General features: G+C 69.1%; 50 protein-coding genes, 1 tRNA gene and 5 pseudogenes (2 of these 56 only partly in view). 21 read left to right on the top strand and 35 right to left on the bottom strand.

Annotation, left to right across the window (positions count from 1 at the left end; translation table 11 throughout):
- From xylB to ACZ3IC_RS22040, 5 genes are all read left to right on the top strand, one after another.
- Positions 1-82 carry the end of a xylulokinase gene (gene xylB / locus ACZ3IC_RS22060; RefSeq protein WP_467418367.1) on the top strand. 1,400 nt of this gene lie to the left of the window's left edge, so 82 of the gene's 1,482 nt are visible here — the last part of the coding sequence; the start codon falls outside the window, past its left edge; the stop codon is at positions 80-82.
- A 171-nt stretch (positions 83-253) separates the two neighbouring features.
- Positions 254-1,531, top strand: a complete 1,278-nt coding sequence (locus ACZ3IC_RS22055; RefSeq protein ID WP_467418365.1) for a VWA domain-containing protein — start codon at positions 254-256, stop codon at positions 1,529-1,531.
- A gap of 2 nt (positions 1,532-1,533) precedes the next feature.
- Positions 1,534-2,379, top strand: coding sequence for a hypothetical protein (locus ACZ3IC_RS22050; RefSeq protein ID WP_467418385.1), 846 nt, complete (start codon positions 1,534-1,536; stop codon positions 2,377-2,379).
- Positions 2,380-2,697: 318 nt separating this feature from the next.
- Complete coding sequence (locus tag ACZ3IC_RS22045) at positions 2,698-4,065, top strand: cytochrome P450 (RefSeq protein ID WP_467418363.1); 1,368 nt, start codon at positions 2,698-2,700, stop codon at positions 4,063-4,065.
- Positions 4,066-4,306: 241 nt separating this feature from the next.
- On the top strand, positions 4,307-4,843 hold the full coding sequence (locus ACZ3IC_RS22040) for a DUF4232 domain-containing protein (RefSeq protein WP_467418361.1): 537 nt from the start codon (positions 4,307-4,309) through the stop codon (positions 4,841-4,843).
- Between the two features lie 56 nt (positions 4,844-4,899).
- On the opposite strand, the gene ACZ3IC_RS22035 is transcribed toward ACZ3IC_RS22040, so the two are convergent.
- Positions 4,900-6,957 (bottom strand): phosphocholine-specific phospholipase C, encoded by a 2,058-nt coding sequence (locus tag ACZ3IC_RS22035; RefSeq protein WP_467418359.1) that lies wholly within the window; start codon positions 6,955-6,957, stop codon positions 4,900-4,902.
- A gap of 700 nt (positions 6,958-7,657) precedes the next feature.
- On the opposite strand from ACZ3IC_RS22035, the gene ACZ3IC_RS22030 reads away from it, so the two are divergent.
- Entirely contained in the window at positions 7,658-8,137 is a 480-nt protein-coding gene (locus ACZ3IC_RS22030; RefSeq protein WP_467418357.1) for a GtrA domain-containing protein, read from the top strand.
- 680 nt (positions 8,138-8,817) lie between these two features.
- Complete coding sequence (locus ACZ3IC_RS22025; protein ID WP_467418355.1) at positions 8,818-10,095, top strand: hypothetical protein; 1,278 nt, start codon at positions 8,818-8,820, stop codon at positions 10,093-10,095.
- A gap of 27 nt (positions 10,096-10,122) precedes the next feature.
- On the opposite strand, the gene ACZ3IC_RS22020 is transcribed toward ACZ3IC_RS22025, so the two are convergent.
- Both ACZ3IC_RS22020 and ACZ3IC_RS22015 read right to left on the bottom strand, forming a co-directional pair.
- Positions 10,123-11,853, bottom strand: coding sequence for a tetratricopeptide repeat protein (locus tag ACZ3IC_RS22020; protein ID WP_467418353.1), 1,731 nt, complete (start codon positions 11,851-11,853; stop codon positions 10,123-10,125).
- Positions 11,854-12,009: 156 nt separating this feature from the next.
- Positions 12,010-12,837 (bottom strand): maleylpyruvate isomerase family mycothiol-dependent enzyme, encoded by an 828-nt coding sequence (locus ACZ3IC_RS22015; RefSeq protein ID WP_467418351.1) that lies wholly within the window; start codon positions 12,835-12,837, stop codon positions 12,010-12,012.
- Positions 12,838-13,088: 251 nt separating this feature from the next.
- Here ACZ3IC_RS22015 and ACZ3IC_RS22010 point away from each other — a divergent pair, with 251 nt between their 5' ends.
- The 6 genes and pseudogenes from ACZ3IC_RS22010 to ACZ3IC_RS21985 form a co-directional block, all read left to right on the top strand.
- The gene (locus ACZ3IC_RS22010; protein ID WP_467418349.1) at positions 13,089-13,817 is read left to right on the top strand and encodes a response regulator transcription factor; all 729 of its coding nucleotides are present in this window, start codon (positions 13,089-13,091) and stop codon (positions 13,815-13,817) included.
- Positions 13,795-15,891 (top strand): sensor histidine kinase, encoded by a 2,097-nt coding sequence (locus ACZ3IC_RS22005; RefSeq protein ID WP_467418347.1) that lies wholly within the window; start codon positions 13,795-13,797, stop codon positions 15,889-15,891. Before ACZ3IC_RS22010 ends, ACZ3IC_RS22005 begins: the two co-directional genes overlap by 23 nt.
- A gap of 124 nt (positions 15,892-16,015) precedes the next feature.
- Positions 16,016-16,375 (top strand): sortase-dependent protein, encoded by a 360-nt coding sequence (locus ACZ3IC_RS22000; RefSeq protein WP_467418346.1) that lies wholly within the window; start codon positions 16,016-16,018, stop codon positions 16,373-16,375.
- Positions 16,376-16,529: 154 nt separating this feature from the next.
- Complete coding sequence (locus ACZ3IC_RS21995; RefSeq protein ID WP_467418345.1) at positions 16,530-17,186, top strand: class F sortase; 657 nt, start codon at positions 16,530-16,532, stop codon at positions 17,184-17,186.
- 140 nt (positions 17,187-17,326) lie between these two features.
- Positions 17,327-17,815, top strand: a pseudogene (locus tag ACZ3IC_RS21990) (phosphotransferase); the annotation flags it as partial.
- Positions 17,802-17,990 (top strand): annotated as a pseudogene (locus ACZ3IC_RS21985) (hypothetical protein); the annotation flags it as partial. The pseudogenes ACZ3IC_RS21990 and ACZ3IC_RS21985, both read left to right, overlap by 14 nt.
- Positions 17,991-18,009: 19 nt before the next feature.
- On the opposite strand, the gene ACZ3IC_RS21980 reads toward ACZ3IC_RS21985, so the two are convergent.
- From ACZ3IC_RS21980 to ACZ3IC_RS21965, 4 genes and pseudogenes are all read right to left on the bottom strand, one after another.
- Positions 18,010-18,735, bottom strand: coding sequence for a dienelactone hydrolase family protein (locus tag ACZ3IC_RS21980; RefSeq protein ID WP_467418343.1), 726 nt, complete (start codon positions 18,733-18,735; stop codon positions 18,010-18,012).
- A 175-nt stretch (positions 18,736-18,910) separates the two neighbouring features.
- The gene (locus ACZ3IC_RS21975) at positions 18,911-19,534 is read right to left on the bottom strand and encodes a histidine phosphatase family protein (protein ID WP_467418341.1); all 624 of its coding nucleotides are present in this window, start codon (positions 19,532-19,534) and stop codon (positions 18,911-18,913) included.
- A 130-nt stretch (positions 19,535-19,664) separates the two neighbouring features.
- Positions 19,665-20,015, bottom strand: a pseudogene (locus ACZ3IC_RS21970) (Tn3 family transposase); the annotation flags it as partial.
- A 68-nt stretch (positions 20,016-20,083) separates the two neighbouring features.
- Positions 20,084-20,299, bottom strand: coding sequence for a hypothetical protein (locus tag ACZ3IC_RS21965; protein ID WP_467418340.1), 216 nt, complete (start codon positions 20,297-20,299; stop codon positions 20,084-20,086).
- A 416-nt stretch (positions 20,300-20,715) separates the two neighbouring features.
- Here ACZ3IC_RS21965 and ACZ3IC_RS21960 point away from each other — a divergent pair, with 416 nt between their 5' ends.
- The 4 genes from ACZ3IC_RS21960 to ACZ3IC_RS21945 are packed head-to-tail and all read left to right on the top strand — an operon-like array spanning position 20,716 to position 23,284.
- Entirely contained in the window at positions 20,716-21,291 is a 576-nt protein-coding gene (locus ACZ3IC_RS21960; RefSeq protein ID WP_467418339.1) for a hypothetical protein, read from the top strand.
- A gap of 33 nt (positions 21,292-21,324) precedes the next feature.
- Positions 21,325-21,642, top strand: coding sequence for a DUF262 domain-containing protein (locus tag ACZ3IC_RS21955; RefSeq protein WP_467418337.1), 318 nt, complete (start codon positions 21,325-21,327; stop codon positions 21,640-21,642).
- Complete coding sequence (locus ACZ3IC_RS21950) at positions 21,639-22,154, top strand: hypothetical protein (RefSeq protein ID WP_467418335.1); 516 nt, start codon at positions 21,639-21,641, stop codon at positions 22,152-22,154. Before ACZ3IC_RS21955 ends, ACZ3IC_RS21950 begins: the two co-directional genes overlap by 4 nt.
- On the top strand, positions 22,130-23,284 hold the full coding sequence (locus ACZ3IC_RS21945) for a hypothetical protein (protein ID WP_467418334.1): 1,155 nt from the start codon (positions 22,130-22,132) through the stop codon (positions 23,282-23,284). The genes ACZ3IC_RS21950 and ACZ3IC_RS21945 overlap by 25 nt, the downstream gene beginning before the upstream one ends.
- A gap of 137 nt (positions 23,285-23,421) precedes the next feature.
- Here the strand turns inward: ACZ3IC_RS21945 and ACZ3IC_RS21940 are convergent, their stop codons facing one another.
- The 3 genes from ACZ3IC_RS21940 to ACZ3IC_RS21930 form a co-directional block, all read right to left on the bottom strand.
- Positions 23,422-23,622: a hypothetical protein gene (locus ACZ3IC_RS21940; protein WP_467418332.1), complete on the bottom strand. Its 201-nt coding sequence runs from the start codon at positions 23,620-23,622 to the stop codon at positions 23,422-23,424.
- Positions 23,623-23,711: 89 nt separating this feature from the next.
- The gene (locus tag ACZ3IC_RS21935) at positions 23,712-23,948 is read right to left on the bottom strand and encodes a DUF397 domain-containing protein (protein WP_467418330.1); all 237 of its coding nucleotides are present in this window, start codon (positions 23,946-23,948) and stop codon (positions 23,712-23,714) included.
- Between the two features lie 20 nt (positions 23,949-23,968).
- A complete protein-coding gene (locus ACZ3IC_RS21930; protein ID WP_467418384.1) occupies positions 23,969-24,865 on the bottom strand; it encodes a helix-turn-helix domain-containing protein in 897 nt (298 codons plus the stop codon).
- Between the two features lie 110 nt (positions 24,866-24,975).
- Between ACZ3IC_RS21930 and ACZ3IC_RS21925 the strand changes: the two genes are divergently transcribed.
- Entirely contained in the window at positions 24,976-25,443 is a 468-nt protein-coding gene (locus ACZ3IC_RS21925; protein WP_467418329.1) for an ATP-binding protein, read from the top strand.
- 31 nt (positions 25,444-25,474) lie between these two features.
- On the opposite strand, the gene ACZ3IC_RS21920 is transcribed toward ACZ3IC_RS21925, so the two are convergent.
- The 4 genes from ACZ3IC_RS21920 to ACZ3IC_RS21905 form a co-directional block, all read right to left on the bottom strand.
- A complete protein-coding gene (locus ACZ3IC_RS21920; protein ID WP_467418328.1) occupies positions 25,475-26,296 on the bottom strand; it encodes an SDR family NAD(P)-dependent oxidoreductase in 822 nt (273 codons plus the stop codon).
- A 35-nt stretch (positions 26,297-26,331) separates the two neighbouring features.
- Positions 26,332-27,780, bottom strand: a complete 1,449-nt coding sequence (locus ACZ3IC_RS21915; RefSeq protein ID WP_467418327.1) for a hypothetical protein — start codon at positions 27,778-27,780, stop codon at positions 26,332-26,334.
- Between the two features lie 63 nt (positions 27,781-27,843).
- Positions 27,844-28,488, bottom strand: a complete 645-nt coding sequence (locus ACZ3IC_RS21910) for a guanylate kinase (RefSeq protein WP_467418326.1) — start codon at positions 28,486-28,488, stop codon at positions 27,844-27,846.
- A complete protein-coding gene (locus ACZ3IC_RS21905) occupies positions 28,485-29,087 on the bottom strand; it encodes a P-loop nucleotide/nucleoside kinase family protein (RefSeq protein WP_467418324.1) in 603 nt (200 codons plus the stop codon). Before ACZ3IC_RS21905 ends, ACZ3IC_RS21910 begins: the two co-directional genes overlap by 4 nt.
- A 361-nt stretch (positions 29,088-29,448) precedes the next feature.
- Here ACZ3IC_RS21905 and ACZ3IC_RS21900 point away from each other — a divergent pair, with 361 nt between their 5' ends.
- Both ACZ3IC_RS21900 and ACZ3IC_RS21895 read left to right on the top strand, forming a co-directional pair.
- Complete coding sequence (locus ACZ3IC_RS21900; protein WP_467418323.1) at positions 29,449-31,041, top strand: serine/threonine-protein kinase; 1,593 nt, start codon at positions 29,449-29,451, stop codon at positions 31,039-31,041.
- Between the two features lie 44 nt (positions 31,042-31,085).
- Positions 31,086-32,612: pseudogene (locus tag ACZ3IC_RS21895) on the top strand (UvrD-helicase domain-containing protein); the annotation flags it as partial.
- A gap of 111 nt (positions 32,613-32,723) precedes the next feature.
- Here ACZ3IC_RS21895 and ACZ3IC_RS21890 read toward each other — a convergent pair.
- The 4 genes and pseudogenes from ACZ3IC_RS21890 to ACZ3IC_RS21875 form a co-directional block, all read right to left on the bottom strand.
- Positions 32,724-32,824, bottom strand: a pseudogene (locus tag ACZ3IC_RS21890) (ribokinase); the annotation flags it as partial.
- A gap of 106 nt (positions 32,825-32,930) precedes the next feature.
- Entirely contained in the window at positions 32,931-33,239 is a 309-nt protein-coding gene (locus ACZ3IC_RS21885; RefSeq protein ID WP_467418322.1) for a helix-turn-helix domain-containing protein, read from the bottom strand.
- 136 nt (positions 33,240-33,375) lie between these two features.
- The gene (locus ACZ3IC_RS21880) at positions 33,376-33,774 is read right to left on the bottom strand and encodes a hypothetical protein (protein ID WP_467418321.1); all 399 of its coding nucleotides are present in this window, start codon (positions 33,772-33,774) and stop codon (positions 33,376-33,378) included.
- Positions 33,775-33,820: 46 nt separating this feature from the next.
- On the bottom strand, positions 33,821-34,492 hold the full coding sequence (locus ACZ3IC_RS21875) for a MarR family winged helix-turn-helix transcriptional regulator (RefSeq protein ID WP_467418320.1): 672 nt from the start codon (positions 34,490-34,492) through the stop codon (positions 33,821-33,823).
- 411 nt (positions 34,493-34,903) lie between these two features.
- Here ACZ3IC_RS21875 and ACZ3IC_RS21870 point away from each other — a divergent pair, with 411 nt between their 5' ends.
- The gene (locus tag ACZ3IC_RS21870) at positions 34,904-35,560 is read left to right on the top strand and encodes a tyrosine-type recombinase/integrase (RefSeq protein WP_467418319.1); all 657 of its coding nucleotides are present in this window, start codon (positions 34,904-34,906) and stop codon (positions 35,558-35,560) included.
- 88 nt (positions 35,561-35,648) lie between these two features.
- Here the strand turns inward: ACZ3IC_RS21870 and ACZ3IC_RS21865 are convergent.
- The 17 genes from ACZ3IC_RS21865 to ACZ3IC_RS21785 form a co-directional block, all read right to left on the bottom strand.
- Positions 35,649-35,736, bottom strand: a tRNA-Leu gene (locus ACZ3IC_RS21865).
- A gap of 246 nt (positions 35,737-35,982) precedes the next feature.
- Positions 35,983-37,134 carry a sugar phosphate isomerase/epimerase family protein gene (locus tag ACZ3IC_RS21860; RefSeq protein WP_467418317.1) on the bottom strand — a complete coding sequence of 384 codons (1,152 nt, stop codon included), beginning with the start codon at positions 37,132-37,134 and terminating at the stop codon, positions 35,983-35,985.
- 47 nt (positions 37,135-37,181) lie between these two features.
- The gene (locus tag ACZ3IC_RS21855) at positions 37,182-38,600 is read right to left on the bottom strand and encodes a nucleotide pyrophosphatase/phosphodiesterase family protein (RefSeq protein WP_467418316.1); all 1,419 of its coding nucleotides are present in this window, start codon (positions 38,598-38,600) and stop codon (positions 37,182-37,184) included.
- Positions 38,597-39,772, bottom strand: a complete 1,176-nt coding sequence (gene eboE, locus ACZ3IC_RS21850) for a metabolite traffic protein EboE (RefSeq protein WP_467418314.1) — start codon at positions 39,770-39,772, stop codon at positions 38,597-38,599. The genes ACZ3IC_RS21855 and eboE overlap by 4 nt, the downstream gene beginning before the upstream one ends.
- A 4-nt stretch (positions 39,773-39,776) precedes the next feature.
- On the bottom strand, positions 39,777-40,625 hold the full coding sequence (locus ACZ3IC_RS21845) for a TatD family hydrolase (RefSeq protein WP_467418312.1): 849 nt from the start codon (positions 40,623-40,625) through the stop codon (positions 39,777-39,779).
- The gene (locus ACZ3IC_RS21840; protein WP_467418383.1) at positions 40,625-41,284 is read right to left on the bottom strand and encodes an EboA domain-containing protein; all 660 of its coding nucleotides are present in this window, start codon (positions 41,282-41,284) and stop codon (positions 40,625-40,627) included. Before ACZ3IC_RS21840 ends, ACZ3IC_RS21845 begins: the two co-directional genes overlap by 1 nt.
- 28 nt (positions 41,285-41,312) lie before the next feature.
- Positions 41,313-42,170 carry a sugar phosphate isomerase/epimerase family protein gene (locus ACZ3IC_RS21835; RefSeq protein WP_467418310.1) on the bottom strand — a complete coding sequence of 286 codons (858 nt, stop codon included), beginning with the start codon at positions 42,168-42,170 and terminating at the stop codon, positions 41,313-41,315.
- Positions 42,167-43,306, bottom strand: coding sequence for an SCO3242 family prenyltransferase (locus ACZ3IC_RS21830; RefSeq protein ID WP_467418308.1), 1,140 nt, complete (start codon positions 43,304-43,306; stop codon positions 42,167-42,169). Before ACZ3IC_RS21830 ends, ACZ3IC_RS21835 begins: the two co-directional genes overlap by 4 nt.
- Complete coding sequence (locus ACZ3IC_RS21825) at positions 43,303-44,421, bottom strand: inositol-3-phosphate synthase (protein WP_467418306.1); 1,119 nt, start codon at positions 44,419-44,421, stop codon at positions 43,303-43,305. The genes ACZ3IC_RS21830 and ACZ3IC_RS21825 overlap by 4 nt, the downstream gene beginning before the upstream one ends.
- 133 nt (positions 44,422-44,554) lie before the next feature.
- Positions 44,555-48,277, bottom strand: a complete 3,723-nt coding sequence (locus ACZ3IC_RS21820; protein WP_467418305.1) for a ThuA domain-containing protein — start codon at positions 48,275-48,277, stop codon at positions 44,555-44,557.
- Positions 48,278-48,595: 318 nt separating this feature from the next.
- Positions 48,596-49,600, bottom strand: a complete 1,005-nt coding sequence (locus tag ACZ3IC_RS21815; protein WP_467418304.1) for a sugar phosphate isomerase/epimerase family protein — start codon at positions 49,598-49,600, stop codon at positions 48,596-48,598.
- 12 nt (positions 49,601-49,612) lie between these two features.
- Entirely contained in the window at positions 49,613-50,854 is a 1,242-nt protein-coding gene (locus tag ACZ3IC_RS21810) for a Gfo/Idh/MocA family protein (RefSeq protein ID WP_467418302.1), read from the bottom strand.
- Positions 50,855-50,921: 67 nt separating this feature from the next.
- Positions 50,922-51,959 (bottom strand): substrate-binding domain-containing protein, encoded by a 1,038-nt coding sequence (locus ACZ3IC_RS21805; protein ID WP_467418301.1) that lies wholly within the window; start codon positions 51,957-51,959, stop codon positions 50,922-50,924.
- A gap of 118 nt (positions 51,960-52,077) precedes the next feature.
- Positions 52,078-53,127, bottom strand: coding sequence for an ABC transporter permease (locus ACZ3IC_RS21800; RefSeq protein ID WP_467418299.1), 1,050 nt, complete (start codon positions 53,125-53,127; stop codon positions 52,078-52,080).
- Positions 53,124-54,650, bottom strand: coding sequence for a sugar ABC transporter ATP-binding protein (locus ACZ3IC_RS21795; RefSeq protein ID WP_467418298.1), 1,527 nt, complete (start codon positions 54,648-54,650; stop codon positions 53,124-53,126). The genes ACZ3IC_RS21800 and ACZ3IC_RS21795 overlap by 4 nt, the downstream gene beginning before the upstream one ends.
- 140 nt (positions 54,651-54,790) lie before the next feature.
- On the bottom strand, positions 54,791-55,972 hold the full coding sequence (locus ACZ3IC_RS21790; protein ID WP_467418296.1) for an ROK family transcriptional regulator: 1,182 nt from the start codon (positions 55,970-55,972) through the stop codon (positions 54,791-54,793).
- Between the two features lie 410 nt (positions 55,973-56,382).
- On the bottom strand, positions 56,383-57,000 hold the 3' portion of the coding sequence (locus ACZ3IC_RS21785) for a GntR family transcriptional regulator (protein WP_467418295.1). It continues 60 nt past the right edge of the window; the window shows 618 of its 678 coding nt (coding positions 61-678); the start codon falls outside the window, past its right edge — the gene reads right to left on this strand; the stop codon is at positions 56,383-56,385.

Here is a 57,000-nt window from a genome sequence, read left to right as displayed (position 1 = left end):
CGTGAAAAGGGACTCGGCTACCTGGGAGCGGGTCGGCACGTTGCTGGAACGGGCCACGGGCCCCTTACTGGACGGGGCCTGACACCCGCGCACCCCGCACGCGCCGCATTCCTGCGTGGCGGCACACACCTCTGCACACCCAACAAGCGTCACTGACTGACTGTCACTTCACCTCGCGGGCCCCGGTCAACGGTCCCCCGACCACCTCCGGACCGGTTTGGGCCTGCGAAGCGATCTTCACTAGTATCCGGCGATGATCATAAGAAGAAGGCTGACGGTCGGGGTGGGTATCCTGCTCGCCACCCTGACCGCCGGGCTCGGCTCGGCGCTCCCCGCCGCAGCCGATGAAGCCCCCGCCAAAGCCTCCCCCAAGGTCGAGCTGGTGCTCGACGTCAGCGGCTCCATGCGGACCCGTGACATCGACGGCCAGTCCCGGATGGCCGCGGCGAAGCAGGCGTTCAACGAGGTCCTGGACGCGGTACCCGAGGAGGTGGAGCTCGGCATCCGGACGCTCGGCGCCGACTACCCGGGTGATGACCGAAAGGTCGGTTGCAAGGACACCAAGCAGCTCTACCCGGTCGGCCCGCTGGACCGCACCGAGGCGAAGACCGCGGTCGCCACCCTGGCCCCCACCGGCTGGACCCCGATCGGCCCGGCCCTGCTGGGCGCCGCCGACGACCTCGAAGGCGGCGACTCCACCCGCCGGATCGTACTGATCACCGACGGCGAGGACACCTGCGGCCCGCTCGACCCGTGCGAGGTGGCACGTGACATCGCGGCCCGTGGTATCCACCTCGTCATCGACACGCTGGGCCTGGTGCCGAACACGAAGATCCGCGAGCAACTGACCTGTATCGCCGAGGCCACCGGCGGCACCTACACCGCCGTCCAGCACACCGATGAACTCTCCGGCCGCGTCAAGCAGTTGGTCGACCGGGCGGCCGAACCCGTCGTCACTCCCGTGGCGACCGAGGGCGCGGACCGCTGCTCCACTGCACCCGAGCTCAAGGCGGGCCTGTACACCGACCGGGAGAAGTTCGGCGAGCACCGCTGGTACCGGGTGGATGTGCTGCCCGGTCAGGAGCTGCGCGCCTCGGTCAGCGTCTCGGCGGACCGAGCCGTGAACAACGACTACGGCGTACTGCTGCGGGCGGTGACCGTGCACGGCCGGGAAATCGTCCGGGGTTCGGAGTCGGGCACCGGCCGCACCGATGCGATCTCCTCCGGCCTGCGCTACCCGAAGCCCGAGCAGGACGACACGGACAACGGCGACAAGCCCGCCGCCGAGACCGTGTGCCTCCAGGTCAGCAACTCCTTCTCGGCCCCCGCCTCGGTGAAGACCGCGCCCGGCATGCCCGTCGAGCTGACCGTGGACCTGGTGGACGCCCCGGACGACGCCGCCGATGTCGCCGCGTTCGGTCTCGGCCGCGGCTGGTGGCTGCTGGGCGTACTGGTTCTCACCGGACTGGTCGCGGGGCTGCTGGCCGGCTGGATCTCGCGCTGGCGCATCGCCGTCTGGAGGACCAACTGATGATGCGTACGACACGTGTACTCGCGGGTACGCTGCTGGCCGGCCTCGCCCTGCTGACCTCGGCGGGCTCTGCCACGGCCGACGATCCGTCGGCGAGCCCGAGCTCCGACGGCGCGCCCGGCCCCACCGAGGCCGGCACCACCTTCCGTACGGCCACGGCGATCCAGCAGAACCAGCGCGCCACCGCCGGGGCGTCCACGGGTGACTACCTCTACTGGGTGTTCCCCGCCGATGCGGGCCAGCGGGCCACCGTCAAGGCGAAGATCACCCTGCCTCAGAGCGCCACCCGGCACGGTGCGTCGACCTGGCAGGTCGACGTGTACGACGGACTGCGGCGCCGTCAGGCCTGCATGTACGGCCGCCAGACCGGCAAGGCGGCGGCCGATGCCTCGACGGTCGAGCTGACCTGCGTGCTGCGGACCGTCCGCGCCTGGTCCGAGCCGTGGGCCAACGACCCGCTGCCGGGCAGCTACTACGTACGCCTCACAGTCGTCGATCTGCCCTCGGCGGACCTCGGTCTTCCGGTGCAGACCGAGGTCGAGGTCACGGCGGCCGACAAGGGCGGCGCCGCGGATGTGGACGGCACACTCGCCGAGCCGCTGGTCCCCGGTGTGTCCTCCGTCGAGCAGGCTTCGGACGCCTCGGACGCCTCGGCCACGAGTGGCGATGACGCGTCGGCCGAGGTCGCGCTGGGCAGCGAGCCCGAGGACGGCTGGGCCTCCGGCTGGTGGACCGACCGCTGGTTGTGGACGGTCGGCGGCGGAGTCCTGGGAGCGCTCGCGGCCGTCTTCGGCTACTCCCTCACCCGCGGCAACGGCAGACCGTCCCGGGTCCCGCCGGGCATCTGACCCGCACATCACGGGACGGGCTCAGGACCTGGAGCCCACCGAACCGCATCACGGAACGGGCTCAGGACCGGGAGCCCACCGAACCGCATCGCCGGACGGGCTCTGGAGCCGAGCCCGTCCGGCCATGACGGACACGTCTCCTCGCGCGCCCGACCGCCCGCGATCCCTCCCGCCCGCGCGCCCTCCCGCAAGGCGACCGATACCCTCGGCAACTCACGTACCGCACACGGCCGATGACAACGTCGGTGCCGCGCGGTACTTCTGAAGTCAGGTCGCTGCGTGCCGAATCGGGTGCGCCACAAGGGAGCGGAGACTTTCATGTCCACGGAGACCGGTCAGGCCGTCGATGCCGAGCCTCGACGCCACACGATCGTGCCGGGCCCGAAGGGGCTGCCATTCCTCGGGAACCTTCCCCGGTTCGCGAAGGATCCCCTCGCCTTCTTCGAGCGGCTGCGCGGTCACGGGGACATGGTCGGCTGGCGATTCGGTCCCAACCGGTGTGTGTACATAGCCGATCCGGAGTGCATAGGCGAGCTGCTCACCGAGACGGAACGCACCTTCGACCAACCCGCACTCGGCATCGCGTTCCGCACGGTGATGGGCAACGGGGTGGTAGTCGCCCGTGGTACGGACTGGCGGCGGAAGCGGTCGCTGGTTCAGCCATCCGTACGCCCCAAGCAGGTGCGGTCGTACGCGACGACGATGGCGAACAGTGCGGTGGAGCTGGCGGACACCTGGTCCGGCGGTGAACGCGTCGACATCAAGCGGGAGATGGCTGCGCTGACGCAGCGGATCGCGGTCCGTACGATCTTCGGCGTCGACACCCCGGCCGACGCCGATGCGATGGGCCGGGCGATGGATGTGGCGCAGCAGGAGATCGGCAAGGAGTTCGCCGGTATCGGCGCGCTGTTGCCGGACTGGGTGCCGACGCCGGGCCGGGCCAGGATCAAGAAGGCCGCCGCGGTCATCGACGCCGAGGTGGGCCGGGTCGTCGCCCGTCACCGAGACGGCGAGGACGATCGCCCCGACCTGCTGAGCCGGCTACTGACCGCAGTCGACGAGACGGGTACGCACCTCACGGACCAGGAGATACGCGACGAGACGGTCACCCTGTACATCGGCGGGCACGAGACGACCAGTTCCACGCTGGTGTGGGCCTGGTATCTACTGTCCCGCAATCCGCGGGCGCGCGCCGCGCTCACCGAGGAGCTGGACCGGGTGCTCGGCGATCGGGAGCCGGAGTTCGACGACTACGCGCGGCTGACGTACACCCAGTCGGTGGTCAAGGAGACCCTGCGTCTCTACCCGACGATCTGGCTGATCACCGGCATCGCCAAGGAGGGTGCGCGGATCGGCGGTGTCCCGATGCCGGAGGGCACCAGGGTGTGGACCAGCCAGTGGGCGACGCACCGTGACGAGCGGTGGTTTCCCGAGCCGGAGAAGTTCCGGCCCGAGCGCTGGGATCCGGAGGAGGGTGACGACATCGCGGAGTACGCCTGGTTCCCGTTCGGCGGCGGCCCCCGGGTCTGTCTGGGCACGCGGTTCGCGATGGTCGAGGCGGTGCTGATCCTGGCCGTGCTGGCACGCCGTTTCGAACTGGACGTGGATCCGGGCACCATCAACCCCGTACCGGCGCTGACACTGCAGCCGGACCGCGAGGTGATGGCGACGCTCCGGGCGCGGTAGCGGTGCACGGGGTGGGGTGGCCGCGGCGTTCTCCCGCACCCCCGCCCAGCACCCCGTCCGCCGGGCAGCGCGCCGGCGCCCGGGCAAATGGGGGTGCGTGGCGACGCCAGATATATCGAAACGATATGTCCGATCTGTCGCGAAGATCGGGGTACACCGGTCACACTGACGATGTCGGCCTCACCGGCCGCAGGGCCGTCCGGCCGCATCCGCAGGCTGTCGATCCAACGGGAGAAACACCATGCGTCTCCACTCCGCTCTCGTCCCCGCGCTCACCGTCGCAGCCGCCCTGACGCCGACCGCCACCGCGGCGTCGGCCACGACCGGCACCGCAGCCACCCGAGCCGTGAGCCTCCCCGGGATCTGTCCGGAGAAGGCCCTCGACGTGCATGCCTCACCCGGCGGGCAGCGGAACGTCGCCCGCATCAGCGTCACCAACCATGGCGACCGGGCCTGTGTCGTGGACCGGATCCCGACGATCACCTTCCGGGGCCTGGACGGCTCCGCCGAAGCCGTGCCGCCTGCCGAGAGCGGACCCTACGTCCTCGCGCGGGGCGAGCGCGCATACGCCGCAGTCCGCACTGCGGACCCGGCGGCCATCGAAGGGCATGTCGTCGGCAGCCTGTCCGTCTCGGCCGACCCCTCCCACCTGGGCGTCACCTTCCGTGCGGCCACCGTGGGCATGACCGGGGGTGTCCATGTGTGGGTGCCGGTCACCACGCTCTGGCAGGAGTCGCGCGCTGCGGCGGACAGCGCCCTGGCGGACGCGTTGGGCTGACAGGCGGGGCGGGGGCATGGACACCTGCCCCCGCCCCGGCCCGCCCGGACTGCGGTTCAGCCGGTGATCAGGGCCGGATCGCTCGTACCCGCCTCGCCCGTCTCGACGTGTCCGGCGAAGCGGCGCAGGAATGTGCTGTCCGTGTCGGAGACCACCGAGATGTCGTACCAGCGGCTGCTTCCCCGCAGGTCCACCGAGTGGGTCACGGTCGCGCCCGCGCGTACCGTGAACGTCTGGGCGGATCCGGTGTATGCGTCGCGCACGGTCAAATGGACGTCTCCGGAACCGGCATGATTCATCGTCAGGTCAAGATGACCGTCAGTGGAGTTGTGACGGGCGGTCACCTCGGGCCCCGCCGTCCGGCCGGGCCCCTTGAAGGTGCGGAGGAAGCCGTTCGGGCCGTACACGCTGAGGTTGGTCACACCGCTCGAATAGGCCGTGTTCCAGGCGTCGGAGAGGCTCTTGCCCGCCTCGGTGGTGTACGTCCACGGCCCGTCGGTACGGTTGGCGGACGTCACCAGGAACTGCGCCCCGGCAGCGCCGCCACCGCTGAAGGTGAGGCCGTACTTTCCGGTGGCCGGGTTCGCCGAGCCGTCCACGAACAGTGCGTACGGGAGCGGCCGGGTGGGCCGGGAGCCCGGTTCCTGCTTCGGCATACTACCGACGGCGGGCGGCACGGGCACGTAGTCGGGGTGCCGGTTGCGGTCCGGGGGCAGGTACCCGGCCGTGGAGGGCAGGGCGGCCGGGGCGATGTCCGTACGGCCGAAGTCGAACGCGGAGGTGAGATCACCGCAGACGGCGCGACGCCAGGGCGAGATGTTCGGTTCCTTCACCCCGAAGCGACGTTCCATGAACCGGATGATCGAGGTGTGGTCGAAGACCTCGGAGCAGGAGAACCCTCCGGTGCTCCATGGCGAGACGACCAGCATCGGCACGCGCTGCCCCAGACCGTACGGGCCTGCGGCGTAACCTATTCTGCCCGCAAAGTAGTCGGCGGAGGTCGTCACGGTGGACAGCCCCTGCGCGGCCCCGGACGGCGGGTACGGCGGCACGATGTGGTCGAAGAAGCCGTCGTTCTCGTCGTACGTGATGAACAGGGCGGTCCTCCCCCACACCTCCGCATTGGACGTCAGCGCGTCCAGCACCTGCGCGATGTACCAGGCACCGTAGTTCGCCGGCCAGTTGGGGTGCTCGCTGAAGGCTTCCGGGGCGGCGATCCAGGAGATCTTCGGCAGGGTCCCGGCCTTCACATCGGCCCGGAGCCTGTCGAAGAGCCCGTCGCCGTTCTTGGCGTCGGTCCCGGTGCGCGCCTTGTCGTAGAGAGGGTCGCCGGGCTTGGCATTGCGGTAATTGTTGAAGTAGAGCAGCGAGTTGTCGCCGTAGTTCCCGCGGTATGCGTCGCTGATCCAACCCCAGGACCCGGCGGCGTCGAGCCCGTCGCCGATGTCCTGATAGATCTTCCAGGACACCCCGGCCTTCTCCAGCCGTTCGGGGTACGTCGTCCACCCGTACCCTGCCTCGTCGTTCCCGAGCACGGGGCCGCCGCCGGTGCCGTCGTTTCCGGTGTATCCGGTCCACATGTAGTAGCGGTTGGGGTCCGTGGAGCCGATGAAGGAGCAGTGGTACGCGTCGCAGACGGTGAACGCGTCGGCGAGGGCGTAGTGGAACGGTATGTCCTCGCGGGTGAGGTAAGCCATCGTCGTCGCCGACTTGGCGGGGACCCACTGGTCGTACTTGCCCTTGTTGAACGCCCAGTGGCTGCCCGCCCAGTCGTGGTTGAGATCCTGGATGAACTGGAGCCCGAGGTCGTCGGCCGTGGGCCGGAACGGCAGCACTTCCTTGGTGCCGGAGGCCTGGTGCCACACCGGTTTACCGCTGGGTAATGTCACCGGCCGTGGGTCACCGAACCCGCGCACACCCCTGAGTGTGCCGAAGTAGTGGTCGAACGAGCGGTTCTCCTGCATCAGCACGACGATGTGCTCGACGTCCTCAAGGGTTCCGGTGGCACCTTTCGCAGGGAGGGAGGCAGCGCGGGCGATGCTGTTCGACAGCATGGTGAAGGCGGCTGCGCCTCCGGCGAGTTGCATGAAACGGCGTCGGTCGAGTTCAGCCATGAGTCAGGACCTCTGCGGGGTGAGGAGGTGTGGGGCGAGAGCGACTGGAGTGTTCCAGAGTCCGCCGGCCTGCGTAAGACCGAAGCGGTGTGGACACTGTGGCGATCCGCCGAACAGCAGTCGGCGGGCTGGTGCGTGACCGGTGCGGCGGGCGCGGCCGCGGCAGGAGCCGCGCCGCAGACACGGCCGCCCCCCATCGGCGGGCACGCTCGCGCTGTCGGCGTCGGGACGCCACTCACTGAGCCGAACGAAGCCGGGGTCGAGAATCCGCCGCCCGGCCAAGAGCGTGACGATCTCGCTCGGCTCGGGGACGAAATACGGCACTGTGCCGCTCTCGATGTATGCCTTCTCCGCGGTGATCAGGCCTCGCTGGTACGCGTGCCGTCGTACACCACGAGGTAGCTGCCGGACGGCAGGCCCGCCATCAGCCGGCCCACCACCTCACGGGCCCGCGAGAAGTCGCCCGCGTGACCGAGTACCGAGCAGCATCAGGGCCACAGGCCGGTCGAAGTCGAGTGTCTTCGAGGCCTCGGCAAGGATGACGTCCGGCTCGTAGAAGTCGGCGTCGATGGCAGGGATTACGCAGGGAAATCCCCTAGGGAAGTTGGGGAAAAACCCGGTCGTCCGGACGACGCCGGCTCCGTAGGTTCTGCGGTGGAATCGAAACACCGCTCCACACATCAGCCTACGGAGGCCCCTGGTGACCGCCCCATCGCGCAGGCAGACGCGCACCTTTCGCCCGCTCGTCGCGGCCTTTGTGCGGTTCGTCGTGTGTGGTGGCGGTGTCGGGCTTGCGTCGAGCTGGGCGCTCGTACTGCTCAGCGAGCGGATACCGATGGCCGTCGCCAACGCGCTGATCACCGTCGTTTCCACAGTGATCGCGACCGAGTTGCACGGGCGGGTCTCCTTCCGGAGCGAGCGGAAGGGGTGGGGGGTCCATCTTCAGTCCGGGATGACCGTCGCCGTGAGCTATGCGTTCACGACGGGGGCGCTGCTCTGTCTGCACGCCGTCCGGTCCGAGCCCTCGCCCCTGATCGAGCAGGCGGTCTATCTGTCGGCGTCCGCCCTGGCAGGGATCGGACGGTTCGCGCTGCTGCGCGTCGTTGTCTTCGGCGACCGGAAGCAGGCCCCCTCGCGCGATGACTCGCTGAGCAAGGCCGCAGTTGCGATGGCAGCGTGACGGGTGACGCCCGGGACGTCCGTCGGATGCGCGTCGCTCCGTCATCCCCTGTCGGCTCCGCTCCGCCCCGTGGTCGGCGCGGTGGTCGCGCTGGTTGACTATCCTGGCCGGTCACGTGGGCGGCATCGGTCCCACGGGTGGGCCGGGGCGGATGAGGGGTGTGCGGATGGAATACGGGCGGGCCGGGTGGGTGCGGGTGCCGGTGGGGGATGATGCGGCGCGGTGGGCGACCCGGGGGAAGTGTCTGCGGGTCCTCGTTGTCGTGCACAACGTGACCGCCGCGACCCGGCTGCTCGATGTGCTGCCCCTGTTCGACGACGACTGGCGCGTCCAGTTGCTGGTGACCTGTACGGGCTCGTCGGCCTTCGCGGCCGGCACAGCCGAGTTGCTGGCCGACACCGGGGTGCCGGTCCTGCCGTGGGAACAGGCGGCCGAGACAGAGGTCGACCTGGTCGTCTCAGCCAGTTTTGGCGGCCAACTTGACATCTTCACCGGCAAGTTGGCCATCCTTTCGCACGGCGTTGGATACACTAAGAGGCTGGCAATACCGGATACCGGATACCGGGACGGGGGCGGGGGCTCCTGCGCCCGTTTTCGGGCTCGCGCCGGAGTGGCTTCTGTCGCGGGGAACTCCTGTCGCGGACGCGCTCGTCCTCTCCCATCCCGAGCAGTACGAACGGTTGCGTATCGCCTGTCCCGAGGCGGCGCCGACAGCCGTACTCGCCGGGGACCCCTGCTTCGACCGCATGCTCGCCGCCCGTCCCTATCGCGAGCGCTTCCGCCGTGCGTTGGGTGTGCGGCCCGGACAGCAGTTGGTCCTGCTGAATTCGACCTGGAACTCCGAGTCGCTCTTCGGTGATGGCGGGGGCGGCGGTGACGTGGTGGCCGCGCTGCTGGACCGGGTCTCTGCCGAGTTTCCTGTGGACGAGTACCGGTTTGCCGCCGTGCTGCACCCGAACATCTGGCACGGCCACGGCCCCGGCCAGATCCGCGCCTGGCTCGATCGCGCGCTGCGCGGCGGGCTGGCGCTGATCGATCCGCTGAAGGGGTGGCGGCAGGCTCTGCTGGCCGCCGATGTGGTGATCGGGGATCACGGTTCCGTCACCTACTACGCTGCCGCCCTCGGCACTCCCGTGCTCCTGGGTGCCGCGCCGCTCGACGCCCTCGATCCCGATGCGCCGATCTCCGCGTTCATGCGGGAAGCTCCGCGGCTCGACCCCGACGCGTCGCTGTCGGCGCAGATCGGCGAACTTGTCCGCCGTCACCGGCCGTTGTCGGGGCCTGCCGGGTTCACCACCTCCGTGCCGGGTGAATCAGCGGCCCGGTTGCGTCGGCTCTTCTACTCGATGATGGGTGCGCCGGAGCCCGGTTGGCCGGCTTCGCTGAAGCCCCTCCCGCTGCCGGATTACGAGGCCACAACGGCCACCGTTCCCTTTCACGTACTGTCGCAGGTCCTCGGGCCGGGTGAGATTGCGGTCAGTCGCCGGGCGGGCCCGCGGCCGATGGTGGGCCCGGATCACCACGGGGAATTGCATGTCGCCGTGCACGAGGACACCCGTGACGTGGACCAGTTGGATCTGGCAGATGTCATCTTCCGGGACGGGGCACCCGACGACCCTCGCTTCGGCTCTCCGTCGATCTGGACCGCCGAGGTGCTCCGGCGCCATCAGGGCTGTTCCCTTGCGGCCTATGTGACCGGGCCGTCCACGTGTGTGGTCCGAGTGCGTGGCGAGGAGCCGCTCCGGGTGGTGGCGGCGGCCGGTGCCGATGCGGGAGGCATGTCCGGTCCGGACCCCGCCGCGTACGCCTCTGCTCTGTACGCCTGGCTGGCGACCGGCAGCCCCGGCGCGGGCGCAGTCGGCAAGCGGCTCGCGCAGGCGATGGCCGACGGACTCTCCGTGCGGACAGGTACCCGGCTTCACCGGGTGCGGGTTGTCCCTCTGACACCCCCGGAATGACGGGGATGTCAGAGGCGGGGAGAGAGCTTACGGGGTGACACAGCGTTCTCTCATACGTCGCAGATGCGACAGGTGGTACTCCGCGCGCTGGCCGTCGAGCGTGGTGATCGCCTCGTCGATCAGCGGCAGTGCCGCTTCGGTGTCCTCTTCGTCCAAGCGGGTTTCGGCCAGATCGGTGAGCGTCCGGGCCGTGTTGTACGCATCGCCGTTCGCCCGGAAGTGACGCAGTGCGGTCTCCAGCCTCTCGCGGGCCTCCTGGCCTTGTCCGAGCCCGCGCAGCGCTCGGCCGCGATGGCGTTCCAACAGGGCCTGGGCACGCGGCAGGTCGGCGGTCCCCTCGTCGTGTGCGCCCATCGTGTTCAGGATGCCGCCCGCCGCGTCGAAGCATTCGTACGCCTCCTGGTATCGCCACTGACGCAGCCTGAGCAATCCCAGGAACTCCACGGCCGAGGCATGGCCTCGCTTGTGGATGGCCGACTCCTCGGCCCGCGCAGCCGCCAGCGTTTCCATCTCCGCTTCCTCCCAACGCCCCAACTCGGTCAGTGAGTGCGCCAGTTGGGCGTGGAGTGCTCCGGCGTCGCGGCTGCCCGGGAGATGGGCGTCGGCGAGACGCGCTCCGATGCGCAGCGCCGGCAGCAGCATTTCGTGGTGGCCCGCCTTGAGCTGCAGCGGCCACAGGGAACGGCCCAGACGTACGGCGGTGTCCGGGTCGCCGGACTCCTCGGCGCAGCGAACGGCCTCGACCAGATTGCCCAGCTCCGCGAGCAACGCGTCGAGGGCGGCGCCCCGGTCCTCGTACCTCTGCCCGGTCCGGTCCTCGTCGGGTGCCGGGACGCGCCAGCTCTCCGGGAGTGCCTGGTGAGCCGCCGATGTCGCCAGGTCCGCATAGGCGAGCAGCATACGGGTGAGAGCTGCGGAGCAGGCCGCGATTCCGTCCTCGCGGATCGCTGTCGCCTCGGCGTGTGCACGGACCCCGGGGCGGTAGTGGTAACGGCCGTCGTCGGTTCCGCTCCGACTGCGTTCCAGGAGCATCCTGTCGGCGAGATCCGCCAGGAGTTCCGCCGTGACCGCCGGGTCCTGGCCGGTGGCCCGTCCGGCCGTCACGGCGTCGAAGGCGGGCCAGCCGCGCAGTGCCATCAGCCGGTACAGCTGGGCGGATTCCGGCGTCAGAAGCTGATAGCTGTCCTCCGCCGCCCCTTGTACCGGGTCGCTGTCCGGTGCGGCCTGACGCGGCGGAAGCGTGGGGGCGGAGAGCCGGTCCGCTGCGGCACGCAGGGCGTACGGCGATCCGCCGCATCGTGCGAGCAGCGAAGGCAGCGTGGCACGGGCTGCGGCGACGGTGGATTTGCCGGTGATATCAGTGAGCAGACGCACGGCGTCCTTGTCCGTGAGCGGACCGACGGGAATCCTTACCGCGTCGAGGCCGGGGAACGGGGTCCGGGCGACGACGATCGTGAACACCCCGGGCCGGAGGTGAGACTGCGCGGCTCGGGCCGGATTCGGCCCTCCGTGCACTCTTGACGCGAACGTGCTCCAGGAGGCGGCAAGTTGCGGATTCGTACGGATCTGCTCGTAGACCATGCGGGCCACGTCGTCCCGTTCCTCCGGGGCGACGGGCGCGGGGACCTCCCGGCCGACGATTCTCCGTACGACGCTACCGGTCGACTCCCAGGCCCACTTGCCTGCCTCGTTGGCCATCCCCGCACCAACTGCGCCGAGTACCGCAGAAATCGCCGCCACCGAAGTGGGATCGAGCATGTCGCGCACTCCTCGTTCCCGGTGTTCCGCGCGATGCGCCCTCCCCGGCACCGCCGCTGCCACCGTGCGGATCAACGTTAGCGTCAGATTGGTCGTTCTCCCTTGGACGTGGCCATGATGACCATCCTGGTTCGACGCCGGAACTCCGCCCGCCCCTCAGGGCGCCTTGAACAGCTTCGGGAAGCGGGGAGCGAGCCAGGCTTTGCGGCCCCAGGCGAGGACACGGCCGCGGGCCATGGCTCCCCATGGGTTGCACCGGCCGAGTGCCATCAGGAGGAAGGTGACCGGCTCGACGAGGATGGTGCAGTCCGGGCGGGTGGGCGGCTGCGGGGTGACGGATACGACGCCATCGGTGAACGTGACGCCGAAGCGGGCGCCGCCCCACAGGCGGATCGTGTATCGGGCGGTCAGCCGGGCGATGGCAGCGGCGTCGGTCACCCGGGGCATCGCCGTAATCAGGAAACGCAGCGACAGCTCGACGCGCCTCCGGTCGAGCATGTGCGGGCGACCGAGCGCACGGGCGAGGTCGTAACCATGGCCGAGCATGTGTGTCAGCAGGTACGAGCCCAGCACCGCCCGGCTCATCGGACCCAACGGGGTGACCACCATCCCGTTCTCGTCCGCCGTGCACCGGTCCACCGCCGTGAGGTACGCGTCCGCGTGCGTCACGATCATCTCGGCCAGCGGATCGGCGGCCCGCTCCCCGAAGCCGGCGAGCGCGCGCTCATTGGCTTCGGCCAGACTCTGCGGCGTTCCGTCGCCGTAGCCGCGTTCCTGCCCGGCCGCGATGTCGGCCATCAGCTCGTTGGCCTGCGCCAGATGCGCTGCCGCCTGCCCGACGGTCCACTCCGAGCCGGGCACCGGCACGCCCGTGTCGGCCACCCCGCGCAGCACCTCGGCAATCTCCTCGGCGGTGGCGCGTATCGCCTCGCCGAGCCTTTCGGGCAGCGTGCCTCGTACCTCGTGTCCGGTCACTGATTCCACGTTTCTCCCCGCCCCGACCGCGTCTGTACGCCGGATGCGCGCAGCCCGGCCGCGGACCTCGTCACGGATCACCCACGGTGCCCGCGGTACACCAGACCAGGCGGCGCGGCCTGCGACAAGAGCCGGCACCAGAACGGCAGCGGTCATCCCCTACCGCACACGGACCTGAGCGGTGCGCGCTCGAAGAGGTCGCGGGCGTCGTCGGAGCGTTCGACGAAGAGCGCTGCGTGAGCTGATCTACGATCGTCCGCGTGTGCGCAAACGTCATAGTCGCCGAAGACGACGAGAAGCAGGCCGAACTCGTACGCCGCTATCTGGAACACGAGGGCCATGCGGTCACGGTCGTTGGGGACGGCCTGGCGGCGCTCGCCGAGGTCCGGCACCGGGAGCCCGATCTGCTGGTGCTCGATGTGATGATGCCGCGGGCCGACGGTCTGGACGTGGTACGTGTGCTGCGCGCCGAGCACCGGGAGCTGCCGGTGCTGATACTGACGGCCCGCAGCACCGAGGACGATCTGCTGCTGGGTCTGGATCTCGGTGCGGACGACTACATGACGAAGCCGTACAGCCCGCGTGAACTGATGGCACGCGTACGGACGCTGCTTCGTCGCACCCGGCGGGTTGCAGCAGATACCGATCCGGCCGCGGATCAGATACTGACGGTGGGTGCGCTCGTGGTCGACCCGGTCCGGCACGAGGTGTCGGTCGAGGGCCGGTTCGTGGAGTGCACGCCCGGTGAATTCCGGATTCTCGCCGCCATGGCGGCCGAGCCCGAGCGGGTCTTCACCCGGCAGCGGCTCCTGGAGGAGCTGCACGGCTTCGACCGGTACATCAGCTTTCGCACCGTCGACGTGCACATCATGAACCTGCGGAAGAAGATCGAGCCTGCACCGCGTCGGCCGACACGACTGCTCACCGTTTTCGGTGTCGGCTACAAGCTGACGGACCCGGCGAGGAATGCTTCACGTGCCTCGTCGTAGCCGAGTGCGTGGCGTTTCCCTTCGTCGTGAGCAGCGGGCGCGGCTACCGCTCCGCAAGAGTCTGTTCGGCCGTCTGTTGGCGGTGTCGGCGCTGGTGGCGGCGTGTTCGGTGGCCGCCACAGCCTGGCTTGCCGTACAGACCACCTCCGGCGCCATCAAGCAGGAGCAGGGGCGGAATCTCACCGCCGACGCCCGGATCTACAACACCCTGCTCGGATATGCGGCGGCCCACCCCACCTGGGACGGCGTCGACCGCACCGTGCGTGAGCTGGCGCGGCAGTCCGGCCGGCGGATCTCGCTCACCACCGAGCAGCGCCGGCCCCTCGCCGATTCCGCCGGCCGGACGTCGCCGCCTGCTCTGCCGCCCCAGGCATCGGCGGTCGTCGATCCGTTGTCCGTGGAAACGGCCCTGTCCCAGACGGTCGGCCGGGCCGATACCACGGCGGACCGTGTCGACCCGCGCGCGGTCGGTCCGTTCCTGCTTCCCAGGGACGAACGTACGGCGTTGCAGCTTGCCGCCGAGCGGACTGTGGCGTGCCTGAGCCGGTCCGGGGTCGCGGCGGATGTGGTCCAGGGGCCGAGTGGACGCCCGCGCATAGAGGTCGTGGGCAACGATCCCGACCGGGTTAATGGCCCCAGGTGTGCATCCGGCAACCTGGATGAACCGACAGCGACCGAGCAAAAGGCGCTGGGGACGCTCAATCAGCTCGCCAATGCCTGCCTGAAACGTCAGGGCCGCACAGGCATCAAGCTCAATCTGGACCTGTCCTGGGACGACGGTTCCGAGCCGGGGCCGAGCGTCCGTGCCGACGCCCCCGTGGTCGCACTCGCACCCGCGCCCGCACCCGCACCGCGCGCCCGCACCGGCGACGACGAACGGGCCACCGCCTCCTGCGTGGGCACGGCCCGCCGCGAGCAGCTCGGTTCCTATGTCGCCTCGCCCGCCCTGCTGTTCATCGGCGACAAGGGCGGCACGACCGTTCCCGGCTTCGACCTCTCCCCGGCGAACACTGCGAAGATCGCGGGTGCCGCGGCGCTCGTCCTGGCGCTCACCGTCGGAGCCACCATGCTGGCCGGGGCCCGGCTCGTACGGCCGCTGCACGCCCTCACCGGTGCGGCACAACGGATGCGGGACGGGGAGGAATCCGCCCCCGTGCTGGTCACCGACGACAACGAGATCGGGCGGCTCGCCTCGGCCTTCAACGACATGTCGGCCCACCGCGCCCGCCTCGAAGGACAGCGCAAGGACATGGTCAGCGACGTCGCCCATGAACTGCGCACCCCGCTCAGCAATATCCGCGGCTGGCTCGAGGCAGCACAGGACGGTCTGGCGGAGCCCGACCCGGCGTTCATCTCCTCGCTCCACACGGAGGCCGTGCAGCTGCAGCACATCATCGACGATCTCCAGGATCTGGCTGCGGCGGACGCGGGTGCGTTGCGGCTGCACCCCGAGGCGATACGCATCGAGGACGTCCTGAGTCAGGTCGCCGCGGCCCATCAGGGGCGGGCGGAGACGGCGGGAGTCACGTTGACCGTCCTCAAGGCGACGGCCGACACTCCCCGTCCCGAGCTGACGGCCGACCCGGTCCGGCTGCGTCAGGCCATCGGCAACCTGGTCTCCAACGCGGTGCGTCACACCCCGGCGGGTGGAAATGTCACACTGCAGGCATACGGCTCCGAGCGCGCGGACGACGACGTGGCGGTGGGCGACGTGGCGGCGGACGAAGTCGTTGTGGACGTCACCGATACGGGCAGCGGCATCTCGGCCGCTGATCTGCCGCAAGTCTTCGACCGCTTCTGGCGCGCCGAGAAGTCCCGCAACCGCCGGACCGGCGGCAGCGGGCTGGGGCTGGCGATCGTACGGAAACTCGTCGAGGCGCACGGCGGCTCGGTGAGTGCGGCGAGCGTCGAGGGGCAGGGTTCGGTGTTCACGCTCCGGCTGCCGGCGGATCCTGCGCGGACGGGGTCGGGCGAGCGGGGAGAGGCTGGTGAGTCGGGCGAGTCCAAAGGGACCTCGGCGGGCGTGCCGGGGAGCGCGTCAGGCGACTGCGGGAGCGGCACGGGCCAGGCCTGATGCGATGACCACAGCGATCTGACAGCTTCTTCATAACTTCACGCCAGCCTGTCGGCATGCCTTGTGCCCGATGCGAACCGGCTTCCGGGCACCACCGAGGCCGACCTGGAATGGAGCCATGCCCATGCCCCACCGATTGTCCCTGCGTACTGCCGTCCTTGCCGCTGTCGCGGTCGGCGCGGTACTCGTCCCGTCCACCGCGGCGTTCGCCGACAGCACGCCCGCACCGGCGCCGTCGGTTGTGCCCATTGGCGGTGTCGCCGCGGGCGAGAGTCCCGCCCCTGCCAGGGTCGACCTTGCAGAGCCGACCAAGCGTTCCGTTCCCATCGCTCCGCGCGGTGGCGTCGCCGCAGGCGAGCGACCGGCCGGGACCTCGGGCGACAGCACCACCGCCCTTGGCGGGGCGGCCGCAGCCGCCCTTCTGGTCGCGGGAGCGGGAACGGTCGTGCTGCGCCGCCGCACCGCCGCGCAGCAGGACCGCTGAACTGGCGACGCGTCAGTCATGCCACAGCAACTGGCATGCACGGCAATTGACCACTCACGACAACTGACCGCGCACAGCAGTTGACCGTTCCTCGTGGCGCCGCCCCGTCCCGGGCGGCGCCACTGCCCATCTATGTTCCGTCCTGGAGCCCCCCATGTCCCGTACGCCCACGTCGCTTTGGCATGTCACACTTCCGGTGCTCACCTGTCTCGCCCTAACCGGCTGCTCCTCCGACGCCGTGGATGCCCAGTCCGCCGCCTCACACGCCGACGCGAGTTCCTCCAGCGTCCCCGAGTCTGTCAACGCTCCGAAGGAAACGGGGCCCGAGGGGACAGAGAAGCGCGAGAAGTCCGGGAAGCCGAAGTCCGCGGCGAGCCCCACCCATGTCAGCATTCCTTCGATCGGCGTGAACAGTTCGCTGATGCGACTCGGTCTGAACGAGGACGGCACCGTCCAGGTCCCACCCGCCGAGAAAGGCATGACGGCCGGCTGGTACACCGGTGGCGCCGTCCCCGGCGAGCGTGGCGCCGCGGTCCTCATCGGGCACAACGCCACCCGCTTCGGGAAGGCTGTCTTCCATGATCTGAAGAAGATCGCCAAGGGTGCGGACATCGCGATCCGCAACGACCGCGGAGCGGAGATCCACTTCACGGTCACCGGCACCGAGACCGTCAGCAAGAAGGCCTTCCCGACCAACAAGGTCTACAGCTCCACCGATGGCCGCGTCCTGCGTCTCATCACCTGCGACGGCGCCTTCGATGCACAGGGCCATCCCGTGGACAACCTCATCGTGTACGCCGCGCGGAGCTGACGGCGGCCGCGGATGGAAGGACGCCGGCCTCGTACTGGTGTGCTCTCGTATTCAACTGTCGCCGGTTCACCGACGACCCCAACCTGTTGGTGACCATGTGTAATCGCCAGCGGCGTATCGGCTCCACGCCGACCCCGGTGCCCGCTGAGGCGCCGGCCAGTTCGGACCGCGGCGCTCACCCCAAGAAGTGCATGGGCGGCTTCGAGAAGTTCTTGCAAGCCATTGCCCCCGGCGGCTTTGCCGCCGACGTCCGTGCGGTCTGGGCCGTCTGGGACGATGCTGTTGCGGCCCCCGAGTGGGAGGGCCCGCCGGTATGGCTGCATGGTGACCTCCATCCCGCGAATGTCGTCGTCTCGGACGGGACGCTCTCGGGCGTGATTGATTTCGATGCCATGTTCGCTGGCGATCCGGCGTGGGGCCTGGCGGCCGCGTGGGTGCTGCTTCCTGCGGGCGCGGGCTCACGGTTCTTCGAGGTGTACGCGCATGCGGACGAGGCGACGATCCGGCGCGTCCGAGGGCTGGCTGCCATGAAGAGCCTCTTCCTCATCCTTATGGGCCAGAACGGGGAGCGGGGCCTTCCCGGCGGCAAGCCGACCTGGGGACCCGCAGGCCGGGCGGCGCTCGATCGTCGTGCAGGAATCCCGCCACAAGCTGGCCCGGGACGTGTGCCACGGCAAGCGCGGCACCATCCACCAGGCCCGCTACAGCTTCACGGCCTCGACCCCAGCCGCCGGCGCCCTGCGCCCGCTGCGCGACCCGGAGGCGTCGGAGCTGGACGAAGACGACGACGGCGGGCAGGAGTGAGTATCAGGAGCCGATCGGATCAATCCGTGACGGGCAGGCACTCGGCGAGCAGAGCGACGACGTCACGCCAGGCTCGCTGTGCGTGTCGTGGGTGGTAGCCGACGCCGGGACGCACGGTGTGGTCGACCGGTGGATGGTGGAAGGCGTGAAGGGCTCCCCCGTAAACCACGAGGCGCCAGTCGACGCCCGCAGCCTCCATCTCTGCGGTGAACGCGTCCCGTTGGGCGGGCGGCATGATCGGGTCTTCCGACCCGACCCCGGCCCATACCGGGCAGCAAATGCGCGCCGCCTCACCCGGTCGGCCCGTGGTAGTTGCGTTGACTGTCCCGATCGCGCGCAGGTTGACGCCATCGCGCCCGAGTTCCAGCGCGATGGCGCCCCCGGTGCCGTAGCCGACGGCGGCTATCCGATCGGGGTCGGTCCGCGGTTCGGTGCGCAACACGTCGAGCGCCGCATGGCCGATGCCTCGCATCCGGTCGGGGTCGGCGAGCAGCGGCATGCAACGGGCCAGCATCTCCTCGGGGTCCCCCAAATAGCGCCCACCGTGAAGGTCGAAGGCCAGCACTACATATCCCAGCTCGGCGAGAGCATCGGCCCTGCGGCGCTCGACGTCGCTGAGCCCCGTGCCCTCTGGTCCGAGCAGCACCGCGGGCCGGCGGTCGACACCGGCCGGGAGCGCGAGGTGCCCGATCATCGTCAAACCGTCGGCCGGATACTCGACTGTACGCGTCGTAATCGTTGTCATGAGTCTGGACGGTAATGACCGTTGCGCCCGCTCGGGGTGGTGTTCACCGATGGCAGACAGCAGTCTGTCCCGACTACAACACCCGGACGCGTCGCCCTCCTGTCGGCAAACGATCGTTTGCCGACAGGGGCAGATGCTTCCTCCGACGGTTCAACATCGATCTCATCTACGGGCCTCAGACGTGGAGCTCTGGCGGGAAGCCGGTCCAGCGGAGCTCGGCGGGGAGGTGACCGGTGTCGTTGAAGAGGAGGACCGCCGGGGGACGGTCGGGTGTGTAGCGGATGGCGGTCAGGGCCGCGTTGGCATGGTTGATGCCCAGCCATCGCCACTTTGGCGCGTCAAGGGCGGCTCTGATGAGCCAGCCGACGAGGAAGTTGTGGGTGACGACAAGCTCGTGCCGCGGTTCGTCTCCGACGATAGTCCCTGTGAACTCTGCGAGTGCCGCTGAGGCGAGCCCGGGGCCCTGCTCGCGTTCCTCGGCCGTGAACTGGTGCAGGAACTCGATCCAGGCGTCCGCTGCCTCCGGTGGCAGCTCCTCGCGTGTCGGCAGGTAAGGGAGGTAGTCGCCAGCCGCTTCGGAACGACGGCAGGGAACTCCGTCGAGCTGCTCACCGACCAGCCGGGCGGTCTGTTCGGCACGGGCGAGAGGGCCGTGGTGGATCGCCGCCAGCGGAACCCCACGGAGCCGCTCCCCCAGCAGGGCAGCCTGGCGGCGGCCCGCATCCGTCAATTCACTCTCATCCGGCGATGCCTCGCCGTGACGGGCGAGATAGAGGTAGCGGGCGGCCGTACCGGTCATAGATGCGTCCTTCAGCGAAGTCGATCTTGCGGACTCATGGAAGGACGCCGACCCACGCGGACCGGTTCCCACGAAGGCGAGAGTCGGGCCTCAAGCCGATCAGCGCGTTGCAAGGTCTGGACGACGTGTCTTAATCCTCGCCGCCGTCGTCCTCGTCCAGCTCCGGCGCGTCCGGATCGCGCAGCGGTCGCAGGGCGCCGGCGGCCGGGGTCGAGGCGGTGAAGCTGTAGCGGCCGAGCAGGTTCAGGTTGCGGTGCTTGAGCGGGGAAAGGCGCGCGATGTCCTCCTCCCGGATCTTGTGGCCCTCGGCGCGGAGCTTGGCCACGGCGGCGTCGATGTACTTCGTGGTCCACAGCACAATGGCGTTGAGGACCAGGCCGAGTGCGCCGAGTTGGTCCTCCATACCGTCGCGGTATGCCTGGTGGATGGTGCCGCGCTTGCCGTGGCACACGTCCCGGGCCAGCTTGTGGCGGGACTCCTCCGATCTGCCGGGATTGCGCGGGCATTGTCCGCGACTTCTTCTGCGATCGCTGCGGCTTCGAGGGGCTCCTACTCGGTGGGCGTCTCTGCGAACACTGCACCCTCGCCGACACGCTCGCCCACCTTCTCGACGACGGCACTGGCGGCGTCGCCCCGGAGTTCCTGCCGCTGGTCAAGATCCTGCTGGAGATGGACCGGCCCAAGAGCCGCCTGCTCTGGCTCCGCAACCCCCACGTCGTCCGTCTTCTTCAGGGCCTGGCCAGCGGCAGCATCCCGCTCGCCCACGACGGGCTGCCCCAGGAAACCCCCTGGCGAACCGTTACTCACCTGCGTGACCTACTGATGGACAGCGGTGTCCTCCCACGAGTCGACCGGCAGCTCATGCTCTACCAACGGTGGCTGACCGAACGGCTCGCCACCATCGAGGAACCCGAACACCGTCAGCTTCTCCGGCACTTCGCCACCTGGCACCAAATGCGGCGCCTGCGGGCAAAGGCAGAGAAGGCACCGCTGGGACGCTCCCAGACCAACCACACCAGCAGGAAGTCACCCAAGCTGGCGCCTTCCTCACATGGCTCGCCAGCCAAGAACGTGCCATCGGGCAGTGCCAGCAGGCCGACATCGACGCCTGGCACACCGAGAGCCTGGCCACCCGCCGTCCGTCCCAGTCATTCCTGCGGTGGTGCATGAAGACCGGCCGGATGCCCCGCCTCACGCTGCCGCCCGCCGTCATCACCCAGGACTCGGAACCGCTGCACCAGCACCGCCGACTCGCGATGCTGCGGCGGGTCCTCAATGACGACTCTTTGCCCCTGCGGGCCCGGGTCGCCGCCGCACTGGTTCTCCTCTATGCGCAACCCGTCAGCCGCATCGTCCGCCTCACTATCGACGACGTCACCGACGACGAGACCACCGTCACCGTCCAGTTGGGAGACCCGCCGTCCCCGCTGCCGGAGCCCGTCGCCGACCTGATGCGGGCCTACATCCAGTCCCGCCAACACCTGCCCTACGCCAGCAGCAGGAGCTCACAGTGGCTCTTCCCCGGCCGCCAGCCCGGACAGCCGATGAACCCGGTCAGCCTCCAAGTCCATCTGCGTGAGATCGGCGTCCCTCCGCAGCGCGGCAGGACCTCCGCAATCCGACAGCTCGTCCTCCAAGCCCCGGCCCCCGTCATCGCGAAGGCACTCGGCTACCACGACAAGACTGCCACTCGGCTAGTCACGGAAGCCGGCGGAACCTGGAGCCGATACGCCCCAGGTGACCACGGCCGAACCTAATCCGAGAGGATCTCCAGGTGACTGATCACCCGCTTGCCTCCTCGTGGACCACCACTCGCGACCATCTCACTGCAGCCATGTCCTCCCTTACCGACACAGCAGCGCGGCTATGTCGGCTATGTGTGGACCCGTGACCAAGTACGGGGATTTTTTCAGTCGTTGTACCGCGGTTACCCGATCGGCGGGTTCCTCACCTGGAGCACCAAGGCCGAGAAGGCCGACACACGAGGCGGCATGTCCGGCAAGGACGGCGCCATTCAGCTCCTGTTGGACGGGCAGCAGCGGGTAACCACCCTGTACGGCGTGACCCGTGGTCGGCCGCCCCGCTTCTTCGAGGGCAACTCCTCGTGACCGGGTTGCATTTCAATCTTCAGACCGAGGCCTTCGAGTTCTACGCACCGGGGAAGATGAAGGGCAATCCCGTCTGGGTCGATGTCTCAGCCCTGTTCCAGGGCGGCCTGGGCAGCCAGTTGCTCGCCGTCACGCAGCTCGCGGGCCAGGACGCGGTGCTGCAGGGGGCGTTCATCGAGCGGCTCAACCGGATCACTCAGATCAAGGACCGCTCGGTTCATATCGACGAGGTCACTGGTGCGGACAAAACCATCGATGTCGTCGTGGACATCTTCAACCGCGTGAACTCGGGTGGCACCAAGCTATCCAAGGGCGACCTGGCTCTGGCCGCCATCTGCGCGACCTGGCCGGCGGCACGGCCCACGATGAATGAAGCGTTGGACAGTTGGTCCGCGGCTGGATTCGACTTCAAGCTCGACTGGCTGCTGCGTAACGTCAACGCTGTTCTCACGGTGAGGCGCAGTTCTCGAAGCTTGCGGATGTTGATGTGGCACTGTTCCGTACCGGTTTGACGGAGACCGTCGACTCCATCTCGTACCTGCTCAACGCGCTCGGCGGACGTCTTGGACTCGACCACGGGCGGGTTCTGAGCGGCCGGGCCGCATTCCCGGTCATGAGCCGACTGCTTCACCACCACGGTGGCCGGTTTCCGGATGCCATGACCCGCGACCGCCTCTTCTACTGGTACGTCCACAGCTTCCTGTGGGGCCGTCACACCGGGGCCACCGAGACCGCCCTCAACCAGGATCTGCAGGCGATCGACGACGGCGGCGTCGACCAGTTGATCAATGTGCTGCGCCGCAGTCGTGGCGATCTGCTCAAGGTCCGTCCCGACGACTTTGTCGGCTCCAGCATGGGCTCCCGGTTCTATCCTCTTCTTTACTTGCTCACACGGGTGTATGGGGCCCAGGACTTCGTCAGCGGCGTGCCCCTGCGGGACGGCATGCTCGGCCGCCTCAGCTCGCTTCAGGTGCACCACATCTTCCCCAAAGCCCGCCTCTACGAGCACGGATACAGCCGCGCCGAAGTGAACGCCGTAGCCAACTTCTGCTTCCTCACCCAGGACACGAATCTGCGGATCGGAGCGAAGAATCCGGCCGAGTACCTGGAGGAGATCGAGAATCGCGTGCCGGGCGCCCTTGCGACGCAGTGGATCCCCATGGATCAGGAACTCTGGCGGATCGAGAAGTACCCGGATTTCCTGGCCGCCCGCCGCGAACTACTGGCCGGCGCAGCCAACGACTTCCTCCAAACCCTCCACGACGGCCCCTCCCCGGTAGAGCTGCAGGCGTCCACCGCTTTCACTGCTGTGCGAACCGCCGTGGCAGTGACCGATTCGGACGACGACGAGGAAATCCCAGGCCTGGCTGCTCTCCTGTCGGAACTCGCGGAGGCGAGCCTGGCCGCACCGGAGCTGGACAGCGAGGTGAGCGACCCCCGCACGGGCGCTGCCATCACGGTCGCTGCCGCATACTGGCCCCAAGGGCTCCAGGAAGAGGTGGGCGTACCCGTGGTCCTCGCTCCGGACACCACACCGCAGGAGCAGGCTGCGTTGGAAGCCGGCGACTACCGCGTCTTTCACAGCACGGAGGCCTTGCGCCGCTTCATCGGCAATGCACGCGCGGAGCAGGCGGTGGCCTGACAGGACAGGCGGGTCTAAACGAGAGCCGACTTTAGCGGTGCGGAGTGCTCACGGGGTGCACCGAGTTGGACCCGTGCGAGATCGGTTCGGTATCGCATACACCCGGACGCTTGGGTCCGGGCGTGTGCGATCCGGTACTACTGGCCGCGGATCCGGCGGCCGGCCTCCGTGCCGGGGTAAAGGATCGCGTCGGCGACCCGGCCGCCGGAGTCCTTCACGCCGCCGCTGAAGTTGAGGCGTCCGGAGGCACCCGACTTCGCTGCCACACCGTCCCAGTAGCGGGCCTCACGCTCCCACCGGATGCCGGAGAGCAGCCGGTGCAGTTCGTCGGCACCCAAAGCGTTCAGTAGTCCCGCAACGCACACGGGAGGGTCCCGCTGCTACGCCAGTGCGGCGCTCGGCGGGACCCTCCTGGCGCCTCGGGACCTCAGCCGTCGGCCCGGACCAGCTCTACCAGCCCTGCCCACGCCTCGGGTCGCACGGTCAGCACCGGGCCACTGACCTGCTTCGAGTCACGAATATGCACATGCGTGGCGGCGGCAGCAACCTCCACGCAGTCGCCACCCTCTGCACCGCTGTAGCTGCTCTTGCGCCAGGCAACCTCTACGCACTGACCGCCTTCGGCCCCGCTGTAGCTGCTCTCGAACCAAGCCAGCTCCCGCATGGCAGGAGTATCGGTGGTGTTCATAGATCTCCCAGCAACTTCTCGATGAATCCCAGAGTCTCTCGCGGAGTGAGAGCCTGACTCCGGATGATTCCATAGCGCGCTGCGGCCAGCCGTGTCTCGTCCCGATCAGTCAGCAGGTTGCTGCGCCCCTGGACCTCCATGTACACGAACTGTTCCCCGCCTTTGCGGGTGATCACGGTGTACGGCCCGTCCACACCTGCGTTGTCCTCTCGGTCGAGCGGCATCACTTGGATCTCTACGTTGCGGTTCTGGCCGAACAACAGGAGCTGTTCAAGCTGCCCTCGCAGAACGTCCCTGCCGCCGAGCGGCCTTCGAAGGACTGACTCCTCCATCACAAAGCTCAGGAGAGGAGCAGGCCAGCGGCTGAAGATCTCTTGCCGCGCCAGACGTGCAGCCACTCGCAGTTCGATGGTTTCCTCGTCCAACAGCGGGCGACGCATGGCGAGCACCGCGCGCATGTACTCCTCGGTCTGTAACAGGCCCTTGACCATGTGCGTGTCGTACGCGCACAGATCCACTGCCTCCGCCTCCAGCCGCGCCATGTCCCGGAAGAACGGCGGATACTGCGCCCGCGCAACCTCCTCCTTCAATGCCAGCAACAAGCCCCCGGCCTCCAGCACCGCGTCAGCCTTGTCGATGAACGCGGGCTGCGGAATCCGCCGCCCCTGCTCGAACGAAGCAACGGACTGTGCCGCGTAACCCACCCGCTTCCCGAACTCCGTCCGGTCCAGCCCCGCCCGCAGACGTAATAGCTTCAACTGCTGCCCGAATGCGGTCATCACCCCGGACCCCGGCTCGTCCTCCGGCCGCTTCCCGGACTCTGCACCCGAGCCCGCCCCCGGACCCGGACCCGACCCCACGTCCGCGTCCGCGTCGCCCCGCGTCACCGTCATCGCCACCGCCTGTCCCACGCGCGTACATGCCGAACGCCCCCGCGTACAAGCAGTTCGCGACGGCGCGTCACCTCTGGTCACGCTACGCCACCGAAGGTCATCGTGGAGCCATGACCAGCAATCCGCCACTCCCCGTACGCCCCATTCGCGCCACCCAACCCCGTTTCCCCTGGCACCACTTCTCGATGCGCTTCAGCTCCACGCCGCGTGGCGCCCGCCTCGCCCGGCGCCTGGCCGGCGAGCGGCTATACGCCTGGGGCATCCCATACGGCAGCGACGCGCACGACGCGCTGACGCTGATCGTTGCCGAGCTGAGCGCCAACGCCGTAAGCCACGGCCTCGTGCCCGGCCGTGACTTCCGCCTGTGCCTCTCCGCCGAGGGCACGGCAATTCGCGTGGAGGTCACCGACACCCGGGGCGAACGCCTCCCCATGCTCGCCGAACCGGCATCGGACGACAAGGAAGACGGCCGCGGCCTGCTCCTGGTGGCCGCCCTCACGGACCGCTGGGGGTGGTACCCCTGTGCGGACGGCCCCGGCAAGACGGTCTGGGCCGTGCTGGAAGTGGAAATGTCATAGGCCCGGCGTGGCAGCTGCTCGTTTCACATAGCTAAGCCCTCCCGAGCCCCGCCTGCGGCTGGCCGCCGTCGACCGGGATGTGGGCGCCGTTCACGGCTACTGAGGCCGGGGAGAGGAGGAAAGCGATGACCCGGGCGACTTCATCGGCGTTCAGCAGACGTCCGTTGGGGTTGCGTTCCGCGTAGGCCTTGTACGTCGCCGGGTCACGCCGACGCAGGCGGTCCCAGCTCTTGCCCGGAAGGAGGATCGAGCCGGGGCTGACGGTGTTGACCCGGACCCCGTAGGGGGCGAGTTCCTGACACAGGGCGCCGGCCAGGTAGATCTCGGACGCCTTGGCCGCCCCGTACTGGGCGGGAAAGCGGGGCTTCCAGCCGGAGATGGAGGCGACGATCACCACCGAGCTCCCGGGACCCAGGCTGTCCAGCGCCGATCGTACGGTACGCACGGCATGACCGCCGTTCAGTTCCCAGGTCGCCTGCCAGTCCTCGCGGGTCGAGTCGAGGAGCCCGCCGCCACGCTTGCCGCCGATGTTGGCGACCAGGCCGTCAAGGCCGCCCAGTTCCCGCCCTGCCCGGCGCGTGAAGTCCTCCAGTTCGTCCGGGGCCAGGATGTCCACAGCTCCCGTGACCACTTGGGCGTCGAATTCCCTCCGCAGTTCGCACGAGGTCCGGGCAAGGGTGTCGGCATCGCGGCCGCACATCGCGATGGATGCCCCCTCGGCTGCGAGGCAGCGGGTGACCGCGTATCCCAGTCCCCTGCTGCCGCCAGTCACCAGGAACGACTTGCCCCGCAGCCCGTACGTGACCGCCGGTGCCGCCGCCACCCGCTCTTCGGACTCTTCACGCTCTTCCATGGATGCCACTGTGCCAGCCTGTCGCCAACAGGCGCTCAGCGCACCAACTTGCGGATGACGATGCCTACGATGAGTGTGGTGAACAGCATTCCTGCGGCCGTGAACGAAACCGCCAGTGCAGACCATCCGGCCGTCTTGAGCTCCGATGGCATGCCGGTACCGACATTCAGCCACAGCGCGAGGGCCAGGACGAAGGACTTTCCCGCAACGGTCACATCCAACAGCCCGCGGCTCGGTTCGCGCACCGCGCCCGCCAGATGCAGCACGACGCCCGTCAGGAATACCCCCACCGCCAATACACGCGCCGGGTTCCGCGCGCGCACTCCCCAGCCGAGGATGCCGCCGAGGATGCCCCGCTCGATAGCACGCCGTAGAGGCGGCAGAGCGGTCGCCTCGCGCTGCCGCGCCAGATAGTAGAGCTCGTCGACCTCCCTGTTCCGGTTCCTTCTGACCAGTGCGGACCGTACGGACTCCAGCGCCACGGCGGTCACTTCGGTGAAGGAACGCTCCAGAAATAAAGTGATCTGGCGGCTGTTACGGAAGACCTGCCCGGCGAGCTCCATGTCACCCACGCTGGAGGATTCGTCGAGGCTGTACCGGGAACTTCCGGACGGAAGACCGAGCGTGCCCGTCACCGAGGAGCCGTGCAGGCTGATCACCGAGGAATCCTGAGAATCCGAACTCAGGGACGCCACATTGGTGTTGCGAAAGGTCAGGCGGGCGGTCGGGGTGTTCTGCTCGCTGCGCGCGCTCTCGGACAGACCGAGATTGCGTACCTCCACGGGCCCTCGGACTGTGCTGTTGCTGATCGTACTGTCCCCGGAGGGAATCACCAGTCCGTTCACTCGCACCGTCTCGCTGCACCGCAGCCCGTTCGCCTGCAACGGCTCATCCAGCCGCACGCGCTGCAGGGTTAGTTCGGGAGTTTCGACCTCGTCGAGATCGAGTGCGGACAGCCAGAGGTCGTCGAACGTCATGTCCTCACGGGCGCGCAGCCCCCGGACCACCAAGCGCGGCCGTCCCCGGCGGCCGCCTGTGGCCTGGCTGCGGACCAGTAGCGAGGACACGCGCGTGTTCCTGATCTGGACTGACCCGCGCAGGGCGTTGATCTGTACGAGTTCCTCCACTCGAAGGCGCTCCAGCCGGGTGGTGGCGCACGAGTGCAGGGCGAGGAAGTCCAGCGAGGTGTCGATGACCGTGACCTCGCAGCCCATCGATGCATTACGGATCGTCAGTCGGCCGATTCTGGAATTGACCACCATGAGCGCATCCGCTTCCACGTGGTCGACGACCAGTTCGTCGATATGGCAGGACCGCACGGTCAGCGCCCCGTCGATGCTCACACGGTCGAGCGAGACGCGGTCGGCCGAGACAGTGTCAAGGAGAAGGTCGGTGGTGACCTCGTCCTGGCGCAGATGCACACTGCGGTCGCTGACCGTGCGCTGGCGACCAATTCTTGCCAGGTCCTCGAGTGTCCGGACCACTCCCACCTGCGTCCCCCTGCTGCTTGTGGCCGTTGATGTTGCTGCTCGTGTGCGCCAACGTACTCAAGCTCGGCGCGTACTCGCGCTCTGGTGGGAGCCGCGTCCGCCCGGATCAAGTCTGAGAACCGCGAGCAGGTCTTGCCTGCTGACAGGGTCCGGTGACTCGACGAGCGCGCAAGCGATCTGCTTGGCCGCCGTCACTGGATCTGTACGGTCCGTGCGTACCACCAGATCGAACAGATCACGTACATCAGAGCCGAGTACGTCCTGCGCCGTCTCGTCCCAGGCGGCGAGCCGCTTCGGTGTGTCGGTGTCTCCCCGCTCGCCGGACCGTTCCTTGCACACGTTCCTCGGCACCCAGAGGAGGACGCGCAGCCATGAGGTCGCCCGAGTCCGGTTCAGCAGGGTGCACATGTCAGTGACGTTGCCGATGTGCGTGATCGGGACCAGGCCCTGCTCTTGCGGCTGGGTAAGGGAGAGTTGGTCGACGGCGTAGATGTTGCCGTAGCGGGGGGTCTCCACGACGATTCTGTCCCGGCGGCGCAGGTCATCGAGTTCCTCGGCGGTGACGAACCGGTATCCGGTTGACCGGCCCGTGCCGTACTTGAGCTTGGTGACCAACTGGAACCGTGGGTCAGCGGAGCAGAGGGCTGCCGTCACCGTGTCCTTACCGGCGGTGGGCGGCCCGTACAGGACGACCGCGCTCACGAGTCCCCCACAAGCCGTTGCGCGATGGTCTCGACCTGCTCGGCCAGAGGGCGTGAGGCGCCAATGCGGTTGTCGATCACGTGGTGAGAGGTCACCGGTCTCAGGCCCACGTCGATGCCGCTCGTGTACGCCGGCCAGTGCGTCAGCTTCCACGTGTCGCGTGAGGCATTCCGCGAGATCAGCCGGTCACGCATCGACTCCAGGTCGCTGTCCACCCACAGCGTCTCGAAGCGCGCCCCCGTCCTGCCGCAACGGCGTGCCACCCGGGACATCCACTGTGCGTCGGAAGCCTCGGCCAGGAAGGGCGCGACGGCGACCGCGGACGTACCGCACTCGAGGTTCTCCCAGACGGCCTTCATGAGGCACGCGTACTCCAGTGGCCTGGCGTGCTCCAGGTAGGTGGTGCTGTGGCGGTCGTCCGGGTCACCGCCCAGTGCCTGCAGCAGCCGCTCGGTCATCGGACGGCTGATGGTGTCTTTGTCGAGCATGGCCCACCCGGTCGCCGCCGCCAGCAGCTTGCCGGCCTCGGACTTGCCCGAACCGGCATACCCGGCAACGAGAGCAAGCGTGATGGTGCTCGTGCCTAACGCAGTGGTCACTCTGTTCACCCCCGAAACGACTTTGAACAACTGGGCTCAGCTTAAAGGCGGATGGAGGTTGAGGTGCTCGGACCTTCCGCATATCGATGCCGCGACGCGCACGATAGCCTGAGCTGATCGTCGCGGCGCTCAGCAGGCCGTCGCGAGCATCGCAGGCTGCTGCCGGGGCCGACCCGGGCAGTTGCGCTCCAGCTTCTTGCGGACGGAGCGCAACCTTCGTGACCGGAAAGAGGCGCCCCGAGCACCTCCGTTCCACCGCCGCTGGACTGAAGATCGCCCCACCAGGGACACTTGCCCTCCACGATGCCGCAAGCCGGTCCAGCCGTGCACACCGGCCGGCACACGCACACACGGGGGCAATGTGCCGCAGCAGCAGCCGATCGCGGGACGGTACGAGCTTCTGGAGCCGCTCGACAACGGCGGTATGGGGGACGTATGGCGCGGCTACGACGCCGTGCTCGACCGGCCCGTCGCCGTGAAGCTGATCCGGCAGCAGGCCGTCGGCGGCTCGCCGCAGCTGGCGGAGGAGTTCGCCAAGCGCTTCCGCCGTGAGGCCCGCATCACCGCGCGGATCCAGCACCCCGGCGTGCCGCAGGTGTACGACGCGGTGCTCGACGACACGTACGAGCGGCTGTTCCTGGTCATGGAGCTGGTGGACGGGGTGTCGCTGTCCGCGTACATCCACCCGGAGCGACTGCTGCCGGTCAGTTGGGCGGTGGCGGTGGCGGCGCAGGTCGCCACCGTGCTGTCGTACGCGCACGAGGTGCCGGTCATCCACCGCGACCTCAAGCCCAGCAACGTCCTGGTCGCCCGCGACGGGACGGTGAAGGTCCTCGACTTCGGGATCGCGGCGATCCTGCGGACCGATGTCACCAAGCTGACCGCGACCGGCACCCCCATCGGCACCTACCAGTACATGGCGCCCGAACAGGTGCGCGGCGGGAGGACCACTCCGCAGACCGACCTGTACGCGCTCGGCTGTGTGCTGCACGAACTGCTCAGCGGACGCCTGCTGTTCACGGCGGACAGCGAGTACATGGTGATGCACCAGCACGTCAACGCCGCTCCCACCCCGCTGCGGGTCCTGCGTCCCGAGGTGCCGCAGGAGCTGGAGGACCTCGTCCTGCATCTGCTGCTCAAGGCGCCGGAGGCACGGCCCGCCGATGTGCAGGAGGTGTACGAGCGGCTACGGCCCTTCCTGCCGCCGCCCGGCCGGATACCCGGGCCCGGCGAAGCCGGACCGACGGGGGCGCCGGACCCGACTGGGATCTTCCGCAACCCGTACGCGCCCCGCGCCCGCGCGGGTGCGGGCCGGTCAGCGCCGGTGGTCGCCGATCCGGCTGCCGGACAGGCCGCGCCCGTTCCCGTACCCGCGCAGTTGCGTGCGGAGATCAACGAGGCCTACGCGCACTCCGACGCTCTCCTGGACGAGGAGCGGTTCACGCAGGCCGCCGAGGTGCTCGGGGAGATCATCGAGCCCGCCGCCCGCGCGCTCGGCTCGGAGAGCCGGAAGGTCCTGGAGCTGCGGACCCGCCGGGCCGCGATCCAGCTGCTCGGCGGGGACTACCGGGCTGCTCTGCCCGAGTTCGACGCGCTGGCGTACGCGTACGCACGCACCGACGGCCCCACCGGCGAGCCGGCACGCGCCTGCCGCGCCCAGGCCGCGCGATGCCGCGCCGAGCTCGGCCAGGTCACCGACGCGCTCGCCGCGCTGCGTGGCCTCCTCGACGTCGTGCGGACCGTCGACGGCGATCTCAGCGAGGAAGCCGTCGAGCTGCGCCGCGACATCGGGATGCTGCTGCTCGCACAGGGGCAGGCGGTCGAGGCCCACAGGATTCTTCGGCCATTGCACGACGACCTGTGTCTGGTCTTCGGTCCCGGCGACGAGATGACCGAAGAGGTCGGCGAGGCGCTGGCTCTGATCGGCCTCGATCTCGATGGTCCGGCCGCCTGACCCCGTCTTTACCGTTCCGTCCGCTTTCCGGAAGAGTCCGCCCCATGCCCCACCTCGCGTTCGACATCGGTTTCTGCGCCCAGCTCGGCAAGCTCCAGGGCAGTGTCAAGCAGGGGGTGTTCGACGCATGGGAGAAGTTCGAACGCCTCACTCTGGACCAGCTGTTCAAGGATCCCGGGCTGAAGCTGGAGAGCTTGAAGCGCGCCCGTGATCCTCATATCCGGACCATTCGGATCGACCAGGGGACGCGGGGTGTCGTCCTCGCACCCGACGGCGGCGACACCTACGTACTGCTGCGCGTGATGCCGCACGACAAGGCGATCGACTGGGCCGTCAAGCAGAAGGCCAGCATCAACACGGTGACCCGGGCCGTCTTCGCGCCGTACTTCCCGCAGGACCAGCGTGAAGTCCTCGAATATCTCGCCGCGGGCTTCTCCGTGGAGGAGGTGTGGCGGGACGTGGTGTCCGTCAGTCTCTCCGCCGCACCGGCCGACACCACGCCCGTGGACACCGGCGACTTCGCGACCGCCATCCACCGCACCAGGACCCGGATCGCACTCGTCACCGCGTCCGAGGAGCTGCGCGACATCCTCGACAAGCCGTTCGCGGCCTGGCGGGTCTTTCTGCATCCCTCCCAGCACAAGGTCGCCTACCGGGCCTCGTACTCCGGGCCCGCGCAGGTCACCGGGGGTCCCGGGACCGGCAAGACCGTGGTCGCGCTGCACCGGGTGCGCCATCTGCTGGGGTATCTGCGTGACAGCGACCGCATTCTGCTGACCACGTACACCAACGCCCTGGTGGGCGCGCTGCGGACCGGGCTCGCGACCCTGGTGGAGGACGAGACGCTGCGGGATCGGGTGGACATCATGACCGTCGACGCGTTCGCGGGCCGCGTCGTGTCCACCTCGCGGCGGCCGCTCCGGGGCGGCGAGGAGGAGACGCGGTGGGCGCAAGCCGCGAAGGCCACCGGGTACACCGGCACGACGCAGTTCCTCGGGCAGGAGTACAAGCACGTTGTCCTCGCACAGAATCTTCGGACCCTGAAGGAGTACGAGGACTGCGAGCGGCGTGGACGCGGCAGCGGGCTGCCCATGTCGGCCCGCGCGCTGGTGTGGCGCACGGTCGAGGAGTTCACCGATCGGCTCGGCGCCGACGGGCTCCGCACCTATCTCGGCACGTGCGCGGAGGCTGCGGATCTGCTGGAAGCAGATGGCCCGCGTTACCGGCATGTGGTCGTCGACGAGGCGCAGGACCTGCACCCTGCGCAGTGGCGGCTGTTGCGTGCGGCGGCTCCGGCCCGTCCCGACGACCTGTTCATCGCGGGCGACCCGCATCAGCGTATTTACGACTCGAAGGTGTCGCTGAAGGCCGTCGGGATCAAGGTGGCCGGCCGATCGGCGAAGATGCGCAAGAACTACCGTTCCACGCACGAGATCCTCTCCTGGTCCACCGCGCTGCTTGTCGGCCGGCCCTTCGAGCAGCTGGCGGACGATGCGGCGAACGAGACCCTGCTGGGCTACCGCTCGGCCCTGCACGGCAATGGGCCCGAGGCGCACGGGGCGGACTCTGAGGCGGGAGTGTGATCGGCGCCCGCAGCGAGACCACTACCGACTCCGGGCCGAGCTCAAGCAGTGCCCGCGCCCACTCCTCAGCCGTGGTGCCTGCGGCTTTCACCCAGGATGTAGCGCGACTCCGGTCGGTGCCGGCCCACCACGACGCCGCTGGTGTCGACACCCGCCGCCCGCTGCGATTTCAGCAGCAGGCGGCGGGTGTCGTCGCCGACGTACGGTGGAGGCCGATATGGCCGGGGTGATGGCCCGGGCGACTACCTCGCGGGCCAGTTCCGGGCATGACCAGCGTGATAGCGGGGTGACGGTCTCGGCGGGTAACTAGCAGGCCGGCGCTTTGACTTCGGCGGCCTGCAGCGGGCTGAACGAGGGCGGTCGCCCCGAGCGCCTGCGGTCGGACAGGGCGGGCAGCCCGCCGGCGGCGAACCGGCCCCGCCAGGTGCGCACCGTGTCGACGTGCATTCGCGTCTGCGCGGCTATCCGGGCGTTGGAGCACCCCCGGGCCGCCAGCAGCACGATGGTTGCCCGCTGCTGGGCCTGATGCGGGGTCTTGTGGCCGTAGGCCGTCTTCTTCAGCCTGTGACGCGCGCCGGCACTCAGCACGACGGGCACGGCGGGGGTAACGGGCACTGGGGTGCGTGTCTCAGTTCCTCGTGTCCGTCGGCTGTCTTCCGCTGGTTCGTCCGGGGCAAGCGCTTGTCGCAGCACCGGAGGGAACGGGACGGCCTCGTCGCCGAGTTCGATTGATGGCGTTTCAGCCTGAGGGTTACGCCGCGCCGGTGTCGGGTGGGGCCTGACCCATCATCGCCAGCATCGCCTGCCATGGTGTTCCGTCGAAGATCAGCATGATCGATGTGATTCCGGCGCTGTCCAGGCGGAAGTGTTCGGCGGTGCGCTGAGTACCGGCTGGGGTGGCGGTGTGCACGTCGTAAACGAGTGTGGCCTCGCACTCGCCGTACATTTCGCTGATCACGTCGACGCCGGTGACCACCTGGAGGAAGCCGGGGAGCCCGGCCAGGTGGCCGACGGGGCTCTCGGAACTCATCAGCGGGCTTTGGAAGCTGAACGGCTCGACGAGGTGCGCGACGGCTGCGGGCACGTCCCCCCCGAACCTGGCGTCGTGATAGCCCCGGACGATCTGCCGGGTCCGGATCTCGGGTGTCATCGCGGTGCGGTCCTTTGGTCACTTCTTCGGGCGCGGGATGCCCGGTTCACGGCTGGGTGGTGTTCGTGCCGTCGGCCTGGCTCAGGTATTGGTCGAGTTGCCGCTGGTTCTCGACAAGGCACAGGCACAGATGCCGCAGCTGGGTCAGCTCGGCGGGCGTGAATCCGCGGAAGACCGCCGCCATGGCGACCTGGCTGGGCCGACGGAAGGACTCCAACCAGGCCAGCCCGGCGGGAGTGATCCGCGCCAGAACTGACCGGCGGTCATGCCGGTCGGATACCCGCTCAGCCAGTCCGTCGCGTTCGAGGGTGTCGACCAATCCGGTGACATTGCGTGAGCTCACTCCAGCAGCTTGGGCCAACGCGCCGATGCTGATCCCATCATCGGATCCGGCGCTCAGACGGATCAGGAGGTCGAGCGCCCCCGCGCTCAGCCCTCGCCCTTCGGCCCCGCGGCTGCGCAGACGTTCGATGGAGTGGAAGGCGCTGCGGACCGCTCCTGCGGCTTCGAGGGTGAGGGTGTCTTCTCCTGCGGTGAACTGGGCCATTGCAGACCTCACCCGGGGATCGAAGAAACTGCCGTCGGGGTCACGATCGATGCTAGACGGAGAGTTATGTACGTGCTTCATAATGAAGTAACACGCTAATGCGACTTCCTTGAATTGCCAAGTCCTGCCGTCCATGGGGACGCCAGCGAACTGCAACTCACCGCCCGGCATCTGACCAACCCTCGGACGCGACACCCGCCGCTGCGTCAAACCCCGAAGGACTTCCAAAGTCGACCACTTAGCGATGGACGTGACGCTCTCTCTCCTGACGTGCCTGGCACGGGCTACGGCTAGCTTTTCGTCGTCCACGACGGACGGACGCCCACCCACGTTGCCCTTGCGGGCCGCAGCGTCCAGCCCCTCCAACGTCTTCTCCCGTATGCCTTCGAAACAACGGCAAGCCGCTGGGAGTGAGGAGCGTCCGGCACGTCCACAACATCCTGTCCGGCGTACTCGGCGCGGCAGTGCCCAGGCTGATACCCGGCAGCGACCGCGCACCCGCCCACCGCGCGGCAGATCCGGGCACAGGAACAGAGGTACCCGACCCTGGACGAAGGCCAGACGGCGCGCTTCCTGGCGTCCGTGTGGGAGCCGTGCGGCAACGGGGCCTGTGACGGCGGCCTGACTCACCACTGCCTCCGTGACGCCCCCCTGTGGACCGTCTACGCCGCTACCGGCGTCCGACGCAGCGAGGCCCTGGGCATGAAGTGGTCCCTCGTGAACTGGGACGAGGGGTCCATCGAACTCGGCTCGGTCGTGGTCGAGGAGGGCAACACCCACCGGCTGCGCAAGCTCACCAAGGACGGCGACGACAACGCACGGATCTACGAAGACCAGTCCGTGATGAACGTCCTGAAGTGGCAGAGGGAACGTCAGGATGCGGAGTGGGAACGGCTCGGCCCCGCGCGGGTGAATCACGACCTTGTCTTCGCCCACGACGGGTTCAAGCTGTACCGGGGCGAGGCAGGCGGACCACAGGACCCGGAGAAGGTGTCGGCACGGTGGCGCGCCATGCGCAACCGGCTGCACCTGCCCGAGGACTTCCGCATCCACGACTGGCGGCACAGCAAGGTCACGAACGATCTGGAGGCCGGGGAGAACCCCGTCGAGGTCTCCGCCTACGTCCGGCACCACTCGCCGGTCTACACGATGGCCCGGTACGGCCACTCTCGTAAGGACGGAGCGCGCCGGATGGCCGCCTCCGGTGCGGGCCGACTCGGCCTGTCATCCCTGGTCTGACCTGGGGATTCGCTCGGCTGTTGGTCACGCGGTTGGTCACGACACAGCCCGAGAAACAGAAAAACCCCAGATCAACTGGGGTCTCTGCTGGTGTCCGAGGGGGGACTTGAACCCCCACGCCCGATAAAGGGCACTAGCACCTCAAGCTAGCGCGTCTGCCATTCCGCCACCCGGACCAGGTGGTCGGCCCCGGTTTCCCGCGGCGACATGGAAAACAATACCAGGGGTTCGGGGTGCCTCTCACCTGCGTTTCCGGTGGTCAGTGCGGTGCGCCGGATGGTGCCGGCACCATCCGGCGCACTTCGCCCTGCCGTGCGTACGGTCTGTTTCCTTGCACGTACGCAGGGCGACCGGGTGTTGGTACGCGCCGGTGTCCTGGCCCGGGAGGAAGGCGGACCGCCCCTCCGGTGCCGCCGATGGTCCTACTTGCGCAGCGCCGCCAAGTTGTCGTAGCCGGTCCGCGCATGGTTCAGGGACTGCGCGGGGACGGTCGAGCTCGGCGCGTTGTCCTGCTCGACCATCGGGTTGTGGTAGTTCTTGGCCCCGACGCGGCGGAAGAACGTCCGGTAGTCGATGGCCCCGGTACCGAAGGGGACCATGTCGTAGCCATTGCCGCTGGTTGTGTTGACGATGCCGTCCTTGGCGTGGAACAGCGGGTAGCGCTTGGTGTTGCAGCGGACCAGTGCCGCCGGGTCGAAGATGTTCTCCTGCTGCGATCCGTCGTGCGCGGTGTAGGTGTGGAACTTGTACTGAGCGACGTGCGCCCAGAAGACATCCATCTCCAGCCATACGGACTTCGGGTCGGTGACCTGAAGGAAGTACTCGAGCTTGCGGATGCCGGAGCTGCGGGTGGGGCGGCCCTGTGCGTCCAGCGGACCGCCGTCGAGCAGGAAGCCGTAGGCCGCGTCGTGGTTGTGGGTGTACAGCTTGATGCCCGCACCCTGAGCGATCCGTCCCAGTGTGTTCCACTTGTCGGCGGCCACGTCCCAGTCGGCACGGTAGGCGCTGCCGGTGGGGTCGCCACCGGTGCCCATGTGTTCCATGCCGAGGATGTTCGCTATCTCGAGGTGGCGCTTGAACTTGTCCAGGTCGCTCTGGCTCAGCGGCCAGGACGACGGGATGAAGCCGTGGTTGCCCTGGGCGCGCAGACCGTAGTCGTCCAGCCACGACCGCAGCAGCTTCGCGCCTTCCACCGACTCGAGGTTGCTTCCGCCGGGTGCGTTGGCGTGCTGGCCGTACCCGGCGAACTCGACCTGCTGGTAGCCGTAGCGGGCCAGCTCCCTGAAGACCTCACGGAAGCCCGAGGGAAGGTCGGTGCTGAGCGGATCCCGGCCCGTGGCGTCGCGCACGGTGTACAGGATGATGCCTCGTCGCTCCGCGGGGACCAAAGCCTGGCCGACGCCCGGCCCCTTGCCGGAGCCGGTCTGGGCGAGGGCCGGCGAAGCGCCGAAGGCGGGCGCGGCGATCGCCGCTGCCGCAGCTGCCGTGCAGGTGCTCAGAAAACGGCGGCGGCTGACGCCGAGGGTGCGGCGCAGGGCACCGTCCGTTCCGGATTCGTCGTTGTACGCGGTCACGGTCTCTCCTTCTCGATGATGCGCGAAACGCCATGTGCGGGCCGGTCTCATGCGAGGCCGGCAAGCTTGAGGAGCAAGGACTTCACTTCGGTGGCCCGGACGGGGCCGGTGAACGCGTGGGGGGTGGAGCACAGGATGAGCGGACCTTCTTCGTCGCTCAGGGGGAGGCGGCCGTGGCTGCCGCGAATAGGTGACGGATCCAGGGGTACGACCGCCATGCGGTAGCGCATGCCGAGCTTCTTGCGGGCGACGGCCGTGGCCGCCTTGACCCGGACATACGGGTCCTGGGGGTCCAGGAAGAGTTCGACGGGGTCGTAGCCGGGTTTGCGGTGGATCTCGACGAGCTGCGCGAAGTCGGGCGCGTGGGCGTCGTCGAGCCAGTAGTAGTACGTGAACCAGGCATCCGGGTCCGCGACGGCGACCAGTTCGCCGGAGCGCGGATGGTCCAGTCCGTGCGCCTTCTTGCCCTCGTCGTCGAGGAGCTGCTCGATGCCCTGGAGGTCCTGGAGGGCTTCGCGGGTCGCTTCGAGGTCCTCGGGGCGGCGTACGTAGATGTGGGCGAGCTGGTGGTCGGCGACGGCGAAGGCGCGGGAGGCCATCGGGTCGAGGTATTCCATGCCGTCCTGGGTGTGGACCTCCAGGAGTCCGGCACGGCGCAGGGCCCGGTTGATGTCGACGGGCCGGTCGACGCGGGTGATGCCGTACTCGGAGAGGGCGACGACGGTGCGGCCTTCGCGGCGGGCATCGTCCAAGAGGGGCGCCACGGCCCGGTCGAGATCGGCCGCGGCCCGGTGCGCGCGGGGGTCGTCGGGGCCGTAGCGCTGCAGGTCGTAGTCGAGATGCGGGAGGTAGCACAGGGCCAGGTCGGGGTGGCGGGTGTCGAGGATGTGCCGGGTCGCGTCGATGATCCACTGCGAGGAGACGAGGTCGGCGCCGGGGCCCCAGAAGTGGAAGAGGGGGAACGTTCCCAGATTCTCGGTGAGTTCGTCGTGCAGGGCGGGCGGCCGGGTGTAGCAGTCGGGTTCCTTGCGGCCGTCGGCGTAATAGACGGGGCGCGGGGTGACGGTGATGTCGGTGTCGGCCCCCATCGCGTACCACCAGCAGATGTTGGCGACGGTGTAGCCGGGGTGGGCGCGGCGGGCGGCGTCCCAGAGCTTGTCCCCGGCGACCAGGCCGTTGTGCTGGCGCCAGAGCAGGATGTCGCCGAGTTCGCGAAAGTACCAGCCGTTGGCGACGATGCCGTGCTCGGCGGGGGTGGTGCCGGTGAGGAAGGTGGACTGGGCCGCGCAGGTGACGGCGGGGAGCACGGTGCCGAGGGGGGCGTGGGTGCCGGACTGTCCCAGGGCCTTGAGGTGCGGCATGTGATCGAGGAGCTGTGGGGTGAGGCCGACGACGTCGAGGACGAGGAGGGGGGTGGGTGCCGTGGGTGTGGTGGCCTGCGTGGTGCTCTGCTCGGCTGAGGTCATGGGAGCTCCTTGAGGCCGAGGTCGACCAGGAGGTCGCGGGCGAGGGTGAGTTCGGCGGCGATGCCGTCGGCGAGCTGGGTGCGGGTGCGGGGGCGCAGTGCGGCCGGGAGCGCCTGCCAGGTGTAGGTCTCGACCTCCAGGTGCCTGGTGAGGGGCCGTGTGCCGCCGACCAGTCGGGTGAGCGTGGACCGGAGCACGGGAAGGGTGGAGGTGAGCGGTGGTGCGGGGGGTGCGTGCAGGGGGACGTGGAAGTGGGCGCGCCACGGGGCTCCGTCGGGCAGGGTCCGGCTGGTGGCCGCCTCGTCGAGGTCGTCGGTGCCGCGCAGTCCGGTGGTGGTTCTGGTGCGGGTCTGGTGGAGGAAGCGGGGCTCGGCGAAGGCGGCGAGCGCGGCGCGTACCTCGGGGAGGTGGGGGTGTTCGGCGTGCAGTGCGGCGGAGAGCTGTGCCTTGACGACCGGTATGCCCGCTGTGTCGAGCGCGTCCACGGCGGTGTCGGGGTCCTCGAAGGAAGTGGCCAGGTGGCAGGTGTCGATGCAGATGCCGATGCGTGGGTGGCCGACGGTGGTGAGTGGTGCGATGGCGTCGGCGGTGGTCTCGACCGTGCAGCCCGGCTCGGGTTCGAGGCCGATGCGGATGGACTTGCCGGTGAGCTCGGCCAGGGCGTCGAGGCGCTGCGCGAGGGTGGTGAGCGCGGTGTGTGCGAGAGCGGCCGCCTCGGCGTCGGAGTCGAAGGGGGTGCGCCAGGCGATCGGGAGGGTGGAGATGGTTCCTTCGGTGACGTCGTCGGGGAGCAGTCCGGCCAGGAGCCGGGCGAGGTCGGTGGTGTGGGCGAGCCGTTCCGGGTCCGTCCAGTCCGGTTTGTACACCCGGTACTTGACCTCGTCGGCGCCGAAGCCCTCGTACGGGAAGCCGTTGAGGGTGACGACTTCGAGGCCGCGGTGGTCCATTTCGGCGCGGAGGGAACGCAGCTGGGAGGGGTCGTTGATCAGGCTGCGGGCGGCGTCCCTGGCGAGCCAGAGGCCGATGCCGAGCCGGTCCCGGCCGAGGCGTTTGCGGACGGGTTCGCAGTGATCGCGCAGTTGTGTCCGGACGCCGTCGAGCGTCTCGGCGGGGTGGACGTTGGTGCAGTACGAGAGGTGGACGGTGGAGCCGTCGGGGTGGCGGAAGCGCATCGTCTCACTCCCCGCCGCGCAGGATGGAGTTGCCCTCGTGGAGGGGTTTTGGCGCGGCGATGCCGAGCTGGAGTCGGCCGCTCTGCCCGTAGAAGGCGACGGGGTTGCGCCAGAGCACCTGATCGACGTCGTCGTCGCTGAACCCGGCGGCGAGCATCGCGTCGCCCACCTTGCGGGTCTTGAGCGGGTCGCTCCTGCCCCAGTCGGCGGCCGAGTTGACCAGGACCTTCTCGGTGCCGTGGACCTTGAGGATCGCGATCATGCGGTCCTCGTCCATCTTGGTGTCCGGGTAGATGGAGAAGCCGGCCCAGCAGCCGCTGTCGGTGGCGTCCTTTACGGTCGTCTCATTGAGGTGGTCGAGCAGGACCCGCTCCGGGGGAAGGTGGGATTCGCGGATGACGTCGAGGGTGCGGTGCAGACCGGCGAGCTTGTCGCGGTGCGGGGTGTGCACGAGGGCGGGCAGGCCGTGGTCGGCGGCGAGCTGGAGCTGTGCGGCGAGGGCGGTGTCCTCGGCCGGGGTCATGGAGTCGTAGCCGATCTCGCCGACGGCGACGACGGAGTCCTTGACGAGGTAGCGCGGCAGAGCGTCCAGGACGGGGGTGCAGCGGGGGTCGTTCGCCTCTTTGGGGTTGAGAGCGAGCGTGCAGTGGTGGGCGATGCCGTACTGGGCGGCACGGAAGGGTTCCCAGCCGAGCAGGGCGTCGAAGTAGTCGAAGAAGCTGGCGGGCGAGGTGCGGGGCTGGCCGAGCCAGAAGGAGGGTTCCACGAGGGCGCGGACGCCCGCGTCGTACATCGCCTGATAGTCGTCCGTGGTGCGGGAGGTCATATGGATGTGGGGGTCGAAGATGCGCATCAGGACTCCTCCGTGCGGGCGGCCGGGCCGGGGGTGGTGAGGTCGAGGACGCGGGTGAGATCGGCGGGGACGCCGCGGCCCGCCGCGATGCGTTCGGCCGCGAAGTCGCCGAGCATGCGGGCGAGTTCCGCGTCGCCGCGCGAGCGCCTTGCCAGTCCGTCCACGGCATCGACCGGGACTCCGGTGAAGAGGCATTTGAGAATGGCGTGGCGCCAGTTGTGCGCGTCGAGATGGGCGGCTGCGTACGGGCCGACGGCCGCGGCGACCAGTCGGGTGTCATTGGTGCGCAGGGCGTCCTCGACGAGCGGAAGGGCGGTGGGGCCGAGGTCCAGCCGGTGCAGGGTCAACAGGACGGCGCGTCGCTCGGCGGCGGTGCCCTGGTCGTAGAGTCTGGTCAGAGCGGGCAGGGCGGCGCGTGCTTCGATGAGCAGCAGGGCGCGTACGGAGTCGGCGTGTTCGAGTCCGCAGTACCGGCCGGCGGCGGCGTACCGCAGCTCCCACGGTGGTACGGCGTACGGGCCGCCGAGCTGTTCGGCTTCTTCGTGGGAGGCTGCGTGTTCGGCCTCGGCGAGGGCTTCGTCGAGCCAGGCACGTGCGGCTCCGCCGAGCTGTGCGTCGAGTTCCTTGCGGGTCAGCAGAGGAGTGGTCGTCGGGGTCATCGGCATGGCGTTGCTCCCTTCGGCGGTTTCAGCGGCTCGACGGGCTGTGCTTGCGGAGGAACTCGACGCTGGTGCGGGCGAGTTCGGGACCGGCGTGGGAATGGCGGGGCAGTTCGACGACGGTGAGGCCGCGGTAGCCGGTCTCCGAGAGGGTGTCGAGCGCTTCGAGTACGGGCGGGAAGTCGATCTCGCCCTCGCCGAACGGGAGGTGTTCATGGACGCCCCGGCGCATGTCCTCGATCTGGACGTGCCGCAGCCAGGGGGCGGCGTCGCGGACGCAGTCGACGGGCGGCGCGGGTTCCAGGCATTGGCAGTGGCCGATGTCGAGGGTGAGGCCGAGCGGTGGTGGGTCGCCGCTCAGGACGCGCAGGTGGTGGAAGTCGGTGAGGGTGGCGAGGAGGTGTCCGGGCTCGGGCTCGATCGCCAGGGGAATGCCGGAGCGGTCGGCGGCTTCCAGGACGGGGGCGAGGGATTCGGTGAGCCGCTGCCAGGCGGTGCCGGGGGTGGTGTCCGGTGGGGTGATCCCGCTGAAGCAGTGCACGGCGTGGGCGCCGAGGTCGGCGGCGATGTCGATGGCCCGGACGAGCAGCCGGGTGCGTGCGGCGCGGGCCTCCGGGTCCGGGTCGAGGAGGGACGGGCCGTGCTTGCGGCGGGGGTCGAGGATGTAGCGGGCGCCGGTCTCGACGGTGACGCCAAGGCCCAGCTCCTGGAGTCTGGACGCCACGTGGCGGGTGCGGGCGGCCAGGTCGGGGGCGAGGGGGTCGAGGTGCATGTGGTCGAGGGTCAGGCCGACCCCGTCGTACCCGAGATCTGCGAGGAGTCCGAGGGCGTCGTCCAGGCGGAGGTCGGTGAGCCCGTTGGTGCCGTAGCCGAGGCGGATGGTCATGTGAGGCTCACCTTCCGGGCGAGGGCGCGGGCGAGCGGGACGAGTCCCATGACGGCGAGCCCCGTACCAGGAGCTCCGGCACGGGCGGCGAGCGCGGCCTGGAGCGGGATCATCGCCCGGATACCGCCGCCGACAGCGCGCTGGGTGAGCGGCGGGGACGGGTTGAGGGCGGCGTGGAGCAGGGATGTGGCGGCAGTACGGAAGTAGGCGCCTGTGAGCGCGGTGAGGAGGAGGCGGGAGGCGGTGGAGGCTGAGGAGGCGAGGGCCGCCTGTGGCCGGTGGGACCGGTGCGGTTGGTGCGGCTGGTATGCCTCCGCTTTCCTGCCGCGTCCCGTGGGCGAGGTCACACCCCCGGGTCCGCGCTGCCCGCGCTGCTCGCGCAGGGCCGCGGCGCCCAGTACGGCAGTGGCTGCGAGCGCGGCGAGAGGTGCACTGGTGGATCCGCCCTGCGCCTCGTGCCGGGAGACGGCGGTGACGGCGTAGGTGTGTGCCCCGAGCAGGCCGGCAGCCGGAAGAGCGCCGCGAACGGAGCCACGCGCAGCCGAACCCGAACCCGTGCCCTGAGCCGAAACCGAGCCCGAGCCCGAACCCGTGCCCGTGCCCTGCCCCGAACCCGAACCCGTGCCCTGAGCCGAAGCCGAAGCCGACCCAGTGTCTGAGCCCGACGCCCAGCCCGTCGCTCTCTTCTCCCCGCCGGTGGCGGTGGCCCCGAGCAGCAGATCCAGTCCTCGCGCCGCCGCCATCGCCGCCGGTCCCGCCGGGGTGTGCTTGAGGCGGAGGTCGTATGCCCAGACCGTCGCCGCCAGCCCCGTGGCGACGGCCAGGGCCGGGCGGCCGGCCCGAGCGGCGAGGCCCAGTCCCGCGGCCGTCAGCGCTCCCGCCGCCGCGAGGGCCGCGCCGGGAGAGATGCGGCCCGAGGGGATCGGCCGGTGCGGGCGGTCGATGGCGTCCTCGTCGCGGTCGGCCCAGTCGTTCAGCGCCATGCCCGCCTCGTACAGGCAGAGCGAGGCACCGATGGCGAGCACGGTGCCGCGGTCGGGGCGCCGCCCCGTCGCCGCCGCCCCGGCGAGTGCGTCGCCGGGGACGGTGAACAGCGCCGACACCCGCAGCAGCTCCGCCCAGGCCCGTACCGTCACTTCTCCCCCCGCAGCGTTTCGGCGAAGGCGAGCAGCGCCATGTACTGCTCGAACAGTGCGGCCGGGCCACCGTCCGGGTCCTTGAAGTAGAAGCCGAGCTGCGGCAAGGGGCCGCTCAGCCCCCTCTCGTGGGCACGGGCCACCAGTCTGACCAGGTCCAGGACCAGGGGTGCGGCCAGCGCGGAGTCGCAGCCCTGCCAGGTCGTCTGGAGCACCATGCGCGCCCCGAGGAATCCATCGAACGCGATGTGGTCCCAGGCCGTCTTCCAGTCTCCGAGGGCCGGTACGTCGTCGATGTGGACCTCACCCTCCGGGGCGGTTCCCAGCGTGTCGGCGAGGACGCGTTCCTTGCCCGCGTTCTTGGCCGCCGCCGCGCCCGGGTCGGCCAGCGCCGCCCCGTCCCCGCCGCCCAGCAGATTGGTGCCCGACCAGGCCCGTACGGGCAGGGCGCGTTGCACGAACATCGGGGCGAGTACGGAGCGGAGCAGCGTCTGGCCGGTCTTGCCGTCGCGGCCCGCGTGAGGAAGCCCGCAGCCCGCGACGGCGTTCTGGAGGGCGGGGGCGCGCAGCCCGGTGGACGGGGTGAAGTTGACGTATGGGCAGCCGGCCCGGAGCGCTGCCGCGGCATAGAGGGAGCTGGCGGGCAGTCGCTGTTCACCGGGGGCCGGGACGGGCTCCGTGGAGGCGACGTTGATCACGACCGTCCTGGCCAAATCGTGCCGGTGCCCGAAGTCCGCGAGGTCGGCGGCGAAGGCGTTGATGAGTTCCTCGTCGCTGCGGGTGTCGCCGGGCTGTGGCCCGCCGGGCCGTATCTCCGCGTCGGCGGCGGCGAGTTCGGACCGTACGGCTGAGGGCAGGCCGTGCGGCAGCACTCCCCCGACGGCCAGTGCCTCGGCCCGTTTGGGCAGCGGACAGCCGACGGTGTCGTGTCCGCCGAAGACCAGTGAGGTGAGGGTGGGCAGCCCGCTTTCGGCGAACGGTGGCGTCTCGGTGACCATGCCTGCCGCCGGGTGGAGCCCTGCTGCGACCGCCGCGCACCCCGCCGTGGCGGTGGTGGCGACGGAGCCGCGTGCTCCGATGAACCAGACTCCGGTACGAACGGCGGGTGCTGACACGGGCTGCCTCCCTGGCTGGGGGTTCTGGCTGGGCAGAGCGAGTGGCGCTGTGCGACGGGGAACAGGATCGGGTGGAGACGGCGGGCGGGAAGAGAGTGTTCTTCCCCGCCCGCCGTCGGCCGGAGTGATCGCCCTACGCCGAGGGCAGTTCCTTCAACTGGATGTTGCGGAAGGACACATGGTCATTGGCGCCGTGGTTCTGAATGCCGATGTAGCCGGCCGTCAGGCTCCGTACCGGATCGGTGTTGGTGAAGTCGTTGATCTTCACTCCGTTGAGGAAGACCTGGAGACGTTCGCCCTGGACCTTGATCTCGTAGCTGTTCCACTGGCCGGGCGGCCGCAGGACCTGGTCACGGGCCTTGATGTCCGCCGCCTTGAAGGTGTAGACGGAGCCCGTGGTGCGGTCGGGCGCGTCGGTGGCGTCGATCTGGACCTCGTAGCCGTTGTTCACCGCGGACCAGGGGTCGTCGGACTCCGGGAAGCCGACGAAGACACCGGAGTTGTCGTCGCCCTCCATCTTCCAGTCGAGCTTGAGCGAGTACGACCCGAGCTCCTTGGCCTGGTAGGTGAGCAGACCCATGCCGCCCTCGGAGCGCAGTTCACCGTCGACGACGTCGAACTTTCCGGGGCCGGCCTGCTTCCACCCTTCGAGCGTCTTGCCGTTGAAGATCGACCGGTAGCCGGTGTCGGGCTTGCAGTCGGCCTTCACCTGACCGGCCGCGTACCGCATGCCGCCGAGGAGGAGCTGACGGAAAGCCGGTTCGGCGTACGACTCCTTGGTGTGGCCGAGGCCCGTGTAGAAGGAGCGGCCGCCCTGGTAGGTCTGGCACCAGGTGATCGGGTGATCGCCCTTCATGGTGCCGCCGGTGTAGGTCGTCTCGTCGAGTGTGGCGAGGACCTTGGCCTGACTGCGCGGGTTGGTGCGGTAGTTGTACCACTCGTCCGTACGGTTCCAGGCGTCGTCGAGGTGTGCGGTCGCCGGGTGGTTGTGGTCCTCGACGCGTACGGTGGCGGGCTGGATCGCGGGATGTCCGGAGAAGTACGCGCCGACGAGTCCGCCGTAGAACGCCCAGTCGTACTCTGTGTCCGCGGCGGCATGCACGCCCATGTAACCGCCGCCGGTGGCCACATAGTTCTCGAATGCCTTCTGCTGATCGGCATTGAGCACATCACCGGTTGTCGAGAGGAAGACAACGGCGTCGTACCGCGCCAGGTTGCTGGTCGTGAACTGGCCGGCAGCCTCCGTGGCGTCGACGGTGATGTTGCTGTCCTTGCCGAGTTCCTTCAGTGCGGCGATGCCGTCCGCAATCGCGTCGTGGCGGAAGCCGGCCGTCTTCGAGAAGACCAGAACCCGCTTGGCGGTCTTGTCGGGGGCGCTGTTGGAGAGCTCGAAGTCGTCGATGTCGAAAAGGGCCCCGGCACCGCCCTTGAACACCAGGAAGAGCTCGGTGGACCGCTTCGGGACGTCGCTCAGCGGTACGTCGATGTCCTGGAAGTTGTCCCAGGCACCGGTCACCGGTACAGGCGCGGAGCCGAGGATCTTACCGGTCGCCGAGCCCGCCCTCACTTCGAGGAAGCCACCCACACCGCCGGAGGAGATCCGCGCGGTCAGCTTGGTGGAATCGCCGAGCAAGTACGGCTTGAAGGAGATCCAGTCGTCGTTGTGGATGTCGCCGACCGTCTTGCCGCCGTGGGCGGTCGCCTTGTTCTGCGGTGCGACGCCGTGGGAGGCACTGTAGTGCTCGGCCTGGCGGTGGCGCGGCTGGAGCTGCGACTGGTCGTGACCGGACAGGGACGCCTGGCCGCCGCCTCCGCCGTCGGTGTAGGAGGCGTCGATGACCCCGAAGATGTTGGCGTTCGGGTCGTGTCCGCCGTCGACGGCCGTCTTGATCGTGCCGGAGCACCCGTTGACGGTGGTGATGGGGTGGCCGTGGCTGTCGTGGCCGAGGACGAAGCGGACCTCGACCTTGGAGCAGTCGATCGTGCCGTCCTCGGGATCGGTGACGGTCACCTTGAACGGGATCTCGTCGCCGAAGCTGAACAGCTGCCCGTCACCGGGAAGCTTCAGCTCCACCTTCGGCGCCGTGTTGCCCACCGTGACATGGGCACTCGCCGAGGCGGTCCGGCCCGTCGGGTCCTTGGCGGTGACAGTCGCCGTGTAGGTGCCGTTCTTCTTGTACGTGTACGTGGGGTTGGCGGACGTCGAGCTACCGCCGTCGCCGAAGTTCCAGGTGTAGGTCAAGGGGTCGCCGTCGGGGTCTACGGTGCCCTCCGAGGAGAAGCTCACCTTGAGCGGTGCCGTGCCCGAGGTCTTGTTGGACGACGCCACCGCGTTGGGAGAGCGCCCACCTGTGGCGTTCTCGATGCGGTAGAGGGCGGAGTTCCCATCGCCGCCGAACCAGCTGGTGCCGTAGTCGAGGACGTACAGCGCCCCGTCGGGTCCGAAGGCCATGTCCATTACCTGTGTCCCGGTCCACGGAACGGGGTTGATGGACTGGACGGTGCCGTTGGCATCCTGCTTGATGGCATTGATCCAGCGCCGGCCGAACTCTCCGGCGAAGAACTGCCCGTCGTAGGACTCGGGGAACTTCACCGGCGAGTCGAGGCCGGCGTCGTAGTGGTAGACAGGTCCGCCCATCGGCGACTCGGAGCCGGTGCCGAACTCGGGAACGGATCCGCCGTCGTAGGGAATCCAGGCGGGCTGAGCGGGCGGAAGGTCGACGAGCCCGGTGTTGTGCACAGAGGTGTTCTTCGGAGCGTCGCAGTCGAAGGACGCACCGGACGTCTTCGTCGCGAAGTCGTAGTCGACGTAGGCGTCGTTGTTGCCGGTGCAGAACGGCCAGCCGAAGTTGCCCGGCTTGGTCACCCGGGCGAACTCGACCTGACCGGCCGGGCCGCGCTGGGGGTCGGCCGCGCCCGCGTCGGGCCCGTAGTCGCCGACATAGAGGATGCCGGTGGCCTTGTCGACGGAGAAGCGGAACGGATTGCGGAAGCCCATCGCGTAGATCTCGGGACGGGTCTTGTCCGTGCCCGGTGCGAAGAGGTTCCCGTCGGGGATGGTGTACGAGCCGTCCTCGGCGACCTTGATCCGGAGAATCTTGCCGCGCAGGTCGTTGGTGTTGCCCGAACTGCGCCTGGCGTCGAACGCCGGGTTGCGGTCGGGGCGCTGGTCGATCGGTGTGTAACCGTCGGAGGCGAACGGGTTGGTGTCGTCACCGGTCGACAGATACAGGTTGCCCTGGGCGTCGAAGTCGATGTCACCGCCGACGTGACAGCAGATGCCGCGCGAGGCCGGAATGTCGAGGATCTTCTTCTCGCTGGCATTGTCGAGGGTACCGTCGTCCCTCAGGACGAAGCGCGAGAGCCGGTTCACCCCGTCGAACTTGGCGAATTCGGCGGCCGTGCCGTTCTCGGGGGCGTCTCCGGAGGGAGTGTCCAGCGGGGGCGCGTAGTAGAGGTAGATGGCCCGGTTCTTGCTGAAGTCGGGGTCGATGGCGACGCCCTGGAGTCCTTCTTCGTCGTGCGAGTACACGGGGACGGCCCCCACGACCCGGGTGTTTCCGCCGCTGTCGGTGAGACGCAACTCGCCGTTGCGCGAGGAGTGCAGCACGCTGCGGTCGGGGAGGACGGCGAGGGTCATGGGCTCGCCGGTCTCGGCTGCGCCCTTGGCGAGAGTGACCTGCTGGAATTCCTCGGCCGCCGCGTCGGCGGCGGCCGGCGAGGACGGTCCCGCCGCGGCCGCTCCGGGCGACGCGCCCAGGGCGAGGGTGGCCGCCGCGAGCAGGCCGCCGGTGAGCAGCGCGAGGGATTTACGGGCGCGGAGCCGCGTTCTGCTCCTGCTTCTGGTTCTGTGCACGAGTGTCCTCCGGAGAGTGCCGGTTGTACGGGCGGGTGCTGCCGTGCCGTTCTGCGCGGGGACTGCCGCGCAGGTCATTCGGGGCCTGTGGGGGCGCCGGTGACCCGGGTCATGTCATGAACACGTTGGGGACGGTAGCCCTGTTCGTCCGGGACGGAAAGTCCTTACGCAGCGGTCTCGTTGAACTTTTTCCTGCGTCAGGACAAAGCGGGGTGAGGGCAGGGAGGAGCACCTCGGCTCCCCCGGAGCTCAGACAGAATCAAGCCCTGCGGCGATCGAGGAGCGGAGGTCCGAGGGCAGCGTCCCCGGCGGGAACCCTCAGTCCCCAGCCCCGAACGCCGCGTCGAACGACGCCGACGGCGGCTCGAAGTCATATTGCTTCAGCCTGGCAAGCGCTTCCGGCGCACCCGCCAGCCGATCCATCCCCGCGTCCTCCCACTCGACGGAGATCGGCCCCTCGTACTCGATGGATCGGAGCATCCGGAAGACGTCCTCCCACGGCACATCACCGTGCCCGGCCGACACGAAATCCCAGCCGCGCCGCGGATCGCCCCACGGCAGATGGGAGCCGAGGCGGCCATTGCGGCCGTCCAGGCGCCTGCGCGCCTCCTTGCAGTCCACGTGGTAGATCCGGTCCCGGAAGTCGTACAGGAAGTTCACCGGGTCGAGGTCCTGCCAGACGAAGTGGCTGGGGTCGAAGTTCAGCCCGAACGCCTCCCGGTGGCCGACAGCCTCCAGGGCGCGGTGCGTGGTCCAGTAGTCGTACGCGATCTCGCTGGGGTGCACCTCGTGGGCGAACCGCACGCCCTCCGCGTCGAAGACGTCCAGGATCGAATTCCAGCGCTCGGCGAAGTCCTCGTAGCCCCGCTCGATCATGTGCGGCGGGACCGGCGGGAACATCGCGACCAGGTGCCAGATCGAGGAGCCGGTGAAACCGATGACGGTACGCACCCCGAAGGCGGCCGCCGCACGGGCGGTGTTCTTGATCTCCTCGGCGGCCCGGCGGCGTACCCCTTCGGGTTCACCGTCGCCCCAGATCCGAGCCGGCACAATCCCCTGGTGCCGTTCGTCGATCGGGTTGTCGCAGACGGCCTGGCCGACGAGGTGGTTGGAGATCGCCCAGCACTTCAGGCCATATTTGTCGAGCAGCTGCCGCCGCCCGTCCAGGTAGCCGGGGTCGGCCAAAGCCTTGTCGACCTCGAAGTGGTCGCCCCAGCAAGCGAGTTCGAGCCCGTCGTAGCCGAAGTCGCGGGCGAGCCGACAGACTTCCTCCAGTGGCAGGTCGGCCCACTGGCCGGTGAAGAGTGTGAAGGGACGGGGCATGCGCAGGACCTCCTAGAGAACTACGGGGGTGTGTACGGAGTTCTTCTCGGCGCTCTCCTCCACCGCTGCGAGCACCCGCTGCACCTGCAGCCCGTCCGCGAACGACGGTGCGGGCGCGGTCCCTTCGGCGATTGTCCGCACCAGGTCACGGGCCTGGTGGATGAAGGTGTGCTCGTAGCCCAGGGCGTGGCCCGGCGGCCACCACGCCTCCAGGTAGGGGTGTTGGGGTTCGGTCACGAGAATGCGCCGGAATCCTGCCGTGGTGGCGGGTTCGGTGTGGTCGTGGAAGGACAGTTCGTTGAGCCGTTCCAGATCGAAGGCGAGCGAGCCGCGCTGCCCGTTGATCTCCAGCCGCAGCGCGTTCTTCCGTCCGGCCGCCATCCGGGTCGTCTCGAACGAGGCCAGCGCCCCGGAGGCGAGCCGACCGGTGAACAGGGCCGCGTCGTCGACGGTCACCGCCCCTCGTGCGGCCGAGTCCGCGGTCCCGGAGAGCCCGGCCGACGCCCCGGCGAGCAGCGGCCGTTCGCGTACGAACGTCTCGCTGACCGCCGACACCCCGACCAGCAGCTCACCCGCCAGGTACTGGGCCAGGTCGACGATGTGCGCCCCCAGGTCACCGAGCGCTCCCGAGCCGGCGTGTTCCCGCTTCAACCGCCAGGTGAGCGGTGAATCGGGGTCGACGAGCCAGTCCTGGAGGTAGGTGGCGCGGACATGCCTCAGGGTGCCGATCCGCCCCTCGGCGATCAGATGCCGGGCGTACGTGATCGCGGGCACCTTGCGGTAGTTGAAGCCCACCATCGCCACCTGACCGCGGGCCGCCGCGCGCTCCGCTGCCTCGGTCATGGCCTCCGCCTCGGCGACCGTGTTGGCGAGCGGCTTCTCGCACAACACGTGTTTGCCCGCCTCCAGGGCGGCGATGGCGATCTCGGCATGGCTGTCGCCGGGGGTGCAGATGTCGACGAGCTGCACATCGTCCCGGGCGATGAGGGCCCGCCAGTCGGTCTCCGCCGCCGCCCAGCCGTGGCGGGCCGCCGCCGCGTCGACCGCTGCCCGGTCGCGTCCGCAGATCGCGGCGAGAGCCGGTTTCATCGGCAGCTCGAAGACGTGTCCGGCGGTGCGCCACCCCTGCGAGTGGGCGGCGCCCATGAACGCATATCCGACCATGCCGACTCCGAGCGTCGGCGCACTCGTCGTCGGCCGGTGCGTCGGCGGCGGCGCTGCGGCCTCCTGATCCGTCTCTTCCCTACGGGCCATCCGGGCTTCCTCCTTGTCGGTCGTTCAATGGGTGCGGCAGGAGGGTCAACACCCCCTGCGGGGCAGGTCAGCTGAAGCCCGTCGGCAGGTACTGGTCGATGTTCTCCTTGGTGACCACGGCCGAGTACAGGGTGAGACTGGTCGGGATCTCCAGTTCGGCCAGGCCGCTGATGCCCTTGCCCTGTGCGAGGGCGCGGGCCAGGTCGATGGCGGACGCGGCCATCGTCGGCGGGTAGAGAACGGTGGCCTTCAGGACACTGTTGTCGGCCTTGATGGCGTCCATCGCGGACTTGGCCCCGGCGCCGCCGACCATCATGAACTCATCGCGGCCCGCCTGCTGGATGGCGCGCAGCGCCCCCACACCCTGGTCGTCGTCGTGATTCCACAGGGCGTCGAAATTCTTCTGTGCCTGCAGGAGTTGGGCCATCTTCGCCTGACCCGACTCAACGGTGAAATCGGCGGCCTGACGGGCCACCAGTTCGATGTTGGGGTAGTTCTTCAGCGCGTCGGCGAAGCCCTGGCTGCGCTGCTTGGTGAGCTCCAGATTGTCGATGCCGGCCAGCTCGACGACCTTGGCACCCGCCTTGCCCTTGAGCTGCTCGCCGATGTACGTACCGGCGTTGAGGCCCATGCCGTAGTTGTCGCCGCCGACCCAGCAGCGGTAGGCCTGCGGGGAGGCGAAGATCCGGTCCAGGTTGATGACGGGGATGCCCGCCCGCATGGCCTCCAGACCGACCTGGGTGAGCGCCTTGCCGTCGGCCGGGAGGATGACGAGGACGTCGACCTTCTTGTTGATGAGGGTCTTGACCTGACCGATCTGGGCGGCGGTGTCATTGGAGCCCTCGGTGGTCTCCAGGGTCACCTCGGAGTACTTCGCCGCCCGCGACTTGGCGTTCTCGTTGATGGCGTTCAGCCAGCCGTGGTCGGCCTGTGGACCGGCGAAGCCGATGGTGACGGGCTTGCCGGGCTTGTCGTCGGCGGCGGGCCCGCTGCTCTGCGCGGTGTCCTTCGTCTCGGGTTCATTGCTGGTGCAGGCGGTGAGGAGGGCGCCCGCGGAGACGGCTGCGGTGCCGAAGAGCAGTCGTCTGCGGCTGGTTTCTGGCATGGCTGTCAAACCCTTCATCCGGTGCGTGACCGTCGCACTGATGCCCGACATGTCACATATGGCGTGCGGGGCGGGAGTGGGATGGAGATGCGGAGCTGCCGGGAGTGAGCCCGTGGGCTCAGGTCTCCCCGTGCGCCGATGTGCGGCGCTGGACCAGGACGGCGGCGACGATGATCGCGCCCTTGGCGATCTGCTGGACATCGCTCTGCAGATTATTGAGCGCGAAGATATTGGTGATGGTGGTGAAGACGAGGACGCCGAGTACGGAGCCGACGATGGTGCCGCGTCCACCGCTGAGCAGGGTGCCGCCGATGATCGCGGCGGCGATGGCGTCGAGTTCGTACAGATTGCCGTTGGTGTTCTGTCCCGAGCCGGACAGGATGATCAGCATGAACGCCGCGATGCCGCAGCACAGCCCGGAGAGCAGATAGAGATAGAGCCGCTGCCGTCGTACGTCGATGCCGGCCAGCCTGGCCGCTTCCGCGTTGCCGCCGACCGCGACCGTACGCCGCCCGAAGGTCGTGCGGTTCAGCACCAGCCAGCCGATGACGGTCACCGCGGTGAACACCATGACCAGGGGCGGGATGCCGAGGACGTACGAGTCGGGCAGGCCCAGGTCGAGGACCGACTTGACGGTGACAAGCTGGGTCTTGCCGTCGGTGATCTGGAGAGCAAGTCCGCGGGCCGAGGCCAGCATGGCCAATGTCGCGATGAACGGCACCATCCGGCCGTACGCGATGAGCACCCCGTTCACCAGCCCGGCACCGAGTCCGACGATCACGGCGGTGAACAGAATCCCCGCGAAACCGTACTCCTGGGTGGCGAGCGTGGTCGCCCAGACGGAGGCGAGCGCGACCATCGCACCGACCGACAGATCGATACCGCCACTGATGATGACGAAGGTCATCCCGACAGTGACGACGCCGATGACGGACGACTGGGTCAGGATCAGCTGAAGGTTCCCGGTGTCCAGGAAGGCGTCGGGCTCCGTGAATCCGCCGACGGCGATCAGTACGGCGAGGACACCCAGGAGCGAGAGGTTACGGACGTCCGCGCGCAGACCAAGGGTGCGCGCGGGTCCGTCCTTCTTCCGGGATTCGGAGACCGCGGCGGGGGCGGTCCCCTTGTCCGGCCCACCCTGCTGCGCCGAGGAGACGGGCTGCGTCATGACGTCGGGCTCCCTTCCATCACCAGGTCGAGTACGCGGTGCTCGTCGAGCTCCCGGGCATCCGCCGTATGCACGACGCGGCCCTCGCGGAGCACCAGCACCCGGTCGGCGAGGCCCAGCACTTCGGGCACCTCGCTGGAGACGAGCAGGACGGCGAGGCCTTCGTCGGCCAGCCGGCGGATCACGGCGTAGAGCTCGGCGCGGGCGCCGACGTCGACACCGCGGGTCGGTTCGTCGAGCAGCAGGACCCGGCAGCCGCGCAGCAGCCAGCGGGCCAGGACGGCTTTCTGCTGGTTGCCGCCGGAGAGCGTGCGCACGGGGGTGTCCGGGTTGTCCGGGCGCAGTGAGAGCTCGCGGGTGGCGGCGCGGGCCGCCCGGCGTTCGGCCCCGCGATCCACCCAGCCGGCCCGGGAGAAGCGGGACATCGAGGAGACGGAGACGTTACGGGTGACGGATTCGAGCATCAGCAGGGCCTGCGCCTTGCGTTCTTCGGGGGCGAGTCCAATTCCGGCGGCGACGGCTGCGCGGACGCTGCCGGGCCGGAGCTGTTTGCCTGCCACGATGACCCGCCCGGCGCTCGGCTTGCGGGCGCCGTAGACGGTCTCCAGGATCTCGGAGCGCCCCGAGCCGACGAGTCCGGCCAGGCCGACGATTTCGCCGGGCCTCAACTCCAGGTCTATGGTGGCGAATTCACCTTTCCTGGCCAGCCCTTCGACCTTCAGTACGGGCTCCGCCGACGCTGCTCCCGCGCTGCCCGTGGAGCGTGGCGGAAAGACGTACTCCACATTGCGTCCGGTCATCATGGCAACGATGTCCCGTGTCAGTGTGGACTTGGCGGGCAGCCCTACGGCGACGGCGCGGCCGTCCTTGAGCACGGTCACCCGGTCGCCGATCCGGCGGATCTCCTCCAGGCGGTGCGAGATGTAGACGACGGCGACCCCGTCGGCGGTGAGGGTGGCGACGACGCGGAAGAGGTTGTCGACCTCGTCGGGGTCGAGTGCGGCGGACGGCTCATCCATCACGATGAGCCGTACATCGTGGGAGAGCGCCCGCGCCATGGAGACGATCTGCTGCTGGGCGGCGGACAGTTCGCCGACCGCCCTGGCCGGGTCGATCTCCGGGTGGCCGAGACGCCTGAGCAGTTCGGCGGCCGCCGTGCGGCCCTCGCGGGTGCGGACGACGAAGCGGGCGGCGGTGGGTTCATGGCCGAGGAAGACGTTCTCGGCGACGGACAGGCCCTCGACCAGGTCGAGTTCCTGGTAGATGGTGGCGATACCCAGGCGCATCGCGGCGATGGGCGACTTGAGCGCGGCCGGTTCGCCGCGCCAGGTGATCTCGCCGCCGTCGGGCTGATGGGCCCCGGCGAGCACCTTGATGAGGGTGGACTTGCCGGCGCCGTTCTGCCCGAGGAGACAGTGGACTTCACCGGCTTGGACCTCCAGGTCCACGCCGTCGAGGGCGCGCACTCCGGGAAACGACTTGGTGATGCCGGACATGGTGAGCAGAGGTGGTTCTGGTGCCATGACAAATCCCCTCGGCGAGTGGGGTCTCCCCTGCTCGAGCACAGCCGAGAGCTTGGGGAGGGCCGGTGAGCGGGCAGGGCGGTACCAGGTGCGGTGGTGCGGGTGTTTCCGGTGTGTGCCGATGTGCCACCGGCCCGAGGTCAGGCCGGTGAGAACAGGTGATCGCTGATGAGCCGGGCGGCGCCGATCACTCCGGCGGCCGGTCCCAACTCGCCCAGCACGATGGGAAGATTGCCGGTGGCCAGCGGCAGCGACTGCCGGTAGACCTGGGTCCGGACGCTGGCGAGGAGCGTGTGGCCGAGGCCGGTCACACCGCCGCCGATCACCACCAGACCGGGATTGAAGAAGCTGACGAGTCCCGCGATGACCTGGCCGACCCGGTTGCCGCCTTCTCGGATCAGGTCGAGCGAAGTGGCGTCACCGGCGGCAGCCGCGGAGGCCACATCGGCCGCAGTGAGCCTTCCGGCCGTCTCCAGCAGTCCCGCGAGTTCCGCCGACTGGCCGGCACGCGCCGCGTCCTCGGCGTCGCGGGCGAGCGCGGCACCGCTGAAGTGGGCTTCCAGGCAACCCCGGTTGCCGCAGGCGCAGGCGCGTCCTTCGGGCTCGACCTGGATGTGGCCGATGTCTCCGGCACTGCCCGTCGTACCGCGATGGACCTCGCCGCCGACGACTATGCCGCAGCCGATGCCCGTACCGATCTTGACGCAGAGGAAGTCGCCCACGGAGCGTGCGACGCCCGCGTGCTGCTCCCCCATGGCCATCAGGTTCACATCGTTGTCGACCATGACGGGGCAGCCCAGCTCCTGGCTTAGCGCCTCGCGGACCGGAAAGCCGTCCCAGCCGGGCATGATCGGCGGCGCGACCGGTATCCCCTCGGGGAAGCGGACCGGTCCGGGTACGCCGATGCCCGCGCCGTCGAAGCCTTCGGCGAGCCCGGAGGCCCTGAGCTTGGCCGCCATGGACAGCACCTGCTCGAAGACGGCGACGGGCCCTTCACGTACGTCCATGGGGTGGTTGAGGTGGCCAAGAACCTCCAACTCGGCATTGGTGACGGCCACATCGACGGATGTGGCACCGATGTCGACGCCCAGGAAACGCAGTTGCGGAGCGAGCCGGATGTTGTGCGAGCGACGCCCGCCGCGGGATGCGGCGAGTCCGTCGGCCACGACAAGTCCGGTCTCCAGCAGCCTGTCGACCTCGACGGCGAGCTTGGAGCGGGAGAGATCGACCTGATCCCCCAGCTGTGCCCGCGAGTTGGGCCCGCCGTCGCGCAACAGCCGGAGCAGTCGCGCCTGATGCGCATTCGCGGGTCGTGCCGTCATACGTCTCACGCGCCTCTCCCCGCCGCATCGGCCTGTCCGTCGGGCTTTCGAGGGGAACGTAGCAGCGGTTGCCGGGAGTGGGAAGAAGTTGCGCAGGAATCCGCTACAACTTTCTCCACAGAGAGGACAAAGCTGTTCGGTCGGCAAGCGGCGCATGCTGCTGGCCTCCCTGGTTCCGCTGATCGCGGCGCGCCCGGAGCACCTGAGGAGGTACCCGGGATTCAGCGGCTCGCAGCTCCGGGGCGTGGCCGACCGCTGGGCCCCAGGAGTGGATGGACACCGCTCGCGCCGCGCCGGCGCGAGCTGCGGTGCTGGGGTGCTGCGGTGCTGCGGTGCTGCGGTGCGGAACGCAGGAAAAGGGCCGGAGACCGAAGCCCCGGCCCTTCACTTACGACCCGCCCGGCCGCGCGCTAGCCCTCCTCGCGCTGGTGGTACGTCTCGCGCGTGTGCTCCGTGTGCGCACGCATGATCTCAGTGGCCCGCTGTTCGTCGCGCGAGGAGATCGCCGCAATGAGCGCGCGATGCTCGATCCAGGATCGGGTACCGCGCCGGCGGGCCACCGGAGTGTAGTACCAGCGGACCCGGCGGTCCACCTGTCCGGCGAGTTCGGAGAGGACGACATTGCCCGCCAGCTCCATGACCTTGGCGTGGAAGGCCGCGTTGGTGGCTACCGCCAGGTCCACGTCGTCATCGGCGACGGCCTGCTCACCCTTGGCGCAGAGCTCCTCCAGGACGGCGATGCCGACGGTGTCGGAGTTGGCCGCCGCGAGACGGGCGGCCTCGGCCTCCAAGAGGGTGCGGACCGAGAGCAGCTGGTCCGCCTCGTCCTGCGTGGGCTCATGGACGAAGGCACCCTGGGCGGGCCGGAGATCGACCCAGCCCTCGGTGTTCAGCCGCTGCAACGCCTCCCGCACAGGCTGCCTGGACACCCCGAGATGGCCGGCCAACTCGCTCTCGACCAGGTGCTGGCCGGGACGGAGGGCGCGCGTCGCTATGAGTTCGAGCAGCGCCTCGTACACGCGCTCGCG

It is taken from the genome of Streptomyces sp. NPDC002958 (assembly GCF_055563255.1).
The sequence above is the reverse complement of the archived record's forward strand: the minus strand, read 5'-3'. Positions and strand labels throughout refer to the sequence as shown.

Excerpts from the sequence above, each read along its gene's own strand:
- ACZ3IC_RS22005 (WP_467418347.1), top strand. The coding sequence starts at position 13,795 with ATGCTTCACGTGCCTCGTCGTAGCCGAGTGCGTGGCGTTTCCCTTCGT.
- ACZ3IC_RS21790 (WP_467418296.1), bottom strand. The coding sequence starts at position 55,972 with ATGACGGCACGACCCGCGAATGCGCATCAGGCGCGACTGCTCCGGCTG.
- ACZ3IC_RS22040 (WP_467418361.1), top strand. The coding sequence starts at position 4,307 with ATGCGTCTCCACTCCGCTCTCGTCCCCGCGCTCACCGTCGCAGCCGCC.
- ACZ3IC_RS21975 (WP_467418341.1), bottom strand. The coding sequence starts at position 19,534 with ATGACCGGTACGGCCGCCCGCTACCTCTATCTCGCCCGTCACGGCGAG.
- ACZ3IC_RS22045 (WP_467418363.1), top strand. The coding sequence starts at position 2,698 with ATGTCCACGGAGACCGGTCAGGCCGTCGATGCCGAGCCTCGACGCCAC.
- ACZ3IC_RS21835 (WP_467418310.1), bottom strand. The coding sequence starts at position 42,170 with ATGACCATCCGCCTCGGCTACGGCACCAACGGGCTCACCGACCTCCGC.
- ACZ3IC_RS21855 (WP_467418316.1), bottom strand. The coding sequence starts at position 38,600 with ATGACCTCAGCCGAGCAGAGCACCACGCAGGCCACCACACCCACGGCA.
- ACZ3IC_RS22000 (WP_467418346.1), top strand. The coding sequence starts at position 16,016 with ATGCCCCACCGATTGTCCCTGCGTACTGCCGTCCTTGCCGCTGTCGCG.
- ACZ3IC_RS21935 (WP_467418330.1), bottom strand. The coding sequence starts at position 23,948 with ATGCGGGAGCTGGCTTGGTTCGAGAGCAGCTACAGCGGGGCCGAAGGC.
- ACZ3IC_RS21980 (WP_467418343.1), bottom strand. The coding sequence starts at position 18,735 with ATGACAACGATTACGACGCGTACAGTCGAGTATCCGGCCGACGGTTTG.
- ACZ3IC_RS21805 (WP_467418301.1), bottom strand. The coding sequence starts at position 51,959 with ATGCCAGAAACCAGCCGCAGACGACTGCTCTTCGGCACCGCAGCCGTC.
- ACZ3IC_RS21810 (WP_467418302.1), bottom strand. The coding sequence starts at position 50,854 with ATGGCCCGTAGGGAAGAGACGGATCAGGAGGCCGCAGCGCCGCCGCCG.
- ACZ3IC_RS22035 (WP_467418359.1), bottom strand. The coding sequence starts at position 6,957 with ATGGCTGAACTCGACCGACGCCGTTTCATGCAACTCGCCGGAGGCGCA.
- ACZ3IC_RS21880 (WP_467418321.1), bottom strand. The coding sequence starts at position 33,774 with ATGACACCCGAGATCCGGACCCGGCAGATCGTCCGGGGCTATCACGAC.
- ACZ3IC_RS21920 (WP_467418328.1), bottom strand. The coding sequence starts at position 26,296 with ATGGAAGAGCGTGAAGAGTCCGAAGAGCGGGTGGCGGCGGCACCGGCG.
- ACZ3IC_RS21800 (WP_467418299.1), bottom strand. The coding sequence starts at position 53,127 with ATGACGCAGCCCGTCTCCTCGGCGCAGCAGGGTGGGCCGGACAAGGGG.
- ACZ3IC_RS22050 (WP_467418385.1), top strand. The coding sequence starts at position 1,534 with ATGCGTACGACACGTGTACTCGCGGGTACGCTGCTGGCCGGCCTCGCC.
- ACZ3IC_RS21795 (WP_467418298.1), bottom strand. The coding sequence starts at position 54,650 with ATGGCACCAGAACCACCTCTGCTCACCATGTCCGGCATCACCAAGTCG.
- ACZ3IC_RS22020 (WP_467418353.1), bottom strand. The coding sequence starts at position 11,853 with ATGCTCGATCCCACTTCGGTGGCGGCGATTTCTGCGGTACTCGGCGCA.
- ACZ3IC_RS21840 (WP_467418383.1), bottom strand. The coding sequence starts at position 41,284 with ATGACCCCGACGACCACTCCTCTGCTGACCCGCAAGGAACTCGACGCA.
- ACZ3IC_RS21875 (WP_467418320.1), bottom strand. The coding sequence starts at position 34,492 with ATGCCGGGCGGTGAGTTGCAGTTCGCTGGCGTCCCCATGGACGGCAGG.
- ACZ3IC_RS22055 (WP_467418365.1), top strand. The coding sequence starts at position 254 with ATGATCATAAGAAGAAGGCTGACGGTCGGGGTGGGTATCCTGCTCGCC.
- ACZ3IC_RS21925 (WP_467418329.1), top strand. The coding sequence starts at position 24,976 with ATGACCAGCAATCCGCCACTCCCCGTACGCCCCATTCGCGCCACCCAA.
- ACZ3IC_RS21960 (WP_467418339.1), top strand. The coding sequence starts at position 20,716 with ATGCCCCGCCTCACGCTGCCGCCCGCCGTCATCACCCAGGACTCGGAA.
- ACZ3IC_RS21930 (WP_467418384.1), bottom strand. The coding sequence starts at position 24,865 with ATGACGGTGACGCGGGGCGACGCGGACGCGGACGTGGGGTCGGGTCCG.
- eboE (WP_467418314.1), bottom strand. The coding sequence starts at position 39,772 with ATGCGCTTCCGCCACCCCGACGGCTCCACCGTCCACCTCTCGTACTGC.
- ACZ3IC_RS21845 (WP_467418312.1), bottom strand. The coding sequence starts at position 40,625 with ATGCGCATCTTCGACCCCCACATCCATATGACCTCCCGCACCACGGAC.
- ACZ3IC_RS21995 (WP_467418345.1), top strand. The coding sequence starts at position 16,530 with ATGTCCCGTACGCCCACGTCGCTTTGGCATGTCACACTTCCGGTGCTC.
- ACZ3IC_RS21815 (WP_467418304.1), bottom strand. The coding sequence starts at position 49,600 with ATGCCCCGTCCCTTCACACTCTTCACCGGCCAGTGGGCCGACCTGCCA.